Annotated in this window: 56 protein-coding genes and 1 other annotated feature (1 of these 57 running past the window's edge); of the genes, 3 read left to right on the forward strand and 53 right to left on the reverse strand. The window is 49.7% G+C overall.

Going from position 1 to position 57671, the window contains the following annotated elements; all coding sequences use genetic code 11:
- Positions 1-15 precede the first annotated feature (15 nt).
- From CPZ25_RS05425 to hflX, 14 genes are all read right to left on the reverse strand, one after another.
- Entirely contained in the window at positions 16-1461 is a 1446-nt protein-coding gene (locus tag CPZ25_RS05425) for a TrkH family potassium uptake protein (protein ID WP_096919612.1), read from the reverse strand.
- Between the two features lie 9 nt (positions 1462-1470).
- A complete protein-coding gene (gene trkA, locus CPZ25_RS05430) occupies positions 1471-2835 on the reverse strand; it encodes a Trk system potassium transporter TrkA (RefSeq protein WP_058694142.1) in 1365 nt (454 codons plus the stop codon).
- A 143-nt stretch (positions 2836-2978) separates the two neighbouring features.
- On the reverse strand, positions 2979-4157 hold the full coding sequence (locus CPZ25_RS20750; RefSeq protein WP_243129347.1) for an ATP-binding cassette domain-containing protein: 1179 nt from the start codon (positions 4155-4157) through the stop codon (positions 2979-2981).
- Complete coding sequence (locus tag CPZ25_RS20755) at positions 4114-4968, reverse strand: excinuclease ABC subunit UvrA (RefSeq protein ID WP_243129348.1); 855 nt, start codon at positions 4966-4968, stop codon at positions 4114-4116. The genes CPZ25_RS20750 and CPZ25_RS20755 overlap by 44 nt, the downstream gene beginning before the upstream one ends.
- 131 nt (positions 4969-5099) lie before the next feature.
- Positions 5100-5618 carry a peptide-methionine (S)-S-oxide reductase MsrA gene (gene msrA, locus CPZ25_RS05440; RefSeq protein WP_341473498.1) on the reverse strand — a complete coding sequence of 173 codons (519 nt, stop codon included), beginning with the start codon at positions 5616-5618 and terminating at the stop codon, positions 5100-5102.
- Positions 5619-5692: 74 nt separating this feature from the next.
- Positions 5693-6649 carry a tRNA (adenosine(37)-N6)-dimethylallyltransferase MiaA gene (gene miaA, locus CPZ25_RS05445; RefSeq protein ID WP_096919611.1) on the reverse strand — a complete coding sequence of 319 codons (957 nt, stop codon included), beginning with the start codon at positions 6647-6649 and terminating at the stop codon, positions 5693-5695.
- Entirely contained in the window at positions 6650-8599 is a 1950-nt protein-coding gene (mutL, locus tag CPZ25_RS05450; RefSeq protein ID WP_096919610.1) for a DNA mismatch repair endonuclease MutL, read from the reverse strand.
- Positions 8600-8623: 24 nt separating this feature from the next.
- Entirely contained in the window at positions 8624-11242 is a 2619-nt protein-coding gene (mutS, locus tag CPZ25_RS05455; RefSeq protein ID WP_396133271.1) for a DNA mismatch repair protein MutS, read from the reverse strand.
- 142 nt (positions 11243-11384) lie between these two features.
- Positions 11385-12716 carry a tRNA (N6-isopentenyl adenosine(37)-C2)-methylthiotransferase MiaB gene (gene miaB / locus CPZ25_RS05460; protein ID WP_096919609.1) on the reverse strand — a complete coding sequence of 444 codons (1332 nt, stop codon included), beginning with the start codon at positions 12714-12716 and terminating at the stop codon, positions 11385-11387.
- Positions 12717-12724: 8 nt separating this feature from the next.
- Positions 12725-14221 carry an NAD(P)H-hydrate dehydratase gene (locus CPZ25_RS05465; RefSeq protein ID WP_096919608.1) on the reverse strand — a complete coding sequence of 499 codons (1497 nt, stop codon included), beginning with the start codon at positions 14219-14221 and terminating at the stop codon, positions 12725-12727.
- 194 nt (positions 14222-14415) lie between these two features.
- The gene (locus tag CPZ25_RS05470; protein WP_074617021.1) at positions 14416-14787 is read right to left on the reverse strand and encodes a hypothetical protein; all 372 of its coding nucleotides are present in this window, start codon (positions 14785-14787) and stop codon (positions 14416-14418) included.
- Positions 14788-14823: 36 nt separating this feature from the next.
- A complete protein-coding gene (locus tag CPZ25_RS05475; RefSeq protein WP_074617022.1) occupies positions 14824-15549 on the reverse strand; it encodes a YebC/PmpR family DNA-binding transcriptional regulator in 726 nt (241 codons plus the stop codon).
- A 102-nt stretch (positions 15550-15651) separates the two neighbouring features.
- Positions 15652-16320: a YigZ family protein gene (locus CPZ25_RS05480; RefSeq protein ID WP_096919607.1), complete on the reverse strand. Its 669-nt coding sequence runs from the start codon at positions 16318-16320 to the stop codon at positions 15652-15654.
- A gap of 12 nt (positions 16321-16332) precedes the next feature.
- Positions 16333-18144 carry a GTPase HflX gene (hflX, locus tag CPZ25_RS05485; RefSeq protein ID WP_096919606.1) on the reverse strand — a complete coding sequence of 604 codons (1812 nt, stop codon included), beginning with the start codon at positions 18142-18144 and terminating at the stop codon, positions 16333-16335.
- Between the two features lie 199 nt (positions 18145-18343).
- Here hflX and CPZ25_RS05490 point away from each other — a divergent pair, with 199 nt between their 5' ends.
- Positions 18344-21163, forward strand: coding sequence for a transglycosylase domain-containing protein (locus tag CPZ25_RS05490; RefSeq protein WP_096919605.1), 2820 nt, complete (start codon positions 18344-18346; stop codon positions 21161-21163).
- 22 nt (positions 21164-21185) lie between these two features.
- Here the strand turns inward: CPZ25_RS05490 and CPZ25_RS05495 are convergent, their stop codons facing one another.
- Positions 21186-21791, reverse strand: a complete 606-nt coding sequence (locus CPZ25_RS05495) for a DUF2284 domain-containing protein (protein ID WP_167495171.1) — start codon at positions 21789-21791, stop codon at positions 21186-21188.
- Between the two features lie 154 nt (positions 21792-21945).
- On the reverse strand, positions 21946-23484 hold the full coding sequence (locus tag CPZ25_RS05500; RefSeq protein ID WP_096919603.1) for a sodium:solute symporter family protein: 1539 nt from the start codon (positions 23482-23484) through the stop codon (positions 21946-21948).
- Positions 23485-23594: 110 nt separating this feature from the next.
- Positions 23595-23856 (reverse strand) — a binding site (T-box leader).
- A 140-nt stretch (positions 23857-23996) separates the two neighbouring features.
- On the opposite strand from CPZ25_RS05500, the gene CPZ25_RS05505 reads away from it, so the two are divergent.
- Complete coding sequence (locus tag CPZ25_RS05505) at positions 23997-24692, forward strand: HesA/MoeB/ThiF family protein (protein WP_058694126.1); 696 nt, start codon at positions 23997-23999, stop codon at positions 24690-24692.
- Positions 24693-24702: 10 nt separating this feature from the next.
- On the forward strand, positions 24703-25206 hold the full coding sequence (locus CPZ25_RS05510) for a MogA/MoaB family molybdenum cofactor biosynthesis protein (RefSeq protein WP_058694125.1): 504 nt from the start codon (positions 24703-24705) through the stop codon (positions 25204-25206).
- A gap of 7 nt (positions 25207-25213) precedes the next feature.
- Here the strand turns inward: CPZ25_RS05510 and CPZ25_RS05515 are convergent, their stop codons facing one another.
- The 37 genes from CPZ25_RS05515 to CPZ25_RS05690 all read right to left on the reverse strand — a co-directional run.
- Complete coding sequence (locus CPZ25_RS05515) at positions 25214-25771, reverse strand: YcbK family protein (RefSeq protein WP_096919602.1); 558 nt, start codon at positions 25769-25771, stop codon at positions 25214-25216.
- A 246-nt stretch (positions 25772-26017) separates the two neighbouring features.
- Entirely contained in the window at positions 26018-26257 is a 240-nt protein-coding gene (locus CPZ25_RS05520; protein ID WP_074617028.1) for a DUF2922 domain-containing protein, read from the reverse strand.
- Between the two features lie 63 nt (positions 26258-26320).
- Positions 26321-26491: a DUF1659 domain-containing protein gene (locus CPZ25_RS21205; protein ID WP_479723751.1), complete on the reverse strand. Its 171-nt coding sequence runs from the start codon at positions 26489-26491 to the stop codon at positions 26321-26323.
- Positions 26492-26585: 94 nt separating this feature from the next.
- Positions 26586-27221, reverse strand: coding sequence for a hypothetical protein (locus CPZ25_RS05525; protein WP_096919601.1), 636 nt, complete (start codon positions 27219-27221; stop codon positions 26586-26588).
- Between the two features lie 60 nt (positions 27222-27281).
- Positions 27282-28262 carry a GH25 family lysozyme gene (locus tag CPZ25_RS05530; protein ID WP_096919600.1) on the reverse strand — a complete coding sequence of 327 codons (981 nt, stop codon included), beginning with the start codon at positions 28260-28262 and terminating at the stop codon, positions 27282-27284.
- Positions 28262-28714, reverse strand: a complete 453-nt coding sequence (locus tag CPZ25_RS05535; protein ID WP_341473491.1) for a phage holin family protein — start codon at positions 28712-28714, stop codon at positions 28262-28264. The genes CPZ25_RS05530 and CPZ25_RS05535 overlap by 1 nt, the downstream gene beginning before the upstream one ends.
- Positions 28715-28790: 76 nt before the next feature.
- Entirely contained in the window at positions 28791-29360 is a 570-nt protein-coding gene (locus CPZ25_RS05540) for a hypothetical protein (protein ID WP_096919599.1), read from the reverse strand.
- Positions 29361-29363: 3 nt separating this feature from the next.
- Complete coding sequence (locus tag CPZ25_RS05545) at positions 29364-30917, reverse strand: hypothetical protein (RefSeq protein ID WP_096919598.1); 1554 nt, start codon at positions 30915-30917, stop codon at positions 29364-29366.
- Positions 30918-30929: 12 nt separating this feature from the next.
- Positions 30930-32399, reverse strand: a complete 1470-nt coding sequence (locus CPZ25_RS05550; protein WP_096919597.1) for a leucine-rich repeat protein — start codon at positions 32397-32399, stop codon at positions 30930-30932.
- On the reverse strand, positions 32399-33025 hold the full coding sequence (locus CPZ25_RS05555) for a hypothetical protein (protein WP_133067077.1): 627 nt from the start codon (positions 33023-33025) through the stop codon (positions 32399-32401). Before CPZ25_RS05555 ends, CPZ25_RS05550 begins: the two co-directional genes overlap by 1 nt.
- Before the next feature lie 9 nt (positions 33026-33034).
- Positions 33035-34144, reverse strand: coding sequence for a hypothetical protein (locus CPZ25_RS05560; protein ID WP_096919595.1), 1110 nt, complete (start codon positions 34142-34144; stop codon positions 33035-33037).
- Positions 34145-35422, reverse strand: a complete 1278-nt coding sequence (locus CPZ25_RS05565) for a phage tail spike protein (RefSeq protein WP_096919594.1) — start codon at positions 35420-35422, stop codon at positions 34145-34147.
- Positions 35422-36135: a phage tail domain-containing protein gene (locus tag CPZ25_RS05570; RefSeq protein ID WP_096919593.1), complete on the reverse strand. Its 714-nt coding sequence runs from the start codon at positions 36133-36135 to the stop codon at positions 35422-35424. Before CPZ25_RS05570 ends, CPZ25_RS05565 begins: the two co-directional genes overlap by 1 nt.
- Positions 36128-39106 carry a hypothetical protein gene (locus tag CPZ25_RS05575; RefSeq protein WP_096919592.1) on the reverse strand — a complete coding sequence of 993 codons (2979 nt, stop codon included), beginning with the start codon at positions 39104-39106 and terminating at the stop codon, positions 36128-36130. Before CPZ25_RS05575 ends, CPZ25_RS05570 begins: the two co-directional genes overlap by 8 nt.
- Positions 39107-39315: 209 nt before the next feature.
- Positions 39316-39891: a bacteriophage Gp15 family protein gene (locus CPZ25_RS05580; protein ID WP_096919591.1), complete on the reverse strand. Its 576-nt coding sequence runs from the start codon at positions 39889-39891 to the stop codon at positions 39316-39318.
- Positions 39888-40265, reverse strand: a complete 378-nt coding sequence (locus tag CPZ25_RS05585; protein ID WP_096919590.1) for a DUF6673 family protein — start codon at positions 40263-40265, stop codon at positions 39888-39890. Before CPZ25_RS05585 ends, CPZ25_RS05580 begins: the two co-directional genes overlap by 4 nt.
- A gap of 16 nt (positions 40266-40281) precedes the next feature.
- Entirely contained in the window at positions 40282-40791 is a 510-nt protein-coding gene (locus CPZ25_RS05590; protein ID WP_096919589.1) for a hypothetical protein, read from the reverse strand.
- Positions 40792-40806: 15 nt separating this feature from the next.
- Entirely contained in the window at positions 40807-41229 is a 423-nt protein-coding gene (locus CPZ25_RS05595; RefSeq protein WP_096919588.1) for a chloramphenicol resistance protein, read from the reverse strand.
- A complete protein-coding gene (locus tag CPZ25_RS05600; RefSeq protein ID WP_096919587.1) occupies positions 41226-41624 on the reverse strand; it encodes a minor capsid protein in 399 nt (132 codons plus the stop codon). The genes CPZ25_RS05595 and CPZ25_RS05600 overlap by 4 nt, the downstream gene beginning before the upstream one ends.
- A complete protein-coding gene (locus CPZ25_RS05605; protein WP_096919586.1) occupies positions 41624-41974 on the reverse strand; it encodes a DUF6751 family protein in 351 nt (116 codons plus the stop codon). The genes CPZ25_RS05600 and CPZ25_RS05605 overlap by 1 nt, the downstream gene beginning before the upstream one ends.
- A gap of 1 nt (position 41975) precedes the next feature.
- On the reverse strand, positions 41976-42326 hold the full coding sequence (locus CPZ25_RS05610) for a head-tail connector protein (RefSeq protein ID WP_096919585.1): 351 nt from the start codon (positions 42324-42326) through the stop codon (positions 41976-41978).
- A gap of 16 nt (positions 42327-42342) precedes the next feature.
- On the reverse strand, positions 42343-43527 hold the full coding sequence (locus tag CPZ25_RS05615; RefSeq protein WP_096919584.1) for a phage major capsid protein: 1185 nt from the start codon (positions 43525-43527) through the stop codon (positions 42343-42345).
- Positions 43528-43533: 6 nt separating this feature from the next.
- Positions 43534-44061 (reverse strand): phage scaffolding protein, encoded by a 528-nt coding sequence (locus tag CPZ25_RS05620; protein ID WP_167495172.1) that lies wholly within the window; start codon positions 44059-44061, stop codon positions 43534-43536.
- 141 nt (positions 44062-44202) lie between these two features.
- Positions 44203-44412, reverse strand: coding sequence for a hypothetical protein (locus CPZ25_RS05625; protein ID WP_096919582.1), 210 nt, complete (start codon positions 44410-44412; stop codon positions 44203-44205).
- Positions 44412-46328 (reverse strand): phage minor capsid protein, encoded by a 1917-nt coding sequence (locus tag CPZ25_RS05630; RefSeq protein WP_096919581.1) that lies wholly within the window; start codon positions 46326-46328, stop codon positions 44412-44414. Before CPZ25_RS05630 ends, CPZ25_RS05625 begins: the two co-directional genes overlap by 1 nt.
- The gene (locus CPZ25_RS05635) at positions 46328-47962 is read right to left on the reverse strand and encodes a phage portal protein (RefSeq protein ID WP_096919580.1); all 1635 of its coding nucleotides are present in this window, start codon (positions 47960-47962) and stop codon (positions 46328-46330) included. Before CPZ25_RS05635 ends, CPZ25_RS05630 begins: the two co-directional genes overlap by 1 nt.
- Before the next feature lie 4 nt (positions 47963-47966).
- On the reverse strand, positions 47967-49313 hold the full coding sequence (locus CPZ25_RS05640) for a PBSX family phage terminase large subunit (protein ID WP_096919579.1): 1347 nt from the start codon (positions 49311-49313) through the stop codon (positions 47967-47969).
- A complete protein-coding gene (locus CPZ25_RS05645) occupies positions 49297-50046 on the reverse strand; it encodes a terminase small subunit (protein WP_096919578.1) in 750 nt (249 codons plus the stop codon). Before CPZ25_RS05645 ends, CPZ25_RS05640 begins: the two co-directional genes overlap by 17 nt.
- A gap of 92 nt (positions 50047-50138) precedes the next feature.
- A complete protein-coding gene (locus CPZ25_RS05650) occupies positions 50139-50645 on the reverse strand; it encodes a sigma factor-like helix-turn-helix DNA-binding protein (protein ID WP_096919577.1) in 507 nt (168 codons plus the stop codon).
- Between the two features lie 193 nt (positions 50646-50838).
- On the reverse strand, positions 50839-51072 hold the full coding sequence (locus CPZ25_RS20365; RefSeq protein ID WP_167495173.1) for a DUF4406 domain-containing protein: 234 nt from the start codon (positions 51070-51072) through the stop codon (positions 50839-50841).
- 125 nt (positions 51073-51197) lie between these two features.
- Positions 51198-51407, reverse strand: coding sequence for a hypothetical protein (locus CPZ25_RS05660; RefSeq protein ID WP_096919574.1), 210 nt, complete (start codon positions 51405-51407; stop codon positions 51198-51200).
- On the reverse strand, positions 51404-51649 hold the full coding sequence (locus tag CPZ25_RS05665) for a hypothetical protein (protein WP_096919573.1): 246 nt from the start codon (positions 51647-51649) through the stop codon (positions 51404-51406). Before CPZ25_RS05665 ends, CPZ25_RS05660 begins: the two co-directional genes overlap by 4 nt.
- The gene (locus CPZ25_RS05670; RefSeq protein ID WP_096919572.1) at positions 51642-52082 is read right to left on the reverse strand and encodes a PDDEXK family nuclease; all 441 of its coding nucleotides are present in this window, start codon (positions 52080-52082) and stop codon (positions 51642-51644) included. The genes CPZ25_RS05665 and CPZ25_RS05670 overlap by 8 nt, the downstream gene beginning before the upstream one ends.
- Positions 52083-52410: 328 nt before the next feature.
- Complete coding sequence (locus CPZ25_RS05675; RefSeq protein WP_096919571.1) at positions 52411-55092, reverse strand: DUF927 domain-containing protein; 2682 nt, start codon at positions 55090-55092, stop codon at positions 52411-52413.
- A 13-nt stretch (positions 55093-55105) separates the two neighbouring features.
- Positions 55106-55861 carry a hypothetical protein gene (locus tag CPZ25_RS05680; protein ID WP_096919570.1) on the reverse strand — a complete coding sequence of 252 codons (756 nt, stop codon included), beginning with the start codon at positions 55859-55861 and terminating at the stop codon, positions 55106-55108.
- Positions 55862-55877: 16 nt separating this feature from the next.
- Positions 55878-56294, reverse strand: a complete 417-nt coding sequence (locus tag CPZ25_RS05685; RefSeq protein ID WP_074617063.1) for a gp33 family protein — start codon at positions 56292-56294, stop codon at positions 55878-55880.
- On the reverse strand, positions 56291-57671 hold the 3' portion of the coding sequence (locus tag CPZ25_RS05690) for a DEAD/DEAH box helicase (protein ID WP_243129349.1). The gene runs 341 nt beyond the window's last position; the window shows 1381 of its 1722 coding nt (coding positions 342-1722); its start codon lies beyond the right edge, outside the window; its stop codon occupies positions 56291-56293. The genes CPZ25_RS05685 and CPZ25_RS05690 overlap by 4 nt, the downstream gene beginning before the upstream one ends.

Below are 57671 nucleotides of genomic sequence, written 5' to 3' on the forward strand. Positions count from 1 at the left end.
CTTTTTATTTGTTTTTTAGTTTTTCCATGTGTGCGGCGCAAACAGCATTAAAATCGGAAAGATTTCCAGGCGTCCGGCCAGCATGTTAAAGCAGAGCACCAGCTTGGATACCACTGAAAAATCCGAAAAGTTCTCAATGGGCCCAATAGCGTTAAAACCCGGACCGACATTATTAATACAGGTCGCCACCGCTGAAAAGTTTGTCAGAAAATCATACTGGTCAAGGGAAAGCACCAGCAGCGAAGCCGCAAAAATCAAGATATAGACAGCCAGATAGGTGTAAACGCTGGCGACTACCTGTGCCCCAAGGGGCTTGTCCTCAAATTTAACCGTTGTGACCTGGCGGGGACGGATCATTTTCTTGAGCTCATTACCCGCTGTTTTAACAATAATCAGCCAGCGGGAGACCTTGATCCCGCCGCCGGTAGAGCCGGCGCAGGCGCCGATAAACATCAGAAAGAGCAGAATATATTTTGAAAAGCTCGGCCATAAGTCAAAATTGGTCGTGGCAAAGCCTGTCGTTGTGATTATAGAGGCAACCTGAAAGGATGAATACCTCAAAGTCTCTAAAATATTGTTCCCATACCGCGGCAGAAGGTCAACGGTAATCAAAGCAATGGCCACAGCCACAATGCCGATAAACCAACGAAGCTCCTCACTTTTAAAAAATTCCCTGCCCTTTTTAATAAATACCAGATGGTAAAGATTAAAATTCACAGCGAACATAAGCATAAAAATCGTCAGGACCACATCAATATAAGCGCTGTTATAGTAGGCAATGCTGTCATTTTTCAAAGAATATCCGCCGGTACCGGCTGTCCCCATAGCGTTGATAATACTGTCAAACAATGGCATACCGCCGACCACCAGCAAAAGGATCAGCAGGATTGTCATTCCCAGATAAATCCCATACAGAATTCTTACCGTCGGGCGCACCTTGGATACCAGCTTTTCCACAGAGGTACCAGGCATTTCCGCCCGCATGAGATAGATAGAATTCCCTTCTGTTTTGGGCATAATGGTCAGAACAAAAACCAGTATCCCCATGCCGCCGATCCAATGGGTAAAGCTGCGCCAGAACAGCATGCTGTTGGGCAGGGCCTCTATGTTCGTCAAAATGGTGGAGCCGGTTGTGGTAAAACCCGAAACCGCTTCAAAAAAGCTGTCTGTCAGCGAAGGGATCTGCCCACTTAAAAAAAAGGGCAGCCCACCGAAAAAAGACATGACAAGCCACGAAAGCGCCACCACCACAAAGCCCTCACGGGCATAAAAATTCCGGTACTCCGGCATTTTATTACTGAGTATAAAGCCAAGGGATATCAGAATAAACATAGGGATAACAAACCAGACGATGGTGTCGGTCTCGCCATAGACAACGGCCACAATGATGGCCAGCAGCATCAGCGCCGCTTCACTTTTCATCATATTCCCAATGACGTAAAAAACCATTCGATAATTCATATTGCCGTCCTATTCCCTGCCGTCCAGTATATCCTTCAGATGCTTCAGGCTCTGGGTTGTAGTGACCACCACCACGTTGTCCCCGGCTTCCATGACGGCATCGCCGTTCGGGAAAATAATGCGTCCCTTGCGGATAATACAGGCAATCAGGTTATTCTTACGGATATTAAGTTCACGCAGAGGGTGGCCCACAAAGCCCGAATCCCGCGTTACCGGAAACTCGATGGCCTCGGCCTGTCCGTCGACAATTTTATACAGGGTTCGGATGCTGTTATCCTCTGTGGTCTCCATAGCCCTTACATAGCGGACAATATGGTTGGCCGTGAGCATTTTGGGTGAAATTACACTTTCGATCCCCACGTCCTGCATAATTTTAAGCAGTGGAATCCGGTTGACCTTGGTAATAATCTTTTCGACCTTCTGGGTGCCTGCGTACATGGAAAGAATAATATTTTCTTCATCGTTATCGGTCAGCGCCACACAGGCATCCACATTGCGAATTCCCTCCTCGGTTAAAACCGCCTGGTCTGTTCCGTCTCCATAAACCACTGTCGCCTTTGGCAAAAGCTCGCTGAGTTCCCGGCTTCTCTGCTTATTCAACTCGATAATCTTAACATTGACCTTCAGGCTTATCAGCTGTCTGGCCAGATAATAAGCGATTTTTCCACCGCCAATGATCATAACCTTGCGGATTTTATGGCTGATAATACCTGTTTCCTTAAAAAAGAGATCCAGCTCTTTGGAAGTAGCCGAAATAAAAATCTTGTCCCCGCACTGCATGACAAAATCACCGTCCGGTATGATCACCTCGCCATTGCGCTCAACCGCACAGATCAGAATATTTGCTTTAAAAAAGCTCTGAAGCCCGGCAATGGCCTTCCCGTTCAGCTTTGAGTTTGGCTGAATCCTCACCGCTACCAAATCGACTCTGCCCTTTGAAAAAGAGTCGACTTCCAGGGCCTGTGGCAGCCTTAAAACACGAAAAATTTCATTAGCCGCCTCAAATTCCGGATTAATGGACATGCTGAGCCCCAGCTCATCCCGCATATAAACCAGCAGCTTTGTGTACTGAGGATTACGAACCCTCGCGATGGTGTGCTTGGCACCCATTTTTTTTGCCAGCATACAGCTTAAAATATTCATCTCATCGCCGGAGGTGACAGCTATAAAAAGATCTGCCGTTGCTACCCCCGCCTGCTGCAACACATCGTAGGAGCCGCCGTTTCCGCAGATCCCCATAACATCATAGGCATTGACAACATTCTCAATTACCCGTTCATCGTTGTCGACGATAATAATATCGTGTCCTTCTCTCGCTAGCTGAACCGTCAGTGTGGTGCCGACTTTACCATTTCCCACAACGACAATTTTCATTCCATTCCTCCGTCGCTTTTACATTATTTTTATGCAATCTTTATGTGATTTTTCATTTTCTTTATACTATCTTAACATAAAACAAAAAATAAACAAGGCATTGACAGAAAATGTCACTAATCGCCGTAAGACCAGCTTTCAAACTAGAGAAAAGGCCCTGTGACAGAGTCTCTGCACGCAATGATCTGGGCGGGGGTGCCCTCAAAAATAACCTTCCCTCCCCTGTCGCCGCCTTCAGGTCCCAGGTCGATAATCCAGTCAGCCTGCCTGATAAGCTGAGCGTTATGCTCCACAACAATGACGGTGCCGTCATTGTCCACCATACGGTTTAACAGAACAATAAAATGCTCTATATCAAGAGGATGGAGCCCCGTGGTTGGCTCATCAATCCGATACAGGCTTCGTTTCCCCTGGTTTTGCATGAGCTCCCTGGCCAGCTTCAGGCGCTGTCCTTCACCGCCCGAAAGGGTGGTCAGCGTCTGCCCAAGCTCCAGATAGCCTAATCCCACATCCTGCAAAAGCCCTAAGACCCCCTCCAGCTTTTTGTTTCCTTCAAAGGTCTTTAATGCTTTCTCGACAGGCTGTTTTAAAACCTCATGAATGGAACATCCTTTAAACTTAACGCTCAATACTTCTTCATTAAACTGCCTGCCGCCGCAAACCGGACAGACGGTCTCAATATTCTCAAAGAAAAGCATATTGCTGACAATACGGCCCAGTCCTTCACAGTTTTCACACCGGCCGCCTCTGGTGTTAAAGGAGAAATGCTTTGCCGCCATTCCCTTTTCTTTCGCTGCCTCCAGACATCCGAAAATCTTTCGGATGTCTGAGTAAGCGCCAGAATACGTCGCTACGTTCGATCGTTTCATCCGGGCGATGTCGGATTGCTCAACCGTAACCACCGCGTCAAAATTTTCGAGGCCAGAGACTTTTCCGGTACCACCATCTCCATTTTCACCCAGAATATCAAACACCAGCGTAGACTTTCCAGAGTCTGAAACGCCGGTAACAGCGGTCAGCGCACGGATAGGAAAACGCACATCAAGGCCTTTTATATTGTGAAGTCTGGCACCCTGTACCTTTATTGTTTCCGTAAAGCTTCTGGGATTATGGTTGATTTCGGGATTTTCATTTTTCAGATATTGCCCGGTTACGGAGGAAGATTGCCCCCGGATCTCCGCCAGGGTTCCCTGTCCCACGACCTGTCCGCCATGGATGCCCGCGCCGGGCCCCACATCAATCATGTGATCTGCCGCCGCCATGACGTCAGGATCATGCTCAATGACAATGACCGTATTGCCCTGGTCCCTCAGGGCCTGCAAAACACGGATGACTCCCTCTGTGTCCTTTGGGGGTTGGCTCGTCCAAAATATAGATAATACCGGTAATTTCGGCATCCAGTGCTGCCGCAAGCTTTATCCGCTGGGCCTCTCCGCCGGACAGCGTCATAGCCTGGCGGTCCAGGGTTAAATAGCCAAGGCCCACATTGATAATGCGGCGCAGCTTTGTTTTCAGATCCAGCAGATAGGGCGCGGCTATCCTGCGCTTTTCACCCTTCAGGCTGCTTTCCAGCCCGGCAACCCAGCGATTCAGCGCCTCCAGCGGGAGGGTGGAAAGCTCCGGCAGTCTTGTCCCATTGACGGTTACACTCCGGCTCAGCGCGTTCAGCCGCTCTCCGCCGCATTTCGGGCATGTACGGGTATTAAAATATTTCTCGTTTTTTCCCGCCAGCTCTCCTTTTTCAGAGATCCGACGCCATAAGATAGGATAGACTCCCTCAAAACGGCCTTCAGCAGCTGTTTTTGGCCACGCGGTCTCGGGAAAATTCTTTTTGATCATTTCATCTTCAACGCCATTGAGCAACAAATTTTTTTGCAGCTCTGTGAAGGCGTGAACCGGCGTGTTTTGATTTGGGACCGGTATTCCACAATGGGCACAGGCCCAATTAAAAATATCTGTTTGATACGCCTTATACCGCCCTTCCCAGAAGTCCACCGCGCCATTTTCCAGAGACAGCGTTTCACGGATAACCTCAGCTTTATTTATTTCAAGGCTTGTGCCCAGGCCCTGACACACTTCACATGCTCCTTCCCCCGTATTATGGGAGAAATAGGAGCGGATAAGCTTTTCCATTTTATATCCGCAGCTATTGCAGTACATGTATACCGTAAAGTCATATAAAAGGTGCTCACTACTACAATTCTAAAAAGTCTGACAATAAAAAAAGACAGTGAAAATCAAGTTCTCACTGTCTTTTTGCATTTTTAAGAAGCGCGGAGCTCCCGGTCTTTGAAAGATCCCATTTTCCATTCTGGAATGTGGCAGTAGCCTCCGGGATTCTTATCCAGATATTTCTGGTGGTATTCCTCGGCGTCATAAAAGTTTTTCAAGGGTTTGATCTCTGTGGCGAGGGGCTTACGGCCTCCAAGCCTGCGGAAGGTCATGGTTGTCACATGCTCAATGACGGGCAAATCCTCCGAATCAGTATAATAAATGCCGCTGCGGTATTGGGAGCCTACATCGGGGCCCTGCCGGTTAACACTGGTTGGGTCGATGACATTATAGAAGGCGATTAGCAAAGCCTCCAGGCTGATAACACCAGGGTCATAGACGACCTTTACGGTTTCTGCGAAGCCGGTACGTCCAGTACAGACCTCCTTATAGGTTGGCTTTTCCTTATTGCCGTTGGCATAGCCGACACGGGTTTCAACCACGCCGGTAATATTTTCCATAAATTTTTCCAGGCCCCAGAAACATCCGCCGGCCAGATATATTGTTCTCAGTTTTTTCATTACTGTTCACTCCTTTCATCATTGTATCATTTCATATACCCTGAGTTAAGGATATCAAACATTCCTTAAAAAGAAGTAAACTGTGTTTTAGTGCTCCAAAAATAAAGGCTCATGTCCTCTGCCATATCAGCTTTTGTGTCGTAATTTTCTGCCGCAAACCATCGGATCCGCCCATCCTTTCTAAACCATGTCAGCTGGCGTTTGGCAAAATGACGGGTATCGCGTTTCAAGATATAGAGTGCCTCCTCTAAAGACATTTCTCCCCTAAGGTAAGGGAAAATTTCTTTATAGCCAATGGCTTTCATGGAAAGAAGCTCCTCGGTATAGCCCTGGTCTAAAAGGGATTTCACCTCATCCACCAGTCCGGCCCTCACCATCAAATCGATCCGGCGGTTTATGCGTTCGTAAAGCAACGCCCGGTCCATGGATATTCCCATCAATACATAATCGCAGGGCAGTTCCTCTTTGGCAGCCTCCATGTCCAGACAGGATTTAGGCTTTCCGGTTACCTCGTAAATTTCATAGGCACGGATCATACGCTTGACATTGTTGGGGTGCAGGGTCGCGGCTGTGACAGGGTCGATGGCTTTCAGGCGCTCATAAAACGCCTCCTTACCTGTTTCCTCCACCTCCTGGGCTAAGCGTTCTCGAACCTTTTCATCTGTATCTTTTTCGCGAAAGCCCCAGGGCAGTGTAAGCCCATTGATATAAAGCCCGGTTCCTCCAGCCACAATCGGCTGTTTGCCGCGGCTCAAAATTTCTTCGATCCTCCCGAGGGCCTCCTCCTTGAACCGCGCGACGCTGTACTCCTCGTCCGGGTCCACACAATCGATGAGATGGTGAGGAATCCCCTGCATTTCTCCCTCAGTGGGCTTGGCGGTGCCAATGGTCATCTGGCGGTATATCTGCATCGAATCCGCTGAAATGATTTCGCCGTCAAGCTTTTTGGCCAGCTCAACAGCTGTGTCTGTTTTTCCGCAGGCGGTTGGTCCCACCAGCACGGCAATTTTTGGTTTTGTCATTTACACCACCCGTTTAAATAGTTTTTTAAGCTCATATTCCCGCAGCTTCAGGATAATCGGCCGGCCATGGGGGCAGGTATAAGGATTATCCAGACGGCTCATTCCGTCAAGCAGCGTTTCGATTTCCTCTCGCGACAGCTCCTGATGCCCTTTTACCGCTCCCTTACAGGACATGGTGATAATGCGCTCGATAAGATTTCTCGGATCAGAAGCATCCTCATAAACCCGCCCCTCAATGAAGGCCTTTAAAAGAGATACGTCCTGGGGCTCTCCCAAAATAATGGGGACGCTGCGGACCATGAGCGTATTTTCGCCAAAAAGGTCGCAGTCAAAACCATAGCGCATGAGCTCAGGCTGCAGCTCATCGAAATGATCCGCCTCACGCACAGATATCTCCACAGGCTGGGGTACCATAAGGCTTTGAGCCGGGAAATCCGATTTCTGGTCAAAGCGCTCTTTCAGCTCCTGATATAAAAAGGCCTCATGGGCTGCATGCTGATCAAGCATGATGATCTCATCACCCTTTTCAAGTAAAATATAAGTAGAGAAAAGCTGACCGATAATTTTCGCATTTTTAAAATCCGGCCCCCTTCGGCGCGGGTATTCTGGTGTGGGCTCTGCAACCTTTGGCGTTTCGGCCGCTGTAGACCGGGCCGGAGTAAGCACCTGACGCGGCGCGGGGGCGTCAGGCACTGGGGCAGACGCTTCCATTTTTTCAGCCGCCGGCACTGCATGCCCATACCTCTCCGCTTCGGGTTTCACGGCTTCCTGCCGCACTGCTTCGGCTTTCGGGAGCGGAGACACGGGGCGAGGGGCTTCCTGCACCTCGTTTATTTCATCGACCGGGGTAAAGTTTTTGCTCTCTCCCGATAGAAAGCTGACGGGCTCCTCCACAATCCCCGGCCGGGCTGCCTCCTCGGGCGGTTCCGGCGCAGTGGTCACCTCGCTCACATCCACCACCAGATTCTGCGCTTTCAGGCAATCCCGGATCCCCTGCTTGAACAAAATGGATACCAGACTTTCATTCAAAATCTGGATTTCTGTCTTAGCCGGATGAATATTAACGTCCAGCATGCGGCCGGGCAGGTCCATAAATACAATGCCGACCGGGTGCTTGTGCACCATCATATAACCCTCATATGCGTCCTCAAAGGCGCGTGAAAGGCTTTTATTTTTCACAAAACGGTTATTGATAAAGAAAATCTGCTCTTCTCTGGTAGAACGTGTCAGGGTAAGATCGCTGATATAGCCCCTCAGGCGCATGGGGGAATTTTCCACATCCAGCTCCCGGAGGCCCTTAAAAAAGTCCCGGCCATACAGGCTCTCGATCACATCCTTTAGATTCCCTGTGCCCAGCGTTTTAAACACCTCACGGCCATCACTGCTATAGGTAAAGCTTATTTCCGGATGAGAAAGCGAAAGCTTTTCCAAAATATCACGGATCAGCTTTTCTTCGTTTTTATCCTTTTGCAGATGCTTCTGCCGGGCGGGTGTGTTATAGAAAAGATCTGTCACCATGATTTCGGTTCCTCGGTCATAGGTGCAGACGCGCTGATTAATGAAAGTCCCGCCCTCAAAAAAGCTCTGGCTGCCGATTTCCTCCTCCGCTGTTTTTGTGGTGATCCGTACCCGCGCAATAGCAGAAATGCTGGACAGAGCCTCGCCTCTGAAGCCAAGGGTATCAATACTTTCGAGGTCTTCAATCTTTAATATCTTGCTGGTCGCGTGGCGTTTAAAGGCCAGCGGCACCTCATTATAGGCGATGCCGACGCCATTGTCTGTCACGCAGATGCTGGTTTTCCCGCCCTTCTCCACCGCCACGGAAATCCGGGTGGATTCGGCGTCAATGGCGTTTTCCACCAGCTCCTTGATAACCGATATGGGCCTCACAATCACTTCTCCGGCCGCGATCTTATTGATGGTCTCATTATTGAGCATTTTTATTTTCATGTTTCACCTCTTGGCTGTTTGGCCTCAATTGTCCTTCAGCTTGCTCTGCAGGCCATAAAGCTGGTTCATGGCCTCCATTGGGGTCATCTCATTTATAGACAGGTCCTTTATGCTGTTGAGCACTGCTTTTTCTTCCTCCGACATGGCCGGAACCATATCGAAGAAATTCACCTGCGCGCTCTCAAAGGATGGCTTTTCGGCCGCGATCATCCCTTCACGGTAGGTGTCCTCACCTTGATCCAGGATATTCAAAATTTCTCTGGCGCGGTTGGTGACCGCCGGCGGGAAGCCTGCCAGCTTGGCGACCTCAATCCCATAGCTCTGATCCGCGCTTCCAGGCTTGATCTTTCTTAAAAAGACCACCCCGTCCGGGGTTTCCCTGACGCCGATACTGAAGTTTTTTATGCCGGGCTTCAGATGCTCGAGCTCTGTAAGCTCATGATAGTGTGTGGCAAAAAGCGTTTTGGCCCCGATAATCTGCTCATCCCAAAGGTATTCCACCACTGCCCAGGCAATGCTGATGCCGTCAAAGGTGCTTGTTCCCCGGCCGATTTCGTCCAGAATGACCAGGCTGTCTCGAGTGGCGTTTTTAAGAATATTGGATACCTCGGTCATCTCGACCATAAAGGTGCTCTGTCCGGTTGCCAGATCATCAGAAGCCCCGACGCGGGTGAAAATCCGGTCGACAATGCCAATTCTCCCGCTGTCTGCCGGGATAAAGGAACCGATCTGAGCCATAAGAGCAATGACCGCTACCTGGCGGATATAGGTGGATTTCCCGGCCATATTGGGCCCGGTGATCAGCATCATCCTGAGATCCTTTCCGTCAAAATGGCAGCCGTTGGTCACAAAATGGTTGATCCCGATAATCTCCTCCACCACAGGGTGGCGGCCATTTTCAATCTCCAGCTCCGGTCCGTTTGTGATCTCGGGCTTTACATAGTTGCCCGCTATGGCCACCTGTGCCAGAGAATACAGGGCATCAATTTCGGCTACATCCCTGGCCCGTTTCTGGATTCTGGATATCTGACCGATGATTTTTTCCCGGACATCCTGGAAAAGCTCGTATTCTAACTGTGCCAGCCGCTCTTCTGATCCCAAAATCTTGGTTTCCATTTCTTTGAGCTCTGGGGTAAAAAAGCGCTCCGCATTGGCCAGGGTCTGCTTGCGGATATAATCCTCTGGCGTCTGGCTCAGGTTGGTCTTGGTAATCTCAATGAAATAGCCAAACACACGGTTGTACTTGACCTTCAGTGATTTGATGCCTGTGCGCTCCCGTTCCTTAAGCTCCAGGTCACGTATCCAGTCCTTCCCTTTTTCGCTTGCCTCACGGTAGCCGTCAATTTCCTCATTATAGCCGTGTTTGATGACCTTGCCATCCTTTAGGGCAAAGGGCGCGTTATCGTCAATGCTTTTCTCGATCAGCTCATAGATATCGGTTAACAGATCTGCCTCTCCGTAGCGTTTCCTGAATACTGGAGCATCAATGCCGGCGAAAAAGTCCTGCAATAGCGGCAGGGCAGAAACAGACTGCTTAAGCGAGAGCATATCCTTGGGGTTGCAGGTCCCAAAAGATATTTTTCCACAGATACGCTCAAGGTCGTAGACCTTTCCCAAAACACTTTTCAAATCCTTAAGAGCTCCTGGATGGCGGTAAAGCTCCTCCACCATATCCTGTCTGGCCTCAATCGCCTTTTTTTCGAGCAGCGGCGCTTCCAGCCATCTTCGCAGCATTCGCCCGCCCATGGCGGTGACCGTCTTATCCAAAACCCAGAGCAGACTTCCCTTCTTCTCGCCAGAGCGTATGGTTTCGGTCAGCTCCAGGTTCCGTCTTGTGGACAGGTCCAGAATCATGTATTCATCATTTTTATAATAAGATACATGGTTAATATGGGTAAGTACCCGCTTCTGGGTTTCATCAATATAACGCAGGAGCGCGCCGGCAGCCCGCACGCTGTGCTCCCGGCGCTCCAGATCCAGAGCTGTCAGGGAATAAACGTCAAACTGTTCCTTGAGCCTTGACTCTGAAGCCTTGAACTCAAAATATCTGGCCGGGTACAGATTCGTCATAATTCCAAATTTTTCTTCCAGCGTTTTAATGGTCTCAGTATCCTTAAAAAGCGTCGGGTTGACTAAAATTTCTGACGGTCCGATTTTTCCAACCTCATCCATCAGCAGAGCCAGGGTATTTTTTCCTGAAATTTCCGTGACAAAAAAGTCTCCGGTGGAAATATCCAGATAAGCCAGACCAACGGTGTTTTTTTCCTGGTACAGAGACATCAGGTAGTTATTTTTTTTTGATTCCAGCAGCTTCCCCTCAGAGATGGTGCCTGGAGAAATCACACGGATAATCTCGCGCTTGACAATCCCCTTTGCCGCCGAGGGGTCCTCCATCTGCTCGCAGATCGCTACCTTATAGCCCTTTTCCACCAGCTTGGTAATATAGCTTTCGGCCGCGTGATAAGGCACCCCGCACATAGGGGCGCGCTCATCCAGCCCGCAGTCTCTGCCGGTTAAGGCGATCTCAAGCTCCTTTGAGGCCTTTAAGGCATCGTCAAAAAACATTTCATAAAAATCCCCGAGCCGAAAAAATAAAATCGCGTCCTTTACCTTCTCGTGGGTTTCCAAATACTGCTGCATCATCGGTGTCAGACCCAAATGATCACCCCTTTCTTAAATTCAGTTGATAGTGGATCGTTTTTAGTTGATCGTTATGGTACGAATCCGTTAAACAGATTCGATTTAAATCAAATTTGCATCTGCAAATTTGTACTAAAACGATCCACTATTCACTGTCAACTATTTCCTCTCCAGTCAGGCTGAAGCTGCCGGCTTTAGTAATTTTTACGTTGACGATTTTGCCAATATGATCAAAGCTGCCCTCAAAATTGACCAGCTTGCCGGTTTCGGTACGGCCGCTGAGACGGTCGGTATTGTTTTTGCTGGGCTCTTCCACCAATACCGGGAGCACTCTGCCCTCGTATTTACTGTTCAAGCCAAAGCTGATATCGCGAAGAACGTCCAGAAGACGGTTTAGCCGGTCATGTTTAACCTCGTCCGGAATCTGGTTCTCCATGGTCGCGGCCGGGGTGCCGGTCCTTATGGAATAAATAAATGAAAAGGCTGAATCGAATTTACAGGCACGCATCACCTCTAATGTGTCCTGAAAATCCTCCTCGGTTTCCCCCGGAAAGCCCACGATAATATCCGTCGTGATGGCCACGTCTGGTATTCTGCTCCGCACCCTGCTCACCAGGTCGATGATCTGCTCTTTGGTATAACGGCGGTTCATGGCCTTTAAGATCCGGGTACTCCCGGACTGGATGGCCAGATGAATCGCCGGGCAGACCTTGTCACACTGGGCGATGGCCTCAATGACCTCATCGGTCAGATCTTTTGGATGAGATGTCATAAAACGGATGCGCTTAATTTTTTCAATTTGGTTGAGATCTCTGAGCAGATTGGCAAAATGGTATCCTGTTTTCAGGTCGTTGCCGTAGGAGTTGACATTCTGTCCTAAAAGCGTAACCTCGAGACAGCCCTCATCTGCCAGACGACGCACCTCCTCGATGATCTTTTCGGGCTGGCGGCTGACCTCGCGGCCCCTGGTATAAGGAACGATGCAGTAGGTGCAGAAATTATTGCACCCGTTCATAATGGTCACAAAGCTTTTAAAAGGGTATTTCCGGTCCACCGGCAGATCCTCGATAATCTCACTGCTGTCATCCCAGATTTCAAAAATCCGCTCGCCCTTTTGCAGATAATTTCCAAGCATCTGGGGAAAGTGATGTATATTGTGTGTTCCAAAAACCAGATCCACCTGAGGATATTTTTCTTTTATTTTTTTCACGATCTCTGGCTGCTGCATCATACAGCCGCACACGGCCAGCACAAGATCGGGGTTTACTTTTTTAACGGATTTAAAGGTGCCCAGATTTCCAAATACACGCACATCTGCGTTTTCACGCACACTGCAGGTGTTTAGGATAACAACTCCTGCTTTATGGACATCCTCCTCCGGCGTATAACCCATATTTTTCAGCAGGCCAGAAATCTTTTCAGAATCATTTTCATTCATCTGGCAGCCAAAGGTCATTATTTTATATGTCTTATTCATTAACCCTCCTATTTGAGTACGTATTTAAACGAATCGATGATGTTTCTTGCCGTCAGGGTGCTTTCACCATAATGCTCAGCATAGTAATCGCCGGCCGCGCCGTGATAAAAAACGCCGGCCTTAGCTGCCTCAAGCAGGTCCACACTCTGCCCCGCAAAGCCTGCGATCATCCCAGCCAGTACATCGCCGGAACCGGCGGTCGCCATTCCCGGGTTACTCGTTGAGTTAAAAAAGACCTCGCCCTCTGGGCTGAATATCATGGTTCTGTAGCCCTTAAGCACCAGTACTACCTGGTATTCCTCTGCAAAACACCGGCCGTGGCCAATGGGGTCTTTCAGGATTTCTTCCCGGTCTACGCCGGTAAGTGTCGAAAATTCTCCAAAATGAGGCGTCAGGATCACTGGTGTTTTGGACTCCTTGAGCACGTCCAGGTTTCTGGACAGATGGAAAAGCCCATCAGCGTCGATGACCACCGGAACCGTGGTATTGTAAAGAAGGTCGTTTAAAATAATGCTGTAATTCTTTTTACGGCCAATACCAGGCCCTATGAGCACCACGCGTTTTCGGTCGTGCTCGATATCCTCCCCGGTAATATTGCAGTCGTAGGTTTTAATCATGACCTCAACCGGAGAGCGGGCGGCCACTGGCAGATATACCTCCAGCGGGACATAGCTGGTAACCAGGCCCGCACCGCTCTTCAGGGCGCCTTCGGTTGCCAGAAGGCCCGCGCCGATCATCCCTTTTGAGCCTGCGATAATCACCACTGAACCGTAATCATATTTATGGGAATTCTTTTTACGTTTTACCGGACAGCGCAGATCTTGCTTCTGCACAAAATATTTATTATTTTCAACGCAGTTTTCATCGATCCCGATGTCCACAAGTACTGGCTCGCCCACGCAGTCCGGACCGTCGTTCAGCAGACAGCCCACCTTATAGTTCTGGATAATGATGGTCTGGTCTGCCTCCACGGCGGCCTCGAGTGTCAGCCCATTATCTCCCCGCAGGCCAGAAGGAATGTCGATGGCGGCAATGCGTTTTCCACATGCGTTAACGGCGTTCAGCAGCGTTTCGTACCATTCTCCCAGCGGGCGGTCCTTAAGCCCTGTTCCAAAAACAGCGTCCACCACCAGATCTGCTCCGGCCAGTGAGGCCTCAAAGCCTTCAAGACCAGCCTCGTGAGATAAAAACTGAACAGCCACACTGCTCTCCCGAAGACGGCTGTAGTTGGTCTGGCTTTCCGGAGACATCTTATCCGCCGGCTCGGTGAAGAACACCTGAACCGAAAAGCCCTTTTCGCTGAGCTGTCTGGCAATGACCTGACCATCGCCGCCGTTATTGCCTGGACCGCAGATCACACAGATCAGCATCCCCTCTTTCAGCGTGCTTTCAATCACCCGGGTACACTCGGTACCGGCTTTTTCCATCAAATCAATTCCACTGATACCGGAAGCAATTGTTTTCTGGTCCATTTGTGCCATTTCCTGTGGCGTTACCACCTTCATTTTAGTCCTCTTTTCTTTATCGATCCTCCGGCCTGTAAGCTGTAAATGCAGTACGCGCAAACGCGTTTTTTTCATAAGGGCCGGGTGTCTTTATATCTTAAGATGATTAGATTATATCAGACTTTAACGTCTTGTAAAGCATAAAAAAGTAAGAACCAATGAAAGTCCTTACTTCTCTTAAATAACCTTTATTTTTACTGGTTCTCTGCCGGGGCCGGGGTCGGATTTTCCTCCGGGGTGGCCTCCGGCGCCGCTGCTGGAGTCGGCTCTGGCGTTGCCGTCGGCTCTGCTGTCGGCTGTGCTTTTTGTATGGTCGTGCTCGAATTGTTCTTTTCCTTCACTTCTTCCACAAAGGTTGACTGGCCTATACTGGCCGCGTATACTTCCTTCACACCTTCTGGTGTCATGACAATACGGTCCGCATAATTATAGACATCCTCCACAATAAAGGATGAGGTTAAAAAGACCATGACGAAAGCAATGATGATAAAGACCAGAAAGTCCTTACCCTTCCCCTGCTTTTTAACCTTTGGCTCTTTTACCGGCTTTTTTTTCTTTTTACTCATCTGGGTACCTCCAAATCGGCCCGCGGGTATTTATTTCTATTCTTCGTTCCAGTTGTGCCATACTTCCTGAATATCGTCGTTGTCGTCGAACATATCCAGCATTTTTTCCATTTTTTTGGCGTCCGCATCGCTTAACGAGGTTTCGGTTGATGGGATCATGGCAACCTCGCCGGATAACACCTCGATACCGTTATCTCTCAGGGCGTCCATAACTGCCGCGAAATCCTCAGGGGTGGTGGAGATTTCATATCCTTCATCTGAGGTTTCCATATCCTCTGCGCCTGCGTCCAAGGCAACCATCATCAGTTCATCCTCATCGATGGCGTCACTTTTTTCAATCATGATACGGCCTTTTTTGGTAAACATAAAGCTTACACAGCCGCTGGTTCCAAGATTTCCGCCGTTTTTATCAAAAGCGTGGCGCACATCGCCCGCGGTTCTGTTTTTATTATCCGTCAGACACTGCACAATAACCGCCACGCCTGAGGGGCCGTAGCCTTCATAGGTAATTTCTTCGTATACAGCGCCCTGAAGCTCACCGGCACCTTTTTTAATGGCGCGGTCAATGTTATCATTGGGCATATTGGCAGCCTTTGCTTTTGCCACGGCGTCGCGCAGTTTCGCGTTCATTTCAGGATCTGATCCGCCTTCACGCGCTGCGACAGCGATGTATTTTGCCATTTTAGTAAAAACCTTACCCTTGGCAGCATCCTGTTTTCCTTTTCTGTTTTTAATATTGGCCCATTTTGAATGTCCTGACATATTATTCCTCCGTTTAAAGTTCAATAACCACTGCAATAAAGCGCGTCATACGCCTTTATTGTCAATGCTCTGTATAAATTCTTGTTCCGACTATTAATTGTATCATACACGTTTCGGTTCATCAACGCTTAATTTAAAAAAAGGTATATCCACATAGCGCTGTTCCATGACCGCGTAATCAAAGCGCCCATTGGTGGTTTCCCGGATCAGCGCCAGGAAGCTCTCGGTTTTTTTTATTTCGATTTCAAAATCCAGACCCACCTTTTCGCCAAAGCTTTCGGCCGCCGGCTTATAGCCCTCGGCCGCCAGCACGTTCATCAGTCCGCCGTAGCTCGTATAGTCGATCTCAACGGTAACAATATCCGAAAACTGCTTTTTGACCACCTCGCACTGGTTCAGCACTTCGGCCGCTGTACCGCTGTACGCCCGGATAAGGCCGCCTGCGCCCAACTTGATCCCGCCAAAATAGCGGATAACCAGCACTAGGATATTTTTAATATCGCGCTTGTTGATGACCTCCAGAATCGGCTTCCCGGCTGTCCCCGAGGGCTCGCCGTCGTCGCTTGCCTTCTGGCGGGCCGGAACCGTGTTTAAAACCCAGGCAGAGCAAACATGGGTGGCCTTGTAATGCTCTTTTTTTACCCTGGCCAGAATTGTGTCGGCTTCGGTTTCATCCCGGACAGGATAAACGCGCCCGATAAAGCGGGATTTTTTAATCTCAAGCTCTGTCTCAAAGGGGGTGAGCACTGTCAGATAATCTTGCTGTTCCATTTTATCCTCCTGTCACTCAGCTTCCACTTCATACTTTTCATATTGATGCGCCGGGAACTCACTGTCTATGGAAACCCGAACCCTTGTGCCGCCTTCATCGTAACGGGTATCCAGAACGGTACTCTTTTCATGAAGCACGGCTATGGCGCGGCTGTCCTCATAGGGAATACAATAGGTCTTTTCAAGCGACATGCCCTTAAGGTCGCCCTCAATCAGCGCTGTCAGCGCCTCAATATGCCACTTCTCCCTCGCGGAAATGCAGATGGCGTCGCCAGCCCGGGCGGCCCTGTTCTCAAAACGCTCCCGCTCCTCAGGCACCAGCCTGTCCATCTTGTTATAAACCATCAGCACTCTCTTATGGCCGGAGCCGATATCCCGCAGCACCTGGTTAACCACCTCGATCTGGCTCTTATAATTGGGGTTGGAGGCGTCCACTACATGCAGAAGCAGATCGGCGGTTTCCACCTCTTTCAGTGTCGTTTTAAAAGCCTTGATCAGCTCATGGGGAAGCTTCTCAATAAAACCTACCGTGTCGGACACCAGATAATCCCCGGCTTCGGGGCGTACCTTCCGGATGGTTGAATCCAGGGTGATGAACAGCCCATCTTTAATGACCGCATCGCTTTCCGTAAGCACATTAAACAGGGTGCTCTTGCCTGAGTTGGTATAGCCGATCAGGGAAACCGTGCGGATATTGTTTTTCTGGCGGCCCTTGGCATTCAGCTCGTTGGTCTGGTTGATTTTGGCGTTTTTGCGCTCCAGCTCATCGATCTGCCTGCGGATATGGCGGCGGTCGGTTTCCAGCTTCTTTTCACCCGGGCCGCGGGTGCCAATGCCCCCGCCGGTACGGGAAAGCACAATGCCCAGGCCCTTCAGATGGCTGAGCCGGTACTTCTGCTGGGCCAGCTCCACCTGGAGCTTACCCTCTCTGGTTCTTGCCTGTCGCGCGAAAATATCGAGAATGATGGTGGTTCGGTCAATGGTTTTGACGCCCGTAATACCCTCGATATTGCCGATCTGATTGGCGCTGAGCTCATCGTTGGCCACAATCAGGTTGATATCCTTATTCTGGATTATTTTCAATATTTCCAGAAGCTTGCCCCGTCCAACGTAAAAGACCGGATCGATCTGGGGCCGGTGCTGGGTCACCACCTCGGCCACCTCGCCCTCAGCCGTTTCGACCAGCCGGGCCAGCTCCTCCATGGACTCCTCAAGATCGATGCCGCCGCGGCTGCCGCTCACCTCCACTCCAATGAGCAGCGCACGCTCCCTCTCGTCCTCAATATCGAAGCCTGCGCCTGGGTCCCGCCGCAGAGTGCGGTTGGCGGCCAGCACATAGTTTTCCAGCGGGAAGCGGTTCAGCTGCTCCAGAGATTCGCAGATGCCCATGCCATAAACCACCTGCCCGTCTTTGACTACGGGCGCGCCGATCCCAAACAGTACAGGCCTGCCTTCTCCTACACCCACAGCCACCATACATTCCACCGATAAATGATCCGACGCCGAAAAATCCTCCTCTGACAGATGCGGGTTTCCGCCGGGGTGGGTATGGATAACCCGGATACGGTTCAGGCCTTTCCGGTTTTCCTGAACCCTGGAGTGATCCAGGGGCACCTTGGCCGCGTCGCCGATCCCCACATATTCAATTTTGCTTTTGTCGTTGGTCATCACCAGAATTTCCCGGCCCAGGGTCTTCGTAAGCCTTATCAGCACCGCAAGCACATCCTCATCCAGCAGCACCTGGTTCTCCATGGTATAGCCAATCAGCTTATTCAGTTCGTCCAGGATGCTCCGGCGCACCCCTTCTGCTTTTACTTCAGTCATAAATACTTCCTTATATATAGTAATTACAGCTGCCGTCACAGACAGCGAGTTTATTATAACACGAATGCCTTAAAAAAAGGTCGGTAATTTACTTCATCTATTCTACCTCGGAATTCTCCATTGTCGATTTCATTGCTATTTTTTTCGTTTACAGATATAATAGTACAGTCAGAAACTTAAGTAAGTAGGAGGTTTTATAATGTTAGAAGATAAAACACCCCCTGAAAATGAACCCCAGAAACAACAAAGTTCAAAACCGAAAACACCGCTCCGTAGAGAGGCCGCCCCAAACGGCAGAAAAACGGAGAAACCTGGTTCCAAAAGTCCTAAAAAAAAGAAAAAGGGCTGGAATGACCGGACCATTCCCCAAAAGGTCGGGCTGATTTTTATCATTCTTTTTATTTTATCGCTTGCAAGCGGCGGCGCTGCCTTCGGCGCGCTCTATGCCCAGACGCCGCCCCTTGACACCGATAATTTTAACTACATCGAAAACGCCCGCATCATGGATGTCAACGGCAATTTCTACCAGGACCTCCAGGGCGCGGAGCGGCGGGAGATCGTCTCCATCGACACCATCCCAGACCATGTGCAGAACGCCTTTGTCGCCATTGAGGACCAGCGTTTCCGCAGCCATCACGGCGTGGATTACAAACGCTTTGGCCGGGCCATCGTCGGCGTGCTTTTTTCAGGCGGGAGCCTGGACGGGCCCGGCGGCAGTACCATCACCCAGCAGCTCATAAAGCTCACGCACCTGACCTCAGAAAAAACTGTTACCCGCAAATTTCAGGAAATGGTGCTGGCCACCAAGCTGGAACGGGTCTACACCAAAGACCAGATTCTGGAGGCCTATCTGAACAAAATTAACCTTTCCCACGCGTGGGGCGTTCAAGCTGCTTCCGAAATTTATTTTGGTAAAAGCGTCTCCGATCTGAATGTGGCCCAGGGGGCCATATTGGCCTCTATTGCCAATTCGCCGTCCTATTATGATCCCTATGTCTACACGACAGATGAACAGGGCAACGAGGTTTTTGCCACCGAGGCAGACGGCCGCTATACCCTGAACCCCAACAACATGGAGCGCTCCCTGCTCGTCGTCGATAAGATGCTGGAGCTGGGCTATATTGATCAGGCCCAGTACGATCAGGCCAATGCAGAGCTTTCCGGCAATCAGGTAGGGCTTGTCTATAATGAGCCGGATAACACCTACTCCTATTTTACCGACGCCGTCTATGAGCAGGTCGTAAATGACCTTCAGACAAAGTACCGCTATACCGAAAACGAGGCGACTGATATGCTGCTCGGCGGGGGGCTTACCATTTACGCAACCGTCGACCCCAAGGTCCAGAGCGCCATGGAAGCAGAATCTCTAAACGAAGATCTCTACCCTTCCCAGTCTGGCTCGGCAGCGGCGGCCTCTGAGGCTAAAACGGCTGATACAGGCGTGGAAACAAACTATATTCCTGAGGTCGGCATGACCGTCATTGACAACAGCACCGGCAATGTGGCCGGTATTGTGGGAGGACGGGAGGAAAAGACCAATCTGTCCCTGAACCGGGCTACCCGAAAATTCCAGCCTGGCTCCTCAACCAAACCGCTGACCGCCTACGGCCCCGGGATTGATACCGGCGCCATCACCCTCGGCACTGTTTTTGCCGATGTGCCCATCGCTTACCAGGGATGGCGGCCAAACAACTCCAGCGGCACCTTTGAGGGCCTGACCACCGTGCGCGAGGGGATCACCAGCTCGGTGAACACCATTGCCGTTCAGGCCAATGTGGCGACCGGACTCACCCAGTCTGCCGCCTACGGAACCCGTCTTGGACTGGATATTGTACAGGACGGCGACGCCAACGACATGACCCCAGCGGCTCTGGCCCTTGGAGGATACACCCACGGGCAGTCCTCACTGGCTATGGCCAGCGCTTACTCCGCTTTCCCGAATATGGGCGTTCATAAAACGCCATCTTTCTACACAAAAGTCGTAGACCGCAGCGGAAAAACCCTGCTCGAAAATACAGACAGCTCTGAGCAGGTCTTTAAGCCCCAGACCGCCTATCTGATGACCGATGCCCTGAAGGGCGTCGTAAACGGCGGAACCACCAATATTTATGTGGACGGCCAGCCTGTGGCCGGAAAAACCGGTACCACCGATGAAAACCGCCACGCCTGGTTCTGCGGCTATACACCCTATTATTCCATGGCGGTATGGTATGGCTATGATGAAAATGTCGTGGAGACAAGCGAAGGCACCTATTACCTGAATATCGGTATTTTTGGCGGAAGCAAACCTGGGCCGGCCTCTATGTTTGAGGCTGTGATGAACGATATTCACGAAGGTCTCGAGCCTGCCGCTTTCCCGGACAACCCCGGCGGCATTGTCACCGCCGCCATTGACCGCGTCTCCGGCAAGCTGGCTACCGATTTATCGGCCAAAGATCCCAGAGGCTCCATGGTCTTTAATGAAATGTTTATCGACGGCACCGCCCCTACTGAAAAGGACGACTGCCATACGCTGGTTTCGCTGGATGTCACCACAAACAGCTACGCAACTCCCTACTGCCCGGCCAGCTCGGTGCAGAGTGTGGTGCGCCTGCAAAAGGTCAACCGGAATTTCCCCCAGGGGATCACACCGGTAGATTCGGACTATATCGCCTCCTCCGAGACATCTGTCATGGTTCCGCCCGAATCCCAAACCTGTCCGGTGCATACCACCGCTCCCGGTGTTGAGATCACATTTTTGGTAAATGGTGGCGCGGTTGGCGGCACCCTCAACATGCAGCCTGGGAAATCCATCACGGTTACCGCAAACGGCCCCAACAATCCGGCCACAGTGGTTTCCGCAAGCGGCTCCTCCGCCTCGGTTTCACAGAACGGCAATCAGATTCAGATCGCAGCGGTCAGCCCCGGCGTTACCCAGATCACCGTCACCCAGAAGATCTCTGTCAATTATCAGCAGGGCAGTCAGGTGAAAACCTACGAAACGACCTACACACGCACGTTAAATATCAACGTTACATAAAGAAGGGCTCTTTAGCCCTTTTTTATTTCTTCAGCAGTCCGCCCATCAGCATAAAATATTCGGGCAGACGGTCCTCAGACATCCACTGTATCTCTTGCTTCAGGTATTTTTTAACCGACAGCCCCACATTGCCGCCAAGGGATTCTACCGAATGCCGCATTCTTTCTGGACGCCTGCAGGGCTCTCCAAAAGGCCTGGTGCACCCCCCCTCCCCACAGACGTCACAGCTGCCCATGGACAACGCCACACTGCCGGGATACTGGGCTTCAAGCTTTATAAGCTCAGTATCGAGGGCATGACTTTCCTTTTTAAGAATCTGCCCCGAAATCTTTTTAAAATCCTCCACCGCACAGTCCCGGCTAATCTCCCGGGTATCAAAGATAATTTTCTTGCCACTCATATAAAAACTCCGGTAACTCCGCCAGAAATCCTGAACCGAAAAATCAAAAGGCGGACAGGCCCAGGTTTTTCCATAGCTTGGGCAAGCCTCGCAATAACCCAAAAAGGTGGGAATATCCACGCAGCTCTCCATATATTCGGGAACGGGTATCTCAGCCACGTAGGCCTCCACCCGGTATTCCGGAAACTCAGCTGTCTCAAAGGTCCTGTCTTTCGCGTTCTTTGTCATTGTCTTTCCTCCTGTAATCATTTACCTGTACTCAGTATAGTGACAAAAAGCCTGATTGTCAAACCTTTTCATTTTTTAAAAAAATGCATAAAAAACTGCCTCATATATAAAAGACACCCTCTGCCGAAGGGCAGAGGGTGTCTTAAATACTGTTCTATTCTCCCAAATCTTCCTTAACCGATACAATGACCTTGGTATCATAGGATGCAAAGGCGTCGTCCACCAGACGCTTTCTGGGCGCTTTGGTCAGGAGACTGATCACCGGCACAAAGACCAGGCCCATGATCATGGCAAAGGCACCCGCGTTGATGGGTGACTGCAAGACCGGCGGAAAAGCTGTGCGGAAGAGCATATTGCAGATCATGAGCACCGTGCTGAAAATGAAGGAAACCCAAACCGCTACTTTGGTTGTCCGCTTCCAGTACAGGCCGTAAAGGAACGGTGCCAGAAACGCACCGGCTAAGGCACCCCAGGATATGCCCATCAGCTGGGCAATAAACGTGACAGAGCTCTTATACTGCACAATGGCGATGATCACCGAAATCAGGATAAAAACCACAATCAGGCAGCGAATCGTAAACACCTGCTTCTTCTCATCCATGTTTTTAATCAGGTTATCCTTAATCAGATCCAGGGCCAGGGTCGAGCTGGACGCCATGACCAGCGAAGACAGTGTGGACATGGAGGCCGACAGAACCAGGATCACCACGATCCCAATGAGCAGGGAGGGCAGGTCCTCCAGCATGGTGGGAATAATAGAATCATAGCCGCCGGCAGCAATGTCGATCCGGTCTGAGAACAGACGGCCAAAGCCGCCTAAAAAATATGATCCGCCGGCCACAATAATGGCGAAAAAGGTGGAAATAACCATGCCCTTGTTGATGGAGTGCTCATCTTTGATTGCATAGAACTTGCCAACCATCTGCGGCAGTCCCCAGGTTCCCAGGGAGGTCAGGATAATAACCCCCAGCAGCGACAGAGGATCCGGGCCGAAAAAGGACGTAAAAGCGCCGGCCTGGCTGGAGACCGCTGGGTCGCTGACATGGGACAGGGTGTTCAGCGCTTCCATAAAGCCGCCGTTGTTCCCTAAAACCACAGCCACCACAGCAATGATCCCAAAGATCATAATAATCCCCTGGATAAAATCGTTGATGGCGGTGGCCATGTATCCCCCGGCAATCACATAAATCCCTGTCAGCACCGCCATAACTACAATACAGACGGTATAGTCAATATTGAAGGCCATGCCAAAAAGGCGGGAAAGCCCATTGTAAAGCGATGCAGTGTAGGGAATTAAAAACACAAAGGTAATGATGGACGCCCCGATTTTCAGCTTATTGGAATCAAAGCGCTTGCCGAAGAACTCCGGCATGGTGGCTGTATCCAGATACTGGGTCATGATGCGGGTGCGCCGCCCGAGCACCACCCAGGCCAACAGCGAGCCTAAAACCGCGTTCCCCAGGCCAATCCAGGTGGACGCGATCCCGAATTTCCAGCCAAACTGTCCGGCATAGCCCACAAAGATAACGGCGGAAAAATAAGAAGTCCCGTAAGAAAAAGCCGTTAACCACGGACCGACGGAGCGGCCTCCAAGCACAAACCCATTGACATCGGTGGAATGCTTCCGGCAGTAGAAGCCAACGATCACCATACTGGCAAAAAACGCCACGAGTAAAACAATCTTTTCTGTCATATTAAACCATAATCCTCTCCTTTTAATTTGCGGATAACCCGCTTTACCAAAACGCGACAGAAGCATCTGTCGGACAGGAAAATGCCAAATAAAAAAATCCCGTCCTCCAGACAGAGGACGGGAGCTCATATACCCGCGGTACCACCTCAATTTCGCGCCGCTTCACAGCGGAGCGCTCACAGGGTACGGCGCACATGTATACGCTTATACCCTTGCGCTTTAACGGGCGCTCCCGTTGCAGCCTACTCGGAAAACCCTTTCGGTACACAGCTCACAAAATGTATTCAAAACGCCGTTCTCACCGCCTCACACCAACCGGCAGCTCTCTGGGAGACTTAAGCATTCCTACTTCTTTCTGGTCACAGCCTTTAACATTGCAGTTTCGATTTTTAAATTCTATCATGTTAAAGTATGTCTGTCAATCCATCAAAAGTAATTTTATACAGGAAATCTTGGTTTTTCGCCGTAAACCATGCTATAATGGGCATATCAAGCATTGAGGAGGCCTTCTGATGAACCTTTTTACCAAAAGATACGACCGCAACTTTCCGGCCTTTTCGCCGGATGATTTTGCCATTATCCAGCGCAGCACGGTCAGCGTGGTGGGCTGCGGCGGCCTTGGGGGCTATATTATCGAGGCGCTGGCCCGGATCGGCATCGACGGGCTCGTTCTGGTCGACGGCGATATTTTCGATGTCTCCAACCTGAACCGACAGCTCCTGTGCACCGAGGAAAACATCGGCTGCCCAAAGGCCGAAGCCGCTGCCGCCAGGGTTCACGCCATTAACAGCGGCGTTACCGTCACCGTGTACGATGCCTTTTTAAACGAGAACAACGCTGAAGAATTTATCGCCGACAGCGACGTTGTCATCGACGCTTTAGACAATATCCCAGCGCGCCTCGCGCTCCAAAAAGCCTGTAAAAAGCTTGAAAAGCCTCTGGTTCACGGTGCCATCGGCGGCTTTAACGCTCAGGTTACCACTATTTTTCCGGGAGACGATACCCTTTCACTGCTTTACAAAGTAAAGGAGGACAACGGGGCTTACAAACCCCAGAGCGGCGGAAATCCGGCATTTACACCCGCTTTGGCCGCCGCAGTGGAAGTGAGCGAGGCCCTGAAGCTTCTGACTGGAAAAGGGGAAACCCTGCGCAAAAAACTGCTTTACATCGATCTGCTCGACAACGAATTCACAACCTTTGAACTTTAAGGAGGATATCATGTTTACTGTAGCCATTCTAACCCTGAGCGATAAAGGCTCACGCGGAGAACGCGAAGACAAAAGCGGCCCCGTCATTGCCGAGATGCTGGATGCTGACCTGTACGAGGTCGTGCATACCGCCATCCTGCCCGACGAGAAGCACATTATCGAAAGTAATTTAAAAGCCCTGTGCGACGCCATCGACCCGGTTAATCTGATTCTGACCACTGGCGGCACAGGCTTTTCGCCCCGGGATGTCACCCCCGAGGCCACTACCTCGGTCTGTGACCGGCTGACCCCCGGCATTCCCGAGGCCATGCGTTATGAAAGCCTGAAAATCACGCCAAAGGCCATGCTGAGCCGAAGCGCCGCCGGCATTCGCGGGCGCACCCTCATCATCAATCTGCCCGGCAGCCCAAAGGCTGTCCGCGAAAATCTGGCCGCCATCCTGCCAGCGCTGGATCATGGGCTTGAAATGCTGCTGAGCGCCGGCTCAGCCGAGTGCGCCGCACCGGAAAAGTAAGGCTGGCCTAGCCATTGACCTCGACGTGCAGATAGCCCTGGCTGTAGTAGGGCAGCACGTTCATACCCAGCTCTTTGGCCGCCAGCACCAGATCGCCCAACGCCACGCCCGGACAGTACAGGTCTGCCGCGCAGCCACGTTTATGAAAGGACCAGCTTACACCGCCCACCTCCTCGTTTCGCGCCTCACAGCGTACCCCCGAGGTAATGATGACCGGACAATCGAAAGTGCACCGCAGCGCCTCTATTTTTTCAAGGAGCTCTGGGTTCATACCCGCAGGCCAACCATCGCAGTAACCCGCACAATCGCAGGCATATTCCGACATCAAAAAATGCGCTGACGCGTGCGGCTCCAGGACTTCAGGCGGTTCTGGAGGTTCTGACTCCGGCGGCGTGTCCACGCCCTTTTCATCTGGAGGTCCCGGCGCTGGAGCTGCCGGCTCCAGCACCGGCACCTCTGGCGCCGCCTCCGGCATTTTCTGAAAGTTTACCAGAAACACGCCGCTTGTCACAACGACCAGCACAGCGGCCAGTGTGATAAAAATACGTTTATAAAATTTTTTCATATAATTCCCCCCTTTAAGGTGAAAAGTGGACGGTGGAATGTGGAAGGTTCATGTCCCCTTTGGCTAACGCCAAAGCCATTAAAAAGGCGGCCACAGGCCGCATCGCATCAAATCTGCCACAGGCAGATTTGCACCGGAACTTTCCACTATCCACTTTCAACTTTCAACTAAACAATCCTCTTTTTAGCGCTCTGTCTCTTATTGTTAAAGTTCCTCTAAACGCTAAAAGGGGCTTTCGCCCCCTTTTTATGCTGCGTTCTCAATAACCACATCGGTTTTAGTGGTGTCGACTTTTACGGCTCCAGTCACCTTGGCCAAAGCGAAACCCTCAGGCTCAAAGGCGCCCAGATCAACAATGGACTGCGCGCCGGTTTTTATCTCCGCGTCGGTAATCCCCTCTTTGTAATCCGGGATGGTCATTTTAAATTCCTTTCCGTCTGTGCGCTGAAAATAGATGGATAAATCTTTGTTGGTTGTTGCTGCCATGTTTTAATCTCCTTTATTTTTTAATTTTGTTGCCTGCCTGCGGCACGACAAGAGCGTCGTGCCCTACGCCACTTCTACCATCGCCTCTGCCGTTACCTTCACCTGCTTCTCTCTAATGGGCTCCTGCATACCGGTAATGGCTTTGGCCGTACCTACAAAGGCCTCGTCTGTCACTTCCTTCTTGACATCGCCGTAGGTTTTAGAACCCTTGACAATTTTAGTTCTTGGTTTTATTCAGGTAATAAAAAAACACACTCGAAAGTGTGTCAGAATAATTAAATTTGTTATCCAAAGTTTTATTCACGTATGTCCGGCTGCACCTATGTTGTTAAGAGAATGTTTTTTTCATTATGGCATCGGGAATCTCCCCAATATTCTTGATGAATTTTTCATACTCTTCAAAAATAGCTTTACTGAAATCAGATGTAGGACTTTCTCCGCCTTTTTGTACGGTAATTATTTCATTTATATATATACAGAAACTATCAACGTAGTTTGAAATACTGTTGTTTTTTAAAAAATTTTCATCAACTCCAAAACGCAAAAACTTTTTATATGTCTGTTGGATTTTAATTATATACAGAGTCAAAGCTCTTTCTTTTCTGTATAGCATAAAAGAAAACTCACCTTTTTCTTCAGTTCCAATAATTTCGGCGGGATAATCTGGACTACACAGATCAATTAATTCATCGCAAAGAGCGTAAATTCTATTTTCATAATCCTTTCTTTGCATTTGAACGAAACTTTCTTGACTTTGTTTTAACGAATAGTCTATCGTAACAAGCAGAGCGGTTATTGTCGCGATTGCTCCTAACATCGTACCGTAATATCCAACGGACATCTCTGCGTTCCACCCTTGTATCCAACAAAGATAGTTTAACCCAATAGGGCCAAGTATAAAAATCAAAACACCTGTAATTACAGCAATTAGTTTATGTTCTTTTATTACATCTAATATCTTCATGCTCCCAATTATACCAAAAAATAAAAAAAAAGGCCAGCCTAAAAGACTGACCTTCCCATACTAATTAATCCGAATCGTATCCCCCGTATAAATCAAATCCGGGTTTTCAATCCCATTCAACGCCGCCAGATGTGCAACGCTCGTACCAAACTTTCCAGCAATACTAGAAAGTGTATCGCCGCTCTGGATCGTATAAGTCTGCCCGCTACCGGAGGCCACCCCATCAATCACAATTATATCGCCGGGATAGATCAGGTCCGGGTCAGCAATCCCGTTGATCGACGCCAGATGCTGGTAAGTCGTTCCGTATCGGTCCGCAATAGCAGACAGGGTATCTCCACTCTGTACAATATGGGTGGTTGTATTCTGTGCGTTTTCCTGCGCTTCTGGTGCCGGTACTGGCTGCGGCTGCGGCGTTACACCGGTGCCACCCCCTGCGTAAGCGTCCCAGGCAGCATGATCGCCGTAGAACACATTTAAGTCTAAACGGTCAGACCAGCCGGGCAGATAGCCGCCAGACGTGTACTGGAGCATTGAAGCACCAGCCCAGTCGCTGATGGGGTACATCGGCGCGTCCGGCCAGTAACCATCGCAGCTGTCGGTACTGTAGTAAGCGACCCATAAGCCATAATCTCCCGCGACAACCGCGCTCCAGTCCCACTCATTGACCACGGAGCCGGACATGTAAATCATCGGCTTAATGCCCGTTCTGGCCTGTACTCTGTCCAAGAACGCTTTGGCGTATCCCGACCCACGCGTAACCGCATGGGTTTCCCAGTCCAAAACCAGAACCGCTTCACCGATATAGCCAGCCACATTGTCCACAAAGAAATCTGCTTCAGCCGTCCCTGAGCTGTTCCCGTCCGCAAAGTGGTACACGCCCAGCTTCTTGCCGGCCGCTTTGGCCTGCTGGTAAGCCCGGTCACAATCGCCGTTCACATAATTTAATCCCTCGGTCGCCTTAATAATTACAAAATCGGATGGCACAGCAGCCGTATCTATCCCTTGCTGCCATGCGCTTATATCAATACCGTTTAACATTACTTTGTACCCCCGCTTTCTTTTTCTTCATTTTTATTTTTCAAAATCTCAATGGCCTTCGTGATCGGCTCCGGAATCGGAACCCCCATCAACCCAGCGTTTTCCACAATACTTAGAATTTCATTAATACAGTAAGCGATGACCGCAGCATCCCGGACGAAGTTCGTGCCGATAAGCATATCCAATCGACAGGCAATTAAAACCACCATAAGCGCCACGCCTTTTCTCAAAAGCCCTTTAAATCCAGCTTTTGATTCCAGCGCCCCTGTCTCCGTTTTGGTGCTGTTTTTGAACACCCCGGCCACGATCAGCCCGGTTACGTAGTCAATCAGCATCAGTATTACAAGTGTCTGCAAAGCGGTGTCCCATCCTCCGAAGTAAGTTGCAACTGTACTTAAAATAGTCCCGGTTATTCCCATAATCACAGGGCCTTTAGCAATCATATTTTCCATTTTTGGTTCCTTCTTTCTTTGGTTTTTGGTATTAAAAAAAGACCTTCTGGTCTCAGATTCTCACATTTTGCACCTCCTACACTTCTGTCACAATGTACTGAATCTTATAATTTTCAGCCTTGATGTATACCTGACTGGCGATAAACAGCCGGGCGGTGGCGATATCGGTCGTTGGCGTCGCCTCAGCCACAAAGCTGTTTTCAAGAAGATTGCACTGCATAGCTGCGCCGTTTCCAGAAGCCTTAACTCCAAGGGCCGCATTGAAGGCGTTGGTGTTTGTGCTGCCGTTTGTAAGGCTGATGCTGCCGGACAAGACTTTGATCTCCAGACGATACTTCCTGCCCTTGGGCAGAATGGCGGTGGTGATCCAGCTATCCGGGCGCCCCGTGTTATTCAAAAATTCCGGTGCAAAGCAAAGATTCATGTTGCCGGTACTGTAGTAGGTTCCGTCAAAGGTGACTATTCCATTTTCTTCGGTGTTGATGGAAAGCCCGTTTAGGATGGCGCTTTTCCCATCCGACCAGAAAGGTTTTAACAGGTTGGTTTGCTTTTCCCAGTATAAGGAGTTGCCTTTATAGACGGCTTGATGGTAATGACCGGCAAAATAGATGGCTTGATGCTGTTTTCCATTAAACTGAATGCCCATGGCTCACTCCTGTATGAAATACCAGGTATCCGGATCTGGACTCGCTGGCATTGACGCCACAGACAGCATTTTAGGGGATCGGTCCAGTGACGTGACAAGAGCCCATTGTCTATAGAGATCGCCATAGTTGTCCTCAAAATACTGGTACAGATTCAGAGTGTCGGTGTTCAAGTAAAGATCACCGTCCGCATAGGGCAGGTGATTGCTCGGGGAGCTGTCTGTTGCCGGCCTCTCGCCAGTAATGGCCGTCCCGGTAAGAAGATGGCAGCCCGCAGTACTTCCCATCCATATCCATTCGGTGTTTCCACTTTCGCCGTTATAACGATACTGATAAAGATAACCGGTAAATTTGTTCAGATAATATTTGCCTTCGACTTTCTCAAGTCCGGTGCCAACCTCCTCGCCGACTGACTGCCACCCACCGACTACGCTCGCCCCCACTTCCAGAATGTCGTTGGAATTCACCGTTCCTCCGCCAGATGCGCCCTGGGGAATGACAAAATCCAGAATCGCAGCGGCTTCTGTTCCGGAGTTTGTCACGGCTGCGCTGCTTCCAGGCGCTCCGGTCGTGACCGTTCCTACGGTAATGGTCGCACTTTTACCGGGATCTCCGGGCGGTCCTGCAGCTGGAAAACCCGTATCGGTATCACCGATAAACCAGTTTCCATTATCACCAATGGCGGGCGTATCTCCTTTATCGCCCTTGTTTCCGGTGGCTGAGATCCCCGTATCCGTGCCGCTGATCCACCAATGCCCATTGTCGCCGATCTCCGGCGTATCTCCAGCATCTCCCTTTATTTTGCCGACATTGGTCCACGCGCTGTCCGCCAGGGTCCAGACGTACAGGTTCCCATCGATCATATAGGCCCGGCCGGGTTCTCCGACCACCGGCAGCTCCGCAGTTGATTCCAGAGTGCCCAGAATGGACAGTCCGGCTCCTTCCTTACCCTGTTCTCCCGGCGGCCCGTCTAAGTCTCCAGCCTCGTATTTTTCTTGGAAGGTCTGGCCGTCGGTGAACACTACGTCCTCGGCGGTAAAATTGTCAACGATGGCCTGGGCGTCATCTTTGATCTTGGTCATATCCTGGAGTATCTGATCCGCGCTGCCGATGGTTTCATTGATCTGCGCCGCCAAAGCGATCAGCTGTGAAATCAGCGGCGCCTCTGGATCAAAGGGCTTTGTGCCCAGAATGGAGGGCGGGATGGTGCACCGGGCCTTTTCGGTCTGCCAGATCCGTGTGGCCTCCTGCCACTTTGTGATGTCCTCGCAGTCCGCCAGCACCAGCATAAAGGACAGCTCGCCGGCTACGTTGGTCAAATGCTTTCCAATGAGCCAGCGCACAATGATCTGATCGGCGGTGACCGTCTTGGTGGCCGTGTCGATGAAGCCGCCCGCAGCATTTTCATAGAGAAAAAGCGGCGTTAAATCCGACAGGTCCTCATCGTACTGGGTCCGGTCCAAAACAAAGTCTACGAACTCGGTGCCATTGTCGTACTGGACGGCCAGGACGGTCTGGTATTGTAGTTCGATTTTTCGGTTACTAATGGCGATTTTCATGTTGTCTCCTCCTTATGCCAAAGTCCATCCCTTGTTTGTGGCAATGGCTTTCTGTTCAGTGGTCAGCTTGGCCAGGTTATCGACACCCATGGTCAATGTTTGGCCTGAAGCCACTTTAAGGTTGTTAAGGACTTCCACAAGGGCCTCTGTGGTAAACTGGGTGGATGCACTGATATCCAGATCGTACTGAATATTCTTTAAATGGACTTCTCTCATGCTGGTGCATCCCTCCAAAATCGACTCGCTGTAAGGCGCCTGGTCCATATCGATGGCCGGGATACACGCCAAGGCAGCACAATTTTGGAAGCAGGCGCTGGCGTCTGATGCTTGAATGATGTACGGCGGCAGGTTAACCGCCTTAAGCTTGCTGCATCCTGAAAAGGTCCCATACAGGTAGGTGTTAAACAGAGGTGCTTCAAAGTTGATGACTTCCAGGTTGGTGCAGTCTTTGAAAGCTTCATATAAAAATTCACCACTCAGGAGGGTATTGCTGCTGAAATCAATCCTTTTAATGTTGGAAGACATGGTAAACACGGAGCCTGTGCTGGCATAGAACCCGCCGCTGAACCGGACATACTGCAGTGCGCCGGATGCGCCCACCATCCCTGAATCATCGGGATTGATAAAAAGACAATCCAGATAGATCAGCTTGGTTGTGCTCATGTATTCGTAATCTTCTTTTGCCGCACCGCTGTATTCAACCACCACGGCGGAATCCCCGGAAAGAGCGGTCACAAAGCTGTTCAGGCTCGCGTTCTCCAGATATCGGAAACAAACTTTACAGTTCACCAGAACTAAAACATCAAAAGCCGGAAGTGCCCAGTCAATGACCTTTCCGGATGTTTTCACAATAAACCAGTGTATTTTCTTCGTACTGTCCACCAGGCTGTCCGGACATTTTGTTTCATCCCAGGTGTGGGTGACGGCGGTCTCTGCCGTACTGCTCGCGTAAGTTTTTCCATCGCTGGTTTCAATGGAATACTGGTTCGTTCCACCTTTTTTTAATGTAACGGCCACACTGCTGTAGGTCATTATCAGTGCGTAGGATCCGGTCACCCCAAGGGCACCAACCAGATCATTTGCCTTTTCCCGGCAATAGACAACGTCCTCATGAAAAAAACCTTTGCCTTCGGGCTCAGCTTCTGCCTTTCCTGCAATATCAGCGATTTTTCCAGCATACTGAGCAAAGGAAATGCCAGTGTCCACCGAAACCCCTTTTGCCTCAATGGCCTGCTTGATGGAGCCTTTGCTTATCTCGATGTTTTCAGCCAGTTCAACGGCGGTACCAGTCACTTCTGGATCGTTAATGATGGTCCGGAGTTTTTCGGAGACGGTATCCTCTGTTGGAATCGCGGCGATTTTGTCCGCGTATTGCCGGAAGGTGGTTTCTGTCGGTATGGCCACTCCGTGTTCTTCAATTGCCCGCCTCAGGCACAATTTTGTGTCAAGCAAGTAATTCAGTTTATCGTTGACAGTTCCCATCAGATCACCTCCCCGTTGATGGCATCAATGGAATCCACATAGGTGACGGATTCTCCATTGATCGCATCGATCATATCCACAAGACTGTTAATCAACCCCTCTGTCTTGGCGGCTTCCTCTGTTGCCTTCTTTTCGGCTTGTTGCGCCTTTTGGGCATCGCTCTGAACTTCTGCTCCGGCCGCAGTAACGGCACTGGCAATGGCCAGCATTTGCATAATAATCGGTTCCTCCGGAACCGCGTAGTCATCCCCCACCAGGCTTCCGGTGATGTTGGACTTTGCGATATTGGTGGACCAGACCTTTTCGGCGCTTGGTAAATCCTCATAGTTCGCTGCGCTTAAAAAGGTCAGCCCAAACAAAAAGCGGCCGTTGACGGTTGTCAGGGAGCGGGTAACGCTCCAGCTGGCCTGTATTTTATCCCCAACTAACGCGGTATTCAATGCCTCAAAGCGTGTGCCCAGTTCGTTGGAGTAGACGATAAAGCCGCTCATCTGTGACAGGTCGATATCACTTTCGGTAAAACGGTCCAGGACAAAGCAAGCGGTTTCTGTCGCGTTGTCATTCTCCACAGCGATGGCTGTGGTCTGGTCGATCTGGATGTCTCTGCCAATCACTCTTATTTCCATAATCTTTTTTTACACAGCAGCATGGAAAATGCTGCAAGCTCCTTTCGATGAATCTTTTACGACAACGTAATAGCCATCCTTTGGAATATAATACAGTCCGTCGGGGGCTGTGAAATTATTTTGAACATTCTTCCAATTGATGAGATCGTAAGATACCCTGAAAACGCCTGTTTCAAATAGAACATAAAAACCGCGTTCAGGATCATAAGTCAGCATACTCGGGAAGCCACCGAATCCATCTTTAAAAGTAGCAATTTCTGCGTATGTGTAGTCCTCCTTGAGCAAAAACAGGTAATCGTTTCGTTGATCTTTCCAGATTGTTATTCTATAAAATATCTGGTTGTTTAAATAGCTGGCCTTAAAAAGATCGCCGTCCTGAAAATTCCTGACAGTGTAAGTTAAATCTTGTTGAATGCTGGCAAATACATCTTCTTCTTCATCGTAACACCCGATTCCGTTAAGATAAAACGGAACTTCTGCATGTCGTTGCTTGACGGCCCCCACTATTCGGTTTCCGCTTCCAAAGTTCGGAACGACTGCAATAATATTCGTTCCATGCGCTGTGTGTCCATCCAGCGAGGCCTTTCCGCCCATCCACAGATATAGATCTTTTCCATCGTAAATCACATCATTAAGACGGTTCTCTGCATTCAAAAATCCAAACTGCTCAATGCCTGACCCTCTGACCGTTATATATTCCCACATATCACCAAATTCAGAATAGTAAAAAGAGCACCTTAAACTGTCTTCTTTTAACATTAAATCGGTGTTGTACGTAGAGAATTCAATCGGGTCCATGATGATGACAAACCCTTTGTGCGAATACGGAACCCGTTTTCGCGGCGTTATGGTCAGGTTTATTCCGGACTGTGGTTTCCATTGATGATCTGCTTTGTCATAATACAGAATCGCTCCGTCAGAAGTGTAATAAATATAATTGCCATCTGCGTTATAGTATAGGTTACCATAACCCATCCACTGAAAATTTAAGCTGTTAAAAAAGTGGTCAATGCTAAATCTGTCTGGCCATATCTTTTGCCCATCAATCCAGGCTTCCCGCATATGCCGGCCGCTAACGACCAGGTCACTGGCCTTTTTCTGGTTATAAACAATGCTCATTTATGCCTCCACATCACACACGAGGTACAAAACCCCGCTTTCTTCGTTTGCCGGCGGGTAAGAATCAATGACTTCCCACCGGTACTGGCTCACCTGCTGCACAATCCCACCCGTATAACCGCCGGTCCCGCCGCCCGCGGACGGGTCATAGGTGCCATTGACCTTTTCGTCCAGCTCATCCAGGCGGCTCTTGGTTTCTTCCTCATCGTCGGTGAAGGTATAGACCGGGGTGCCAATCTCGATTTTGTTGTACTTGCCGGTCAGGGCATTCCAGTCTACGGAGATGCAGCGGGATACAAAGGCAATATCAATCTTTTTATGGTAGCAATGAACCGTGTCCCCGATGTTCACCGTCTCAAGGACTGCGAAGTCTTTATACTCGGTGGTGTTGGCCAGACAAGCCATATTGATTTTGTGGTTGAAGGACGGTCTATCTGCGCCACCGGTATAAAGCGCCCTGCATCGGCTGCGGAGCTCCTCCTGAGCTTCGGACAGCGTAGCAAAGCCTTCCTCATCAGGATCGCCGGCGTTTTTCTTAACCTTCACATCTTCAAAGGTCACCTTCCGCTCATAGATCAAGGCATAATCGTTTATCTTCGGGCTATCCACATAGGCCGCCGCCGGATCCAGGGTAATGCCGTCAAACCCAAAGGGGTATATTCTTGTGATAACCGTGTCCATGCTCTGGCGTTCTTCAATCTCCAGAAGATTTTTGCCAAAGGCGATGGTAACGCCATTGTCCTCCCCGATCTTGGTATTAACATAAACATCAAAGTTATCAAACAGGCACTCGCCGCCCCACCTGGAGATATAGGTGTTGCTTTTTTCCCCACAGATGGCCTCTACCACGTTCTTGACAATGTAATAGGATGTGTTTACCTTTGTGATGTCGGAATGTCCTGTAAAGGACGTTTTATCCAAAATAATGGCAAGGGCTTCCTGTCCGTTTTTCTGGGTTGGCCGGACGTCCAGAAGGATGGTGTTGATCAGGTCAAAGAAAATATGCCGAGCGTAGATGACCATCCGATCCATCTTTTTCTGTGTGTCATAGATTCGAAATAGCTGCCTCTTGCTGTAGGGGGTGGGGCACCCGATGATGGCTTCATTCTGTAGGTACCGCCAGCGCCCTTCTGCATCAAAGGGGTGCTCCATCTCAATTTCACACTGTCCGTTCAGTTCCATGATAAAATTGCATTTACTGGGCTGAAGAACCATATCGCCGTTGTCGGTAAAAGCGGCAGCTTTCAGTTCGGTTCGGCTGTTATACACGTTAATCATTAGATTTTCCTCATATTGGTGATAATTTTGCCTGTAAAGCCATCGGTTAGACTAAGGGTATTCTTCCCTGGCAAAAGAAACAGATCGGAAAACTCCCCGGTCATGGCCTTATTGGCAAAAATGCCCTGGCTTTTATAGCAGAGCTGTTTTTCAGTGTTGATGGTCAGTTCCCCGTCAATGGTCAAAGGGATGGCGTTACCATTGACAGTCAGGGTACAGGCTCCGTTTCCAGTGATGATGTAAATCGGGCGGCTGACTGCAGCGTTATTCATGAGCTGATCGGTGAGATTAACAGCCACGTCGCTGGCGGCCTGGTAGCGGTAAGGGTCGCAGGTGAATTTCGCTGTGAACTGCCCGTAACGCCGGTACTGGATTTCAATTTCTGACATTTCAACCTGATGCACCCGATAGAATGAACGTTCATCTACGGACAGAAAAAGCCGCGGGTCGCTTGTATCCTTAAGCCAGCGCTTTACAATGTCAATGGCATCCTCGTTTTTCTCAAGATCCTGGATCTCCATTTCCAACGGGATAACAATATCATCATAAGCGTCCTCCTCGTACAGCAGGCCATCGCGCCCCGGGATGGTAATGGTATCGTAGCGTTTTTGTGGTGTCGGTATCTGAATGGTCCCAAGCAGCTTTACCACGACTCCTGTAATTCCAACCGCGTCGGACCGATACCCGTTATATTGGATGTATGCTTTAGACATTGACTGGTTTCTTTCCTTTCGCGATATTTTTTGATACCTTTTCCCGGCTGACGTTACTGACTACCCGGGGCGTTGTTTTATCCGCGATCCTTTCGGTATCCAGATAGATCGGCGGGGTTTCAGCGACAACGGTAATGGGCGCGGGGTCCGGGGCGCTGACATTCACGACAGGCGCTTTGCCAGTAATCTCCTCAAGACCCCGGTTCGATAGATTCACGCCGATGTCCGCCGCTTCCATATGGACCGCTCCCGACATCCGGTCAATCATATCCTCGCTGAGGTGATCCACTGCTTTCAGAGCTTCTTTTTCATTAAGCTTTATCCCGACGCCGATCCCCGGCGGCAGCATCTTTCCGATCTCATCCCGCATTACATGCGATGGCGAATTAATGTTAAAGGCTTTTTTGAAACCATTAATGATGCTTGATCCAAAACTGCTGATCTTTTCCATCAGCCAGCTGCCCATGCCAGTAATGCCTTCCCAAAGCCCTTTAATCAGATTTTTTCCAATGTCTTTAATTGCTCCCATAAAAGACGTAAAGCCTTGAACAATGGCCCGAATAATCTGTGGTATGGCCTTTACAATGCCTGCAATAATGGCGGGCAGATTCTCAATCAAAGCACAAAAGAGCCGGATCCCGGCGTCAATAAGCATCGGGATAAGCTGGAGCAAGCCGTTGATAATTCCATTAATCAACGTCGGCAGCGCTTCACATATCTTTGTGATAATTTCAGGCAAGGCCTCGATCAGAGCCATAAACAGCTGAATCCCGCCTTGTATGACAAGGGGTAACAGCATAATAATCGCATTGATGATCGCGTCAATGATCTGCGGCAGCGCGGACACAATGGCTGTGATAATCTGGTCCATCGCCCCAATCAGGGCTGTAAAGAGTTGAATGCCTGCCTGTATGATCTGCGGCAGCAATGTCATCAAAGCGTTAATGATGCCTGTAATCAGCCCCGGCAAGGCTGCTGCAATCATTTCAATAATAGTTGGTAATGCCTGAACAAGTGCCGTAAACAGCTGGACGCCGGCCTGAACAATCATCTCGATTCCCTGAAGGAGACCATTGACAACGGTCATGATAATCTCAGGCAAGGCCTCGATGATAATCGGCAGGGCCTCAATGATTCCTTGTAATAGCCCCATGACTAGCTGTAAAGCAGCGTCCAGAATAATAGGCATCAGCCCGATCAGGGCGTCCACGACGGTTTGAATTAACGTCGGTAACAACTCAATGATCTGTTCGATGACTACCGGCAGCACTTCCACAAGGGTCATAAAGAGTTTTAGCCCCGCTTCAATGATAACCGGAACGGCTTCAGATAATATCTGGATAACAGACGTGATCAGCTCCGGCAGTAAGACTGCCAGCTGGTCAATCACCGTGGGCAGCGCTTCCAGTAAACCGGAAAACAATTGGATGCCGGCGTCAACCAGCATTGGAACCGCATCGGTAATAAAATCGACGATCATCTCAACCAACTGTGGTAAAAACGCAATGATCTGTTCGATGACCTTCGGAAGCGCTTCAACCAACGCTGAGAAAAGTTTTAGCCCAGCCTCAATGATCGCCGGAAAAGCGCCCATAATAAAATCAATGATCGCCTGGATCAATGTCGGCAAAATAGCGATCAACTTCTCAAGGACAACTGGGACAGCCTTTACCAGACCACTCAGGAGTCTTACTCCTGCATCTAAGATCAAATCAAGGGAATTGGTTAAGGTTTCCGCAATGGCGAGTACTAAGTCGGGCAACATATCCAAAAGCATTGGAATGGCCTCTGCTATGCCTTGCATTAATCCTTCAATCAGCTGGATACCCGCTTCAATGAGATCGGGCAGCATATCGAGCAGGACAATGACCAATTCATGGATGGCTGAGATAACGGCTGGGATTAACCGTGGCAGAGCCTGGCCGATCCCTTTTGCCAGTTCAGTGATCAAACTGATCCCCAGGGCCAGCAATGCCGGCAGCATCTCAAGTATGCCGTCAATTAAAATTTCGAGAGATTCCATCACCGCGTTGATAATATCTGGAAGATTCTTTTGTATGCCGCTGATAAGCGACTCAATCAAGGAAATGGCTGTTTCAACAACCTTTGGAATGTATTCTGTAATCTTCTTGACGATGTCTGCCAGTACAGATCCTACCTCGGATACCAGCCCCTCCAGACCGTCTTTCTCAAAGGCTTCATTGAGGCGTTTGCCCATCTCTCCAAGAAAGGTGACGGCCTCCGTTGCAGCTGGCAGGAGTTCTTTTCCGACAGCTCCGGCAAGGTTGGTTATCTGCAGCTGTGCAATACGCAGCTGGTTGGCCAGGCTGTCAGATGTTTTCGCAAAGTCGCCCTGGGCATCCGCGGTCACGGACATCAGATATTGATATCGAAGGGTGGCCTGTTCGGCCTGGGTCATGCTGTCATAGGTCTTGTCAATTCCCTGGCTTAAAGCAAAGGCCTCCAGATTGGCCACAGACATATTAATGCCGAGTTGCTTCAGGGGTTCGGTTTCTCCTGAAATTCCAGCCCGGATTTTTTCAAAGGCGACTTCGTGGTCAAGATTGTAGAAGGAGGCCATATCCCCTGCCAAACCAACCATATCCATGGACATCTGGGTAACTTCACTTCCGGCAAGACCCATGGACTTCAGCATGGCGCCAATGGTCCCATTGAACTGCTTGGCATCCAGTTCGGCCATCCCAAAAGAGGTCGCCGCATCTTTGGCCCACTGATTAATCTTATCTGCGTCTGCGCCAAAGGTGGTGTCAACAACATTCTGGACCTCGGTTAAGTCGGAGGCCAGCCTTACAGCTTTAACGCCAGCGGCCGCCAGTGCCGTGCCGGCGGCAGCGACACCAACCGCCATTGATTTCATACCGTCAACTGCTGTATCTTTTAGTTTTGCTAATCCTTTTTTAAAGCCGCTTGTCTCCAGGCCGACTTCAACTTCTAATTTACCATCTGCCAATAACCTCACCACCTTCATGATTGGTTATCGGCACAACGGCACTACTTAACCTGTTTTCCTGCTTTTATTTTCAATTCAAATATACGGCGGCAGTGTCGGGCTTTACATTTCAGCCGTATGCCACTGGCCTCTGCCGTTTCTGTGAAAAATAGGTTCATCTCATGCCCGCAATGGGGACATCTTACTTTTTCAATGTTAATCACACCCCTTTAAAAGAACGAGGATAGCGCGGTGACCATATCCTTCTCACGCTGTTCTTCCGTGCGATAATCCGGCAATTGATACTGTTTCTGCAGCTTGCGGTAAAGATGGCGTTTCTCAGGTGGCATTTTACTGTCAATTTTTACAGAGCGGTAGCCCATTATTTTGACAATCTCATTATCCGCTTTCAGACCGTTAAATAACCGTCGAAAAACCCACCAGTGCATAAACTCAACTTCTAACAGATTGATGCCATACTGATCCAGAAAAGCTGAAAAAATATACCCTTCATCGGCTTTAAAACTATAAACCTGTTTTGGATGGCGGCTTGATTCAGCTTCCCGAGACTTTTCTTCTTTTCCACATTGATAAAACCAGAGCATCTTCTGCGCTGCCATTTCGATGTTTGCCGGGATACCTTCCGGATAAAAAAGAAGGAGCGTGGCAGCAATGACCGCTCTTTCATCTCCCCGCTTCTCCTGCATATTCACCTCAAAGGCGGCCATAACGCGATAATCCGGATCAATGGGATAATGATGGCCGTCGACTTCCACGGTTTTTGGTAACCGCTGTGTAAAAATCATTTTGTTTCAAAACGTTTGATATTGCTTCCATCAACGACTGCAGGGCCGGCAGTCAAACGCTCCATTTCCTGGTTCCGCTCTGCAAGCATGGTATTAAAATGCTGGATTTCGTCCACCACCTGTTTAAAGGCATCGCAACACTTGATATAATGCTTCTCACCTTTAAACACTTCCTCGGCGGCCCCTTTTCCAAACACATCATCGAAAAAAGCATAAACCAGATCACACTCCTGCTGAATGGCTTTGCTTAAAGACTTACCGCGTTCAATGGTTTTATGCTTTTCGCTAAAATCTGCCAGTGCTTTTTCTGCCGCGTCTGCAATCTCCGCATCCATCAAATCAAAGTTAAGCTTTACTCCATTAATTTCTAACATATTTCTCTCTCCTCACTCAGACTTCTGGCGTTTCCGGATTGCTTCCACTGCTCTCAGTAAACGTGCATACCGTATCGTTTTCGGATAAAACAACGGTCCCAAAGACTTTTTCACCTTTTACTTTTAAGTTGCCGGAATAAGTATAAGCGTCGGTGCTGTCACCTTCTGTATCTGGAACGATGGCAAAGGACCGCTTTACTGCTTTTTTGCTCGCGATGTCCACCAGAACAATGTCACGGATCGCGTCATTTCCAGTCAGCTCGTTGTCCGTAATTTTCACAATATCCTCGAGCACGGGATTTCCATTGTACATATCAAAGGTATAGGAAATGGATGGGCTATACCCGGTTACGTCGGTCTGCTCAAAGTCTTCATCCACATATTTCCGGCTGTATTCAGAAGGGTTTTTGCTTTGCGACATATCTGTAAAACCCTTCATCCGGTTAAAAGTCGGTTCACCGCCTTCCTTGGGCACACCAAAAAAAGCGACCTTCCCAGACCGTTTTACCAATTCACCAATATTCATTTTTAATTCCTCCTGTTATTCGGTATAGACGAGGCGGCACTGTATGACATATTTTGCCTCATCGCCTTCGTTTTCTAATAGATAGCCATTGCTCAATGTTTCAATATACTGGCTTTGCCGTCCCCGGTCCAGTTTCGGAAGATTCCCTGCCTCAGACTGCTCTTTAAACCAGTATTCCAAATCTTCATAAAAGCGGTCATTTTCCAGGTTGTTTTCACTGTCAATCCCATAAAACTCACGGGAGCAGAAATGGAAAACGCACTGCTTCATCCCGCCGCCGTCCGTATAATGCTTAACCCACGGGTCTGATGGTACCTCCACAATGGAGCAGGATTCCACGACATCTGAGATGAAATTAAATCCAACGGACCGATGGTTTTTCTTGATCAGATCACATTGATCCTTGATATAATCAAAAACACTTTCTAAAATTGTCATTTCTTTTTAAACCTCGTATAACGCGCCAATGATCGCAGTATTTGATCCTTATTGTCTGCCCACATCCGATTGACCCAGAAGGGGCCACGCATGGGTGCGCCAGCGAATTTTAAGTTTTTCTTCGTCACTTTCTTCGGCGGAGGACCGACCATGACTTTTCCATACCAAAGATAGCGCGCTTTAACCCTAGGATATAAAAGGGATTGCCTGGCCGGTAAAATACGGCTGCTGTTTTTTAAACTTCCTGTGTCCATTGGTGTGTAGGGATCACTTCTGCGTCTGGCTTCATTTAGCAGAAATTTCTGAGCAGGTCCACCCGGATTAATTTTCAATCTTGCCAGTATTTTGTGCTCCCGATCCATTTTCAGACGGATTTTAACGTTTGACTTTGACATCAGGCGCACCCTAACTCGATGTGACCAAGGTTCTTACCAAGCTTTCGGTTATCTTGAATGGAGATAACGGACACGCCGCTGTCACTTTCGACCAGGCGGCGCAATTCTTTTCCGGATGCCTCACCGTAGTCCTTAATACCGTCAACGACAAAATCAGCTTTCCTTATGTCCACATCCGGCAAGACACTTGAACAGGGAATAAAAACCGTGATCATATCGGCAGACTGAAGTCCTTTGTCGGTGACAGAAGTTTTTCGTTCTCCCTGCCAGTTAACACCTCGAATAATCTGATTGCTGACGGTTCCATCTTCGGTGATTCGGACGATGGTAATATCTGTGTTGGTTTGCATTTTAGACCCCCTGATATAAAAGGCCTGTCCCGATCAGGAAGGGATAAGCTGCGTTGTAGCTTTCCTGTTCAAGGGTCTTTCCATCCGCGTTGGCATAGGACACAGAAGCCTTACCAACACTTTCTGAAGCAATCCCACCCTTCCCGTCATCATAGGTCTTTCGAACTTCCGTTACAGCGCAGGCGGCGTTTTTAACAGCATCGTCAATGGGCTGTGTCTTATCAATACGGTTATAGGTGATCGCATCTAAAAAGGCCGACGCTTTAAGCGCCAGCCCGTTGAATGTTCTTTCTTCTGTAATTTCTGTTCCAAAATAGCTGTTCTGGTAGTAGTTAAAATCGGCGTAAATCATTTTACGCACCTCCTGATCAGGCGTTTGGAATCAATGTGATGTCCTCTGTGACCGCGGCGCCTGCAACGGTGATGGTTTCCTTGAAGGTTTTAAAACCGTTCTTTTTGATGACCGCTTCATAATCTCCTGATCTCAGACTAAAGACGGCCGTTCCATCGACTCCTGTTTTCAGCCTTGCGCCGCTGACATCAACGGTGGCTCCTTCAACAACGGCGGGGCTATCCGCGTTGTCTTTAACCGTAAACGTAACGGCCTGTGTGGTGGTTGGTGTTGCCGGCTCGATGTAAGCAAAAGGACAGCTCAAGCGATCTTCATCCATGCGGGTTGCTGGATTCGGAAGCGCCCAGCCCATGCGGAACACCACGCGCAGCGCAATCATATCCTGCTGCGCAAGGTTGTAGATGATTGCTTTTGTCGTGGGGTCTTGAATAACGCCCTGATCCAAAATTTTCACCGTAATATCCTGACGAATCGCGTAAACGGCCTGTGACCAGTCCCCGACAATCATCTGTGCGACGGATTTATCAAAGGATCCGTTTGTTGGAAAGTGCATGGGCGCGCCGTCAAGAGCATATTGTGTGGCTCCCTGCATGGTGGTCATGAAAATCGGCGACCCATCGGTATCCTTCAATCCTCTTAATTTCGACCGCATGGCCATGGACGCCATAGCTCCGGTTGACATATAGCCGTCATCTTCAATCTTTGCCAGTACCCCGTTTTCACCCATAATCAGATCAAACATATTGCTGGAGCCGGATGTTACGTTGTTTCCCGCCTGTCTGGCCCGAGTGATAATATCACTGGTCCATTCTGCCGGACGGTTATTCCCAAAAATAACCGCGCTGTCCACGCGCTGACCGATGGCTTCGACCACTCTTGGCTGGATCTCACCCATAATATCAAAACTGGCATCATCCAATACGGCTTCTGGAATTGGCACAATAACCGCCAGTTCTGCGGCCGTAAGATAAACATTATCCCATGCCTGTTCAGACACCTGTTTATAACCTGTATCACCATTGACCCAGTAAGCCATGGGCAACAGATCCAATACAGGGATCCTTGTCTGTTTACTGGTCATGTTGGGCAGCTTGCGGCCAAGCTGCATGAAGATGGACTGCTTTGGTGTGTCCTGAAAAATCGTGTTGCCCAGTTGCTCCTGAATGAGCGCTTCGGCCCTCTCTCTGTTTACAATTGCCATAATTTATTACTCCCTTCCAAACACGGCTCTGAAAGCCGCGTTCGCTTCATCTTTTGTTGTTGTTGGCTGCGATCCGCTCCCGGTAGCTGAAGCCGTAAAAGGCTTGGGATCCGGTTCGGATTCAAATAGATAATCATTGTCGGTTTTAAGCTTTTCCAGCTGTTCTTTTAACCCGACAATCTCGTTGCCGTTCTGTTTGAGGCCATCCATGTTCAGCAGCGCCTTAACCGCCACAGCGTTTTTAGCTCTTGAATCGGACAGTGCCTTTTCAAGCGCATAGTTGAATTTCATGGTTTCAATTTCCTGCTGCGCTTTCGTCTCTGCTGTTTTTACTGCTTCTTTCCAGTCTGGATCGTAACCCTCCAGTTTTTTATTGGCGGTGCTGAGTGTGGACTCTGCGGTATCTGCCCGTGTCTTTTCCTGGGCGGTTTTCTGTTGTTCGTCCTGAAGCGCAGCCTGATGATCTGCAAGAATCTGAGTCACCGCCTCAACGGACAGGCCAAGCTTCTCTAAACTTTCTTTGTCAAGTGCCATAGATATCTCCTTTCGTGGCATAAAAATAAGACCTCTCGGCCTTTGCTTTTAAATGGATTCATTTATTTTTATGGGCCAATGGGCCTCACCTCCTCAATTAGATATGAAAAAACCACCTTCAGCGCTTTTTGCTATCGGTGGTTACGCATAGTCATCATCCGGATCAAGCTCATCCCACCCATATTCTTCGGAAAGGATGTCCCGGCCAGCTACAGCACTCTGTTTTATTTTTTCATTCAAACCCTCCAGGGTTTCATCAAGGGGAATCATTTCTGTTGGGATCGGTTCATCAAACAGTTTTTCATATTGTTCATTGAGCCGTTTAAACGCTTTTGTCGTTGGATCAATCATCACAGACCTCCTAAAATTTTCTTGAATTCCTTCATGGCAGATGGAAAATAGTGCTCCAGTACCTTGCGACGCTCCTCGTTAAACTGCGCCTCAAAAAAATGTGCGAAGGCTTCAGAGGGTAGCTTATCCGGACTGCTTTTCCAGTAACTTTTTCGATGGCACCATGAGCCCACGCATTTATTTCCGCTCATCCCACCGAAAAGATCCGATACGGCCGAGTGTGTGTTATCACTGATCTCTTTTGAGATTGCCGACCGTACATCGTCGATATACTTGATGTGATGCTTGTCTTGGTAATCCTTAAGATACTGCTTATAATCAGCCTTAAGCGCATTTGAAAGTTCGACGCGGCTTTGTCCGTTAATTCGGGTGGCGTGATCAATGTAATGGCCATGCTCATGAAAATAGGTCACACCCGCCCCTTTCGGGTTTCGTTCATCAGCAGCAAAATTCATGTAGACTTTATTTTCCTTCGGGCTATAATGCGCAACTCCTTTTTGTGTTCCGCTGCCAATGGAATCCGTTGGAACATATTTTTGAAAAACGCGCTTCGCCTTACGTGTTCCGTTGTCAAAACGGTCCTTAATTGCTGCTTTATAATTTTCTGAAGCGCCATGCTGTCCAACATGACTTTCAAAAAACCGGGTCTTCCTTGATTTAATTATAGCACCCTTCTGCTTTTCTGCAAGCTGCTTCCAGTAATTTCGTTCCGCCTGGATTGCTTTTTGACTGATGCTACGGTCAAACTGGTAAACCTGATGTCGTTCAGGCTTTATCCGCAAATCGGCTGCTCTACTAAAGGTTTGATATTCCTTTTTTTGCCGCCTCAACCTTACACTTGCAGTGGTAAAAGCCTCCGTGTCGTCTGCGGCATTGTACCCAATCAATTCCCGTTTGGTTTTCCGGATGGATCTCTCAATTTCTCTCTGGTGCTGATTCGCAGTGTAATGGTCATATTTCCGGCCTTTGTAGAAAATGGGCTCTGGATCGATGTTTTTGAGCTCTTTGTCTGTCCAGGTTCTTTTGGAAATCCCAGGCCAGAAGTTGTTATAGTCGTGCCGGCAATTCCAGCCTTTGAGGCCTTCACCTGTGCCAAGACCGGTGGCCTGATATAAATTGGGATATTCTTTTGTGCTTCCCTTTCTGCAATAGACCTTTCCCTGCCATCCGGCATGGTTTGCCGGACCACTACCGGTATTTCTCGCCCCGGCGTGGGCTGTTACCTCAACGAAATTGCACCCCGTTTCCTCTCCCAGAGCATCAGTCATCTGACCACTGAGCTGATTGGCACCGGTTAAGGTCGCCCTCCTGGCCGCGACATCCAGATGATTGCTCCATCCGCTGGCATAGTCTACGGTTCGTAAGCCGCTGTCTGCCATTTTTTTGATAGCCTGACGGACCGCGCTATTGTAATCCAGGGCGCCACTCTGAACCTGCAGCTGCACAAAGTCCATCTGATCCTGAAAGTATTTCGCGATCGGTTTAAAAACGATCTTGCCTTTTACACGCTCCGCGAACCCCAAACTACCTGTAATATTTCGTATTTCACCTTTTGTCTGATGGAGTATGGCTTCAAATATCTGGCTGAGTTCCTCATGTGTGCGGACGTCTACGGCTTTTTTGCCCAAGGCGTTCAATGCGGTATTTTCAGGCTTCAACATCTCTACACCCCACTGTTCAAACAGGTAATCCAGCTGCTTATCGCTGACCTGGAGAGCCGTCTGGACTGCTTTTCGAATTGCTTCGGTTGAGAGCCCCATCTCTTTTGCACGGCGGGCCTGCCATTTGGCAGTTTCTGTCATCGTACCGGCGCTTGTGATCCGTCTTACAAAATCCTGAATGATGAAGTCTTCCAGATCCTGAAACAGACCAGTCATGCTGTCGGCAATCAAATCATATTGAGCTGGCGTAAGCATTATTCAGACCCCTCAATAATCTTTTTGGCTTCCTCCTTGCTGATGCCGATGGCAACGGATATCAAGTTGATTGTCTGGCCAATGGTCAATTCCCCTTTGCTGTACTGGCCGATGATCCCCAAAAGCGATTGTGTTTGCGCGCCATTCAACGTTTTACCGGCAATCTCTTCCGCGGCTTCAACCTCATTAGAACGCTCGGCTTCTACTGTACCACCACTGTTAGGACCAGATACGGACAGGCCCACGTCGAAGCTTTCCTCTGTGTCCGGCATCATCTCCAAGGCCTGCTCATCGGTCACGCCGTAGCGCCATTTCAGATATTCCTCTGGTTTCAGGATGCCCGCGGCAACCTCCTGCATCCGGATCGCTTGTTCGGTTTCAGTGTCCACGATAATACTGTCATCAAAGTTAAAGCTGATTTCATAATTGCCGGCCGGCGTAAGGTTCCACTGATCCGCATAGACGTTCATGGCATCGATCAGGTCTTCCAGTGCTCGTCTCAGCGCTTTTTGGAGATCGGAAACCGTTGAGTAGCTGCGCTGTTTACTGGCTTTGATCTCAGTTGCGGTTTTATCCACCATTTGGACATCCGACAGGGTGCCATAAGCTAAACCGCATTCAAACTCAATGCGCTGCAGGTACTTATTTAATCCGTTAAATAAACTTTGATCACGTATATCTGGGGAATATTCCTTGTAAAAGGGTTCACTCTTTAATCCGTTTTTTATGTCCAGTGTCCGGTAGAGCTTTTCCATTCCACCCGGCAGAATCGGATTCCCAAAGCTGTCCATATCATAAAGGCTGGCATCGGCAAAAACTGCGGGCTCTTTTAGCTTGTATTCCTGGATAATCCTGGAATACTGCCGATCGGCCACCTCAAACATATGCGCCTCGTCAGCTGTCGCAAAAACAGACACGCCGAGCGGGGATGAATTATCGACCCGGTTGGCCTTTGGTACTCTGAAATAGCCATAAAGTGGTATTTTTACCCCCTTCAAAAAAGCCGTTGGCTCAAGGGCGGCCCATTCATCAACCGCCGATAACGGAATCTCACTGCCGAGAATCCGCTCGTTTTTGCTGGCGTAAGCCTTGTTAATCACGGTATAGCCGTTTGAATTGATCTTGTGGCCTTCAAAACGCCTGAATACCTGACCCCCGCGCCGCTTTACGTCCACGAAGACTGCTGCGGTCATACGACCAGAGCTGTCAAAGGATACCGGAACAAATGAGTCTGCCTGGACAAAGTCAATGGAAATACTTTCCCCGTCAAAATAGGGTTTTAATACCAGGCCGCCTTTTGCGCAGCCATACTCTAAATAAGTTCGGATGTCTTCGAGAAACCCTTGATAAACGTCATTGAGATAATCCGCCCTTGGGCTTCCGGTAATTTCACTTTTCATCTCGATGGTCGTTAGCCTTGAAAGTTCTGATGCTATGGAACCCGGCAGCCCAAGGGTAAAAATCAGATCGCGTTTTGACACCCATAAAGGGGCGTTGTTATATAAAACCGTCCAGTTTTCAATGCCGCGAATCATGGCCGGCGACACCGTCGCACCGACATCAGTCACTCCGCCCTTCATAGGAATCAGCTGATCAATAATGTTTTTTGACCATTGTACAATTTGCGCAAGCACCTGCTCACCTCCCGATCAGTCTTTCGATGTTCCGCTCAAAGGTGTATTCAAAACCATCTAAGGTATCAATATCACTGGTGCCATCGTCAAGACGTATATTTTTTGTGACTTCTTTTGGATCCCAGACCGCTGAGCATAACGCCAGAATTAAGCTCTCGCAGCCATCGCCATAAATAAAAAACCGACCCTGTGACATCAGCATATAGGTCGCCCGGATCCGTTCATTAATTTGTTCTTTGTAAGAATCGTATATTTTCAGCCAGCTCAGTCCGGCTTTTTTGGCTGAACTGCGAAGGCCGCGAATCAGCACCTGCTCAGCGCTGTCTGCAAATACAGCTGTGATGAATCCATATTTCATGACCACCTTCTGGCAAAAGCTTACAAACAGCCGTCCCAGATCCTCTGGGTCAATGTCGCCGAAATGCAACTCACTCTCCAACGCAATCAATTCGGTATAACCCGGCGTAATCGCAGTCGCAACAAAAGAATGGCCGGAGCCGTTACCACCAAAGTCAACCCCAATGTTGATTTCCTGCAGGTTTCTTGGTTTTTCGGTCCGTAAAAACCGGCTGTCCTGCACAGCAATGGAATCGGCAAAGATGCGGTAGATCAAGCCTTCTGCCACACAGCGCTTGCCTTCAATGTCCCGCATATACCAAATACTTGCCGGGTCGTACTGGCTGATGATCTCCTGGATCCGCTGTTCTGGGATGTTCACATTGTCAAAGATAGTAAAATGCTCGTAATTGTAACCACCGAGCAGTTTTCCTTCTTTGTCCTGTTTTGCATATTTGTCAATATACTTGATGTAAATGGGAGCCTTCGGGTTATCCGGGTTCAAGTCCCAGAATATTTTTCGGTTGTCCGCGGCCAACAGCCGGTTCATGGCCTCCTGGATCGTCTTTTCATGATGGAGATTGATTTCTGTCGCAATCCACATACCGTAGGAGTTCCCGCGTATTTTCTTGAAACTGTCGGCTTTTGCTCCACCGGCAAAAATTACAATGCGCTGCCGGTTGCCCGTCGATGGCCCTTTGATATACAGACACTCATTCCCTTTATATTTTCCCCAATGGCTCTGGTTACGGAAGATCCACTCTAGTCCAAAGCCATTGGCGTCACCAATGTTTAGCTTAGCGTTGGCCGCGGTGGAGCCTGTGGCCAGGTGTATCTTGTCCTTAGTGGTTTTGAGCTCATGCGCGAAGGCGTAGACGTTATCGATGGTTTTCCCTGCTCGAACGGCGCCTTCAGCAAAATTGAAGGTACTGTCCTGGCATTTTCGGATATAAGCCTGGTGCTTTGCGGCGAAATTAAACGGGATGGTCTTTTTCTTTTTAATCTGAACCGCCATAGATCACCTCGTCAATTTCAGTTAAGTCCTCAATTTCTTCGGGCTCACCGTTCATACGCTGCACCTCGGCTTTATATTTGTCGATCCGCGCCTGCTGCTCGGGGTTAAAACTTGTATATCGGTCCGTCAGCCATTTAAGGGCCTGCATCCGGTCGGCCAGTTTCACAGATACGCCGGCTTTTCCTTCCTTGACCTCGGTGATCAGCGTGCCGTCTACCTGTCCGGAATCTTTTAAAACAACGCCGCCGGGTCCAAAACTCGCGTAATCCGTCATATCGGAAAAGGCGATATCCATGTATTTTTGAAACAAATCGTCCTCGGACAATAACTCCCGGTTCAGGCGGTTCTGCTTAAGGCGTTCTATTTCGGATCTTACTCCAACATTTCCTAACAAGCGGGGGCCAGCAACTGCGGCTGTTTCATACCCGCAATCATAAGCTTTCTGATAAGCTTTCGTCGCATTGAAACAACGAATATAATGCAAGCAAAACAGGCGCTGTTTATCACTTAGACCACCATTGCCCATGACCTGCTCAACTTCTTCACGAATAACCTTCTGGTCCTTCCTTTTGGTTGCAACTTTTTTGGTTGCAGGGTTGCAACTTTCTTTTTTCCAGTATCGGGCTGCCCAGGACTTTACAGCGGATAGGCTAACGCCGTATTTTTTCGCGATATCTTTGTATTTCATGCCCTCGAGATAATCCTGATAAGCTAAATCTCTTGTGTCCGGCAACCACCTCACCTCTCTCTTTTGCGTACGAAAAAAGACCACAGCTCCTGCCGTGGCCTTATCTTAAATTTCTATACTACCAGATTAACACATTTTCACATGACATTGTATGACATCTTTATGTTTTTTAGTGCATCATTGTGAATCCTCTGAATATGCCGAAATGAATACCCCATCCTAACGCATATTTCCTCCAGATACAGCCCATCCACATACTTGTAATACAGCACCAGCTGCTCCCGGTCATCTGACAACGCGTCAATGGCTTGCCCGATGTCCCGGCGTAAGGCTGTTGCCCGGTAGATCGCTTCCTGCAACTCCCGATCAAGGGCGTCCATCTCGGCAACGATGTCTTCAAGGGTAAGATGTTTCCCTCCCCGGACGATGACCGGCGGCATTTCGTTGCGGCGGCGCTGTTCCCTGGTCAGCTTGTCCTTGTCCTCCTGCTTGTCGATGTATTTAAAATAGGTCGGCGCAGTGGTGGTACAGGTTGCCCGCTCCCGCCAGCGCTCCTTTTCAGCTTCCAGTCGCTTTATGCGCTTTTCGGCAATGCGGTACCGCATTAACCATCTTACTTTTCTTTGTCGTTCTTCGCTTGTCATAGATCCTCCATATTATCTCTCTTACACTCCCCACCCCACTCCTCCGGGCACTCCCAGCGTTCTTTGCAAGAATCACACGGCTCCTGCTCGACTGGTTCACTGAGCGCTTTTTCACACTCTCCAGTAAGCTCAATAAAGCATATGGTGCGCAAAATGCAATTTTCACAATCATACATAGCTATTCCTCCAAAGGTCATTTCACCACCTGCTCATAATACAGAACCTCGAGTCCCCAATTTTTAGCCTGCCCGAGCTCCGACTTGCAACCTTTGGACTTCTCCCAATCCCCGCACATGATGATGGCATCACAGGCCGCCAGCAGCGACATACACCGCGCCATGGCCTCATCCTCTGGTAAATATTCTGGAATCACGGCCAACGGCCGGACGAGCTTAATCTTATTATCTCCAGGGTGATCTCGGCACACATAGTCCTCCTGGGATAGTAAGATTGCATCTACACACTCTTGTTCGTGCCATTTATTTTCTGCCATCGTCCCTACGCTCGTACATGGGTGGGACAGGTAGTATATTTTTGTTGGATCGAGTTTAATCATGACCTTTCCTCCTCATACGGGAAGTCCTTCATAATCTGGACAATCCCTTTGATTTCGTTCTCCGACCAGTCCAGCGGTTCTTTGCTGTACAGGCTCTTTAGTTTAATATTCAACACAGAGCACATGCTTTGATACGCACACACCGCACAACAGGAATGCTGGCGGCAGGTCTTTTTCATTTGATTTAAATCGGTGAGCATCCTCATACAACCTTCTCTCCATACACATGATTAATCCGCGTCCGCAGATTCTTCACCGCCACGTCCCAGTTCCCCTTTTCTGTGGGCACGATGGTGTCAAAGGACCGGCGTTTCTCGCCTTTTGGCTGCACGTGTACCCTGAGCGCTTCCATCAAGGCCATTTTTATGGGCTCGATCAGGATCATGGTGCGCTCGTTCTCCAGTGCCTGCTTGATCAGCCCGGCGTATCTTTCCTGGTTTTCAGTCATATAGGATTTCCCTTTCTTGATAAAATTTACAATGGATACAATCATTTTCCGCAAAACTGGCGGGACGCGCCGCGCCTTTACATCGACCATGGGTGTCCTTATTGTCTTTCCGATAATCCTCACAATCCATCGCCGCTTTGTTTTCCTTCTGGTAGCCTTTCTCAACCGCCTGAATGAAGTCCTCCAGGCTTCTTGCGATAAACGCGCACCCGCCGGCGGCGTTGATCAGCTTGATATAATGCTCCTGCAGCTTCGAGGGCCGGCCTTTATCGGTTTTGGCCTCGCAGCAGATAAACATGCCTTTGTAACATCCCCAGAGATCCGGAAGGCCTTTGCCCTGGTAAGCGCCGCAGTGGATCTTTCGTATAAAGTAATCCGGGTGTGTTTTGCAGTAAGCTTCGATTTTATCGCTCACATCGCGTTTTTCATTCATATTTCCTCCATGTAACACTTCAATACGGGATTGTAACACAAACCGTAACACCATTTTGGATGCTCAAACTCGCATAAATACTGGATGTAACACTGTAACACCTTTTTTGGCAAAATACACTCACCTATATATAGGAGTGTGTTGCGATACTTTACTTTATTAAAGTATTTTGTTTTCCTCGCGTATAGAGGGTTTCCTTTTAAGTGTTACAGTGTTACATTCGATAAAAAGGTTTTAAAAAGTCTGTATTTCTGCGGTTTTGAGGGTGTAACACTTTCTTTTTTAAAAAGTGTTACACAAGTGTTACGGTGTTACATCTTGTAGCGCTTTACGCCGTATGGGTGTCTTCTAATTCATAAAAGTCCGGGTCGTCCAGGAGGCTGATTTGTTCGCCGTCCAATGTCTGATTGGTCTTGATCCGGACGCACCGGACCGGACAACCGTTGATCCGAACCGTGCAGGTGTTCTTCCCGCCGGATTGCGCCAGGGCGTCCCGGTCTGCCAGGGCGGATAAAACTGCCCGGTAGCTGAAGCCGGCCTTCTCAATATCCTCTGCAAGGCGGGAACCGATGATGCTGGTGTAGCCGTCCCGTTCAATCCGCCCCCATATGGCAATATTCTCCTGCATGGGATCGGCCCTGCCATCCATACCGATCTTCTGAAAATGAAACCGGTTGGATGCGATCCACGAGAGAATCCAAGCGTGGGCCCTTGTGGCCACGTCGATTTCCTCCCTGGTGGTTAGAAAAGGCGCCAGCTCCTCCACCGTCAGGGGCTTGTCGTCTTCGAAAATCATGTCGGTGGCAATCATATCGGCAAAGAGCAGCAGGGCCCCGGCAAGGCATTGTTTTTCAGTGGAGCCTCCTTCGATCAGTTCATCGTAAAAAGTGTCAAACTGAGGCCGTATGAGGCTAAAAACAGCCTCGTCCTGCAAGAATTGAACAAAGTGCTTTCCTGCAAAGCCGTAGTTCCCCTGCACCGTATTGGCCACGAGACGGGCATTTTCAAAAATATTTGTTTTACACCCAATTTCAACACATCGATTCTTGGCCCCGCCGCCGCTTGTGTCATTGCTCAGAGGCTGTTCGCCTGAGGACAGAAAGACGTTTTTCCACTTGTTCATCCGCTCAATGCCTCCGGCCTTGAGTCCCCGGATTTTCCCCTGCCCTTCGCAGAGGTTATAGACAATCTTGTCAAAACCGCCGCCATAGGAATCCTTGATGGTCTGGAGTTCATCCAGCACCAGAGGGATGGCGTAATTAAAGGCGGCTGCCCGTTCAAGGCCTACCAGTGTGGCGTTAAAGCTTCGTGTCAGCTTTCCAAGGACCGGGTTTCCCCAGACGGAGGCTGCGAGCATTAGGGCCACGGTCTTGCCGGCCTCGGTGCCACCCCACAGATGGACGAAAAAGGGCAGTTTTGCCATGGGTTCGATTAAACAGGAGGCAAAGCTTGCCGCCAGCATAATCTTGCCGATGACGCTTGTTTTACGGACATTCTGACACAGGGTTTTCCATGTCTCGTAATCGCCGGCTTCGGTGACAGCCTCGAATATTTCGCGGTTCTTGGCATCGCCGTCAAAGCGGATATCTTCCACATAGGGGCTGAAGGCGGTCCCGATCCATCCCATCCGGTCAATACTCTGGTAGGCTGGGATTTTATCCAGGTTCAGGCTTTCAAGATCGGCCAGGTACCGGATAAAGGCTTTGGCATTCTCGGAGTTGACGGCAATGCCCCGGTCAGCCAGTTCAATGACTTTGGTGCGGCTGGCCAAGGTGGAGCGTTCTACGATCAGGGTCTGCCACTTGTCATCCTTCAGAAAAGCCAGGGTCAGCTTTTCGGTCTCGGTGTCAATATTGCATAGGCGCTCGGTGATGATAACCGGATGACTGCAGGCATACTCTTTAAAGGCATCACCGTTGTTTTTTTCCACATTTCGGTAAACCCCGGAATCCTCGGCCACCCACTCGCCGCATTTCAATCCCTTGATGGGTGGATCGGTAAACTGAATGTCCCGGGACTCGGCCTGTTTCTTGGCCATGGCCCGCTCTTTCTGGTGGGCCCGCAGCAGGTTATTAAAGCTCTGGGTGACCTTGAGGCTGCGGGCTGCTGCTTTCATTTTGGCAATCTGTTTTTCCCGCTCGAAGGGATCCTTGATCGCAAAGATACGTTCAAAGGTTTCCCTTGAGAGGAGGCGCTCCACGTCTTCGGCATCCGCTACTCTTTTCAGGGTGTCTTTGCTCTCTGCGGCCGTAGCGGCCTGATCCTCGCCTTTGTCATAGCGCAGGGCAGAGTTTACAAGGGTTTCCACCTCTCCGGGCTTCAAGGGGACATCGCAGCACTGATCATTGGCAGCCTGAACAATGGCCATGATTTCAAAGTCGGTACGGCCCTTGCCCTGGAGGCTGGCAGCGTACCGGAAAAGGGTATCGTTGCGCTCGCCCTCTGGGATCTGCTCAGGCAGTTCAAACTTTGGACGGTCGCTCGTGCTGTTATTGACCATCAGCGCATAAAGGTCCTCGGGAAGTGGGACGGGCGCTTTATAATCAAAGGAGACTGCATCCCATTCATAGGTGCGGCCATTCGGATGAATGGACGGCGGCACAATAACATAGCCGCCGTCGCCCCGCACGTCCACGCCGGGCAGCACACCGGTACGGTTTCGGATTTCTTTGTCGGTTTTGAAATAGTAATGGGTGCCGCCGCCGCCGGTCAAAACCATCCAGGTCTCCGGAAGCGTTTCAAATTCGGATTCCCAGAGGCGCAGGCTGTCATAGCCATCCACGCCCCTGTCTGCGTCGACGTCAATATCCAGAACCACCATGCCGTGACCGGTGGCCATGGCAATGTTGGCATCCGGCCACTTAGACCACCAGCGGTTAATCTGTTTCTCGTCGGTCGTTGCGTCCTTGAGCCCGTTTTCGGTGAGGGGCGCTTTGCCCCGGGCAGCCACCGGAAAGACCGGGAAGCCGCCGCGGGCAAATTTCAGGGCGCTTGCTAAAAAGTTTGGCATGGGTTTCTCCTATCTATTTGAATGGGACCTCGTCATCAGCGATTTCGGTAAAATCGGCGTCGATTGGGGCAGATTTAGCCTGAACCATTGCTTCAGCGGCCTGCTGCGCCAGCATATCTTTAATGCTCTGGCGGTAAATGGTCGCAGCCCCGACGGTTTCCGAATCCAGGTTGCCAGCGATTTTAAAGTTGGCCACACTGTAGTCATTGCCGCCGGTATTCTTTTTGCTCAGGGTAATTTTCGTCACGACCGCATTGACCTTTTTGCCCCGGCTGATGAGCAGGGTCTTATAAGTCCGCCAGTTATTAAGGCTGGTTGGCGGCAGGGAAACGACCACAGGCAGCAGGTTTTCAGGCTGAAGGATATAGAGCATTTCCATATTTTTACAGGCCTTGCCTTTCCCGCCTTCTCCAGAGCCAAAGGTGTTGAGGGGGCATTCCTTGCAGCTGCCGCCAGGATTGCCGATCCCCTGAACGCCTTCATGGCTCAGGCAGTCCGGCGGGGTATTGTCATCGCTTGACACAGCCCAATAGGCATTGGATTTATGATGCCAGACCACCACGCCGATGATCTCTTTTTCAATCTCTGGATTTTCCGGGTCTTCACCGGGAATCTCAAAGGCGATACCTCCGCCGGCCGGGATTTTGATGCGGGGATACTGGGGAATGTCCCCGCCCAGTTCTTCTGCGATTTCCTCCTGGGTTAAACCGAGACCGGTTTCCCCCAGCGCTGCAATCTCCATGGTCATCAGTTCATTTTTTGTTGTCATTGTTTTTTCCTCTTTCTCACGCTTTGCGCATGTTTACTTTTGGCTGTTCAAAAATGTTTAAATAGGGGGCGGCCCAGTCTGGCAGTACCCGATTGCCAGCGGCATCGTCTTGCATGATCTCTTTGGTCACCGTGGCCTTTAGGGTCTGATTGCTGATGGTCTCACGGATAATACCGCCATAGTCGTGGGAACGAAGGGCTTCGAAAAAATCCGCTTCCTGATCCTTGTCATAGTTTACCTGGCGCTGCTGTGTCAGGTAGAAGGTGGTGCCCGCGCAGTTTAGAGACTGCATTTCCTCGTCTACCATCAGAGAGGCCAGTTCTCGGTTCGTTTCATCCCGCAGGGCCTTATAGTCTTTCAATTCTTTTTCCATGCCTTTGATCAGCTCGTCCACTTCCTTGAGCTCCAGGGCTTTCTGGGTTACTTCCATCATTTTTGGGTTCCTCCTAATAATTTTTGATAATTGTCGACACACAGGTCGGCAATGCTTTTCTTTTGGCTCAGGGCCTCCAGAATCTTTTCGTCCACAGTATCTTTGACCACCAGATGAATATAGGTGCAGTTGTTTTTCTGCCCGATTCGGTGGGTTCTGGCCCGGCTCTGTTCATAGGCTGCATAGCTGTAATCCATGCTGTAGTAAACTGTGGTATCGGCTGCGGTCAGGGTAATACCCAGGCCGGCGGTCTGAATCTGGGCCAGAAAAACCCGGATCGCGGGATCTTTCTGGAAATCTTCGACGTATTCGCCGCGCACGCCCTTGGGCACACTTCCGTCAATCATCCGGTACCCGTCCGTCCCGAGCTGTTTTTCGAGGACTTTCCGCAGCAGCTCAATCTCTGCGGTAAACCGGGCGAACACGACCACCTTCTTTCCCTTCACGGAGAGTAAGTCGCCAAGCAGTTCTTCAAAGAGCTTGATCTTGGCTTTGCTGATGGGAATCAGCTTTCCGGCGTTGGGGTCGTTCTCGTAGCCTTCGGTATCCAGCTTCACAAAACCGCCGCAGATCTGGCTCAGACGCAGCAGCTGGGTGATGACGTGCTGAGCAGTTACTGCGGGCAGGTTGTCAAGATCGGCGATGCTGTCTTTCACCAGGTCTCTGTAGGCTCTGGCGGCAGGGGCTTCAAAATGACAATACAGGGTTTCATTAAGCTGATCGGGCAGGTCCAGGGCCTGCTCTTTGGTTACTCGGTAGGCGATGCTGTGAACTTTTTTTACCAGATCCCCCAAATTCCGATAGCCGATGACCTGGGAATAGGTTTTCCCGGTGGCATGGTTGGTACCCTGACCCATGAAGGCGTAGGTGCCTCGAAAGGCATACCAGCTGTCTCCAAAGATTTCACGGTCCATAAAACGGTACTGGGAAAAATAATCCAGGGGTGAGTTGGACACCGGGGTGCCGGTCAGATCCAGTTTATAGCGCGCCTGATCGCCCAGATTGTGCAGGGCCTTGGACTGCTTGGACAAAGGGTCTTTGATCCGCTGTCCTTCATCGGCGATGATCATGTCAAAACCAAAGGCGAGCAGTTCGGTCTCCAGGCGCCAGCAACTTTCGTAGTTGATGGCAACTACGCACAGGCCGGATTGATTTTTCGCGGCCTTAAGCTTCTCAAGTTTCTTTTTCCGGCTGCTGTCATCGAGCACGGTGACGTTAAAGGGATAGCCGGCATAATCCGCGAACTCTCTCGGCCATACGGGTATGACGGAAAGGGGTGCCACGATCAGCGCGGCGCGAATCTGCTTTTCAAGATAGAGCTGTCCCGCGACGGCCACGGCGGTCAGGGATTTTCCGCATCCCATCTCAAAGAAAAAG

The sequence above is a fragment of the Eubacterium maltosivorans genome (genome assembly GCF_002441855.2).
GTDB classification, from domain to species: domain Bacteria; phylum Bacillota; class Clostridia; order Eubacteriales; family Eubacteriaceae; genus Eubacterium; species Eubacterium maltosivorans.

What these genes read in the sequence shown, in the direction of transcription:
- CPZ25_RS05425 (WP_096919612.1), bottom strand. Translation starts at nt 1,461, where the DNA reads ATGAATTATCGAATGGTTTTTTACGTCATTGGGAATATGATGAAAAGT.
- trkA (WP_058694142.1), bottom strand. Translation starts at nt 2,835, where the DNA reads ATGAAAATTGTCGTTGTGGGAAATGGTAAAGTCGGCACCACACTGACG.
- CPZ25_RS20755 (WP_243129348.1), bottom strand. Translation starts at nt 4,968, where the DNA reads ATGGAAAAGCTTATCCGCTCCTATTTCTCCCATAATACGGGGGAAGGA.
- miaA (WP_096919611.1), bottom strand. Translation starts at nt 6,649, where the DNA reads ATGACAAAACCAAAAATTGCCGTGCTGGTGGGACCAACCGCCTGCGGA.
- mutL (WP_096919610.1), bottom strand. Translation starts at nt 8,599, where the DNA reads ATGAAAATAAAAATGCTCAATAATGAGACCATCAATAAGATCGCGGCC.
- mutS (WP_396133271.1), bottom strand. Translation starts at nt 11,242, where the DNA reads ATGATGCAGCAGTATTTGGAAACCCACGAGAAGGTAAAGGACGCGATT.
- miaB (WP_096919609.1), bottom strand. Translation starts at nt 12,716, where the DNA reads ATGAATAAGACATATAAAATAATGACCTTTGGCTGCCAGATGAATGAA.
- CPZ25_RS05465 (WP_096919608.1), bottom strand. Translation starts at nt 14,221, where the DNA reads ATGAAGGTGGTAACGCCACAGGAAATGGCACAAATGGACCAGAAAACA.
- CPZ25_RS05470 (WP_074617021.1), bottom strand. Translation starts at nt 14,787, where the DNA reads ATGAGTAAAAAGAAAAAAAAGCCGGTAAAAGAGCCAAAGGTTAAAAAG.
- CPZ25_RS05475 (WP_074617022.1), bottom strand. Translation starts at nt 15,549, where the DNA reads ATGTCAGGACATTCAAAATGGGCCAATATTAAAAACAGAAAAGGAAAA.
- CPZ25_RS05480 (WP_096919607.1), bottom strand. Translation starts at nt 16,320, where the DNA reads ATGGAACAGCAAGATTATCTGACAGTGCTCACCCCCTTTGAGACAGAG.
- hflX (WP_096919606.1), bottom strand. Translation starts at nt 18,144, where the DNA reads ATGACTGAAGTAAAAGCAGAAGGGGTGCGCCGGAGCATCCTGGACGAA.
- CPZ25_RS05490 (WP_096919605.1), top strand. Translation starts at nt 18,344, where the DNA reads ATGTTAGAAGATAAAACACCCCCTGAAAATGAACCCCAGAAACAACAA.
- CPZ25_RS05495 (WP_167495171.1), bottom strand. Translation starts at nt 21,791, where the DNA reads ATGACAAAGAACGCGAAAGACAGGACCTTTGAGACAGCTGAGTTTCCG.
- CPZ25_RS05500 (WP_096919603.1), bottom strand. Translation starts at nt 23,484, where the DNA reads ATGACAGAAAAGATTGTTTTACTCGTGGCGTTTTTTGCCAGTATGGTG.
- CPZ25_RS05505 (WP_058694126.1), top strand. Translation starts at nt 23,997, where the DNA reads ATGAACCTTTTTACCAAAAGATACGACCGCAACTTTCCGGCCTTTTCG.
- CPZ25_RS05510 (WP_058694125.1), top strand. Translation starts at nt 24,703, where the DNA reads ATGTTTACTGTAGCCATTCTAACCCTGAGCGATAAAGGCTCACGCGGA.
- CPZ25_RS05515 (WP_096919602.1), bottom strand. Translation starts at nt 25,771, where the DNA reads ATGAAAAAATTTTATAAACGTATTTTTATCACACTGGCCGCTGTGCTG.
- CPZ25_RS05520 (WP_074617028.1), bottom strand. Translation starts at nt 26,257, where the DNA reads ATGGCAGCAACAACCAACAAAGATTTATCCATCTATTTTCAGCGCACA.
- CPZ25_RS05525 (WP_096919601.1), bottom strand. Translation starts at nt 27,221, where the DNA reads ATGAAGATATTAGATGTAATAAAAGAACATAAACTAATTGCTGTAATT.
- CPZ25_RS05530 (WP_096919600.1), bottom strand. Translation starts at nt 28,262, where the DNA reads ATGTTAAACGGTATTGATATAAGCGCATGGCAGCAAGGGATAGATACG.
- CPZ25_RS05535 (WP_341473491.1), bottom strand. Translation starts at nt 28,714, where the DNA reads ATGGAAAATATGATTGCTAAAGGCCCTGTGATTATGGGAATAACCGGG.
- CPZ25_RS05540 (WP_096919599.1), bottom strand. Translation starts at nt 29,360, where the DNA reads ATGGGCATTCAGTTTAATGGAAAACAGCATCAAGCCATCTATTTTGCC.
- CPZ25_RS05545 (WP_096919598.1), bottom strand. Translation starts at nt 30,917, where the DNA reads ATGAAAATCGCCATTAGTAACCGAAAAATCGAACTACAATACCAGACC.
- CPZ25_RS05550 (WP_096919597.1), bottom strand. Translation starts at nt 32,399, where the DNA reads ATGGGAACTGTCAACGATAAACTGAATTACTTGCTTGACACAAAATTG.
- CPZ25_RS05555 (WP_133067077.1), bottom strand. Translation starts at nt 33,025, where the DNA reads ATGGAAATAAGAGTGATTGGCAGAGACATCCAGATCGACCAGACCACA.
- CPZ25_RS05560 (WP_096919595.1), bottom strand. Translation starts at nt 34,144, where the DNA reads ATGAGCATTGTTTATAACCAGAAAAAGGCCAGTGACCTGGTCGTTAGC.
- CPZ25_RS05565 (WP_096919594.1), bottom strand. Translation starts at nt 35,422, where the DNA reads ATGATTAACGTGTATAACAGCCGAACCGAACTGAAAGCTGCCGCTTTT.
- CPZ25_RS05570 (WP_096919593.1), bottom strand. Translation starts at nt 36,135, where the DNA reads ATGTCTAAAGCATACATCCAATATAACGGGTATCGGTCCGACGCGGTT.
- CPZ25_RS05580 (WP_096919591.1), bottom strand. Translation starts at nt 39,891, where the DNA reads ATGATTTTTACACAGCGGTTACCAAAAACCGTGGAAGTCGACGGCCAT.
- CPZ25_RS05585 (WP_096919590.1), bottom strand. Translation starts at nt 40,265, where the DNA reads ATGTTAGAAATTAATGGAGTAAAGCTTAACTTTGATTTGATGGATGCG.
- CPZ25_RS05590 (WP_096919589.1), bottom strand. Translation starts at nt 40,791, where the DNA reads ATGAATATTGGTGAATTGGTAAAACGGTCTGGGAAGGTCGCTTTTTTT.
- CPZ25_RS05595 (WP_096919588.1), bottom strand. Translation starts at nt 41,229, where the DNA reads ATGACAATTTTAGAAAGTGTTTTTGATTATATCAAGGATCAATGTGAT.
- CPZ25_RS05600 (WP_096919587.1), bottom strand. Translation starts at nt 41,624, where the DNA reads ATGTCAAAGTCAAACGTTAAAATCCGTCTGAAAATGGATCGGGAGCAC.
- CPZ25_RS05605 (WP_096919586.1), bottom strand. Translation starts at nt 41,974, where the DNA reads ATGCAAACCAACACAGATATTACCATCGTCCGAATCACCGAAGATGGA.
- CPZ25_RS05610 (WP_096919585.1), bottom strand. Translation starts at nt 42,326, where the DNA reads ATGATTTACGCCGATTTTAACTACTACCAGAACAGCTATTTTGGAACA.
- CPZ25_RS05615 (WP_096919584.1), bottom strand. Translation starts at nt 43,527, where the DNA reads ATGGCAATTGTAAACAGAGAGAGGGCCGAAGCGCTCATTCAGGAGCAA.
- CPZ25_RS05620 (WP_167495172.1), bottom strand. Translation starts at nt 44,061, where the DNA reads ATGGCACTTGACAAAGAAAGTTTAGAGAAGCTTGGCCTGTCCGTTGAG.
- CPZ25_RS05625 (WP_096919582.1), bottom strand. Translation starts at nt 44,412, where the DNA reads ATGATTGATCCAACGACAAAAGCGTTTAAACGGCTCAATGAACAATAT.
- CPZ25_RS05630 (WP_096919581.1), bottom strand. Translation starts at nt 46,328, where the DNA reads ATGCTTACGCCAGCTCAATATGATTTGATTGCCGACAGCATGACTGGT.
- CPZ25_RS05640 (WP_096919579.1), bottom strand. Translation starts at nt 49,313, where the DNA reads ATGGCGGTTCAGATTAAAAAGAAAAAGACCATCCCGTTTAATTTCGCC.
- CPZ25_RS05650 (WP_096919577.1), bottom strand. Translation starts at nt 50,645, where the DNA reads ATGACAAGCGAAGAACGACAAAGAAAAGTAAGATGGTTAATGCGGTAC.
- CPZ25_RS05660 (WP_096919574.1), bottom strand. Translation starts at nt 51,407, where the DNA reads ATGAGGATGCTCACCGATTTAAATCAAATGAAAAAGACCTGCCGCCAG.
- CPZ25_RS05665 (WP_096919573.1), bottom strand. Translation starts at nt 51,649, where the DNA reads ATGACTGAAAACCAGGAAAGATACGCCGGGCTGATCAAGCAGGCACTG.
- CPZ25_RS05670 (WP_096919572.1), bottom strand. Translation starts at nt 52,082, where the DNA reads ATGAATGAAAAACGCGATGTGAGCGATAAAATCGAAGCTTACTGCAAA.
- CPZ25_RS05675 (WP_096919571.1), bottom strand. Translation starts at nt 55,092, where the DNA reads ATGCCAAACTTTTTAGCAAGCGCCCTGAAATTTGCCCGCGGCGGCTTC.
- CPZ25_RS05680 (WP_096919570.1), bottom strand. Translation starts at nt 55,861, where the DNA reads ATGACAACAAAAAATGAACTGATGACCATGGAGATTGCAGCGCTGGGG.
- CPZ25_RS05685 (WP_074617063.1), bottom strand. Translation starts at nt 56,294, where the DNA reads ATGATGGAAGTAACCCAGAAAGCCCTGGAGCTCAAGGAAGTGGACGAG.